Annotated in this window: 41 protein-coding genes (1 of these 41 running past the window's edge); 27 read left to right on the forward strand and 14 right to left on the reverse strand. The window is 34.4% G+C overall.

The features are described from left to right. The first annotated feature begins 92 nt into the window (after positions 1-92). Entirely contained in the window at positions 93-1,154 is a 1,062-nt protein-coding gene (locus AB671_RS23005) for a prolyl-tRNA synthetase (protein WP_066675534.1), read from the forward strand. A gap of 29 nt (positions 1,155-1,183) precedes the next feature. Beyond that, positions 1,184-2,611 carry an OmpP1/FadL family transporter gene (locus tag AB671_RS13245; RefSeq protein ID WP_066675536.1) on the forward strand — a complete coding sequence of 476 codons (1,428 nt, stop codon included), beginning with the start codon at positions 1,184-1,186 and terminating at the stop codon, positions 2,609-2,611. 74 nt (positions 2,612-2,685) lie between these two features. Here AB671_RS13245 and AB671_RS13250 read toward each other — a convergent pair whose 3' ends face one another. Together AB671_RS13250 and AB671_RS13260 are read right to left on the reverse strand one after the other, a co-directional pair. Continuing rightward, on the reverse strand, positions 2,686-3,402 hold the full coding sequence (locus tag AB671_RS13250; RefSeq protein WP_066675539.1) for a zinc permease: 717 nt from the start codon (positions 3,400-3,402) through the stop codon (positions 2,686-2,688). 273 nt (positions 3,403-3,675) lie between these two features. Further along, positions 3,676-4,401 (reverse strand): class I SAM-dependent methyltransferase, encoded by a 726-nt coding sequence (locus AB671_RS13260; protein ID WP_066675543.1) that lies wholly within the window; start codon positions 4,399-4,401, stop codon positions 3,676-3,678. Between the two features lie 123 nt (positions 4,402-4,524). On the opposite strand from AB671_RS13260, the gene AB671_RS13265 reads away from it, so the two are divergent. Together AB671_RS13265 and AB671_RS13270 are read left to right on the forward strand one after the other, a co-directional pair. Continuing rightward, positions 4,525-5,694, forward strand: a complete 1,170-nt coding sequence (locus tag AB671_RS13265; RefSeq protein WP_066675545.1) for a class I SAM-dependent RNA methyltransferase — start codon at positions 4,525-4,527, stop codon at positions 5,692-5,694. 4 nt (positions 5,695-5,698) lie between these two features. After that, positions 5,699-6,097, forward strand: a complete 399-nt coding sequence (locus tag AB671_RS13270) for a hypothetical protein (RefSeq protein WP_066675547.1) — start codon at positions 5,699-5,701, stop codon at positions 6,095-6,097. Positions 6,098-6,436: 339 nt separating this feature from the next. Here the strand turns inward: AB671_RS13270 and AB671_RS13275 are convergent, their stop codons facing one another. From AB671_RS13275 to AB671_RS13285, 3 genes are all read right to left on the reverse strand, one after another. Further along, positions 6,437-6,784, reverse strand: a complete 348-nt coding sequence (locus AB671_RS13275) for a DUF1622 domain-containing protein (protein WP_066675549.1) — start codon at positions 6,782-6,784, stop codon at positions 6,437-6,439. Positions 6,785-6,985: 201 nt separating this feature from the next. Continuing rightward, entirely contained in the window at positions 6,986-7,924 is a 939-nt protein-coding gene (locus AB671_RS13280) for a YeiH family protein (protein WP_066675551.1), read from the reverse strand. Positions 7,925-7,995: 71 nt separating this feature from the next. Further along, the gene (locus tag AB671_RS13285; protein ID WP_066675552.1) at positions 7,996-8,886 is read right to left on the reverse strand and encodes a LysR family transcriptional regulator; all 891 of its coding nucleotides are present in this window, start codon (positions 8,884-8,886) and stop codon (positions 7,996-7,998) included. A 103-nt stretch (positions 8,887-8,989) separates the two neighbouring features. Here AB671_RS13285 and AB671_RS13290 point away from each other — a divergent pair, with 103 nt between their 5' ends. Beyond that, a complete protein-coding gene (locus AB671_RS13290; RefSeq protein WP_066675553.1) occupies positions 8,990-9,994 on the forward strand; it encodes a glycosyltransferase in 1,005 nt (334 codons plus the stop codon). Positions 9,995-10,358: 364 nt separating this feature from the next. Here the strand turns inward: AB671_RS13290 and AB671_RS13295 are convergent, their stop codons facing one another. After that, the gene (locus AB671_RS13295; RefSeq protein WP_066675568.1) at positions 10,359-11,588 is read right to left on the reverse strand and encodes an aminotransferase class I/II-fold pyridoxal phosphate-dependent enzyme; all 1,230 of its coding nucleotides are present in this window, start codon (positions 11,586-11,588) and stop codon (positions 10,359-10,361) included. A gap of 145 nt (positions 11,589-11,733) precedes the next feature. Between AB671_RS13295 and AB671_RS13300 the strand changes: the two genes are divergently transcribed. Continuing rightward, positions 11,734-12,192, forward strand: a complete 459-nt coding sequence (locus AB671_RS13300) for an Lrp/AsnC family transcriptional regulator (protein ID WP_066675554.1) — start codon at positions 11,734-11,736, stop codon at positions 12,190-12,192. A gap of 205 nt (positions 12,193-12,397) precedes the next feature. On the opposite strand, the gene AB671_RS13305 is transcribed toward AB671_RS13300, so the two are convergent. From AB671_RS13305 to AB671_RS13315, 3 genes are all read right to left on the reverse strand, one after another. Beyond that, on the reverse strand, positions 12,398-13,429 hold the full coding sequence (locus tag AB671_RS13305) for a bestrophin family protein (RefSeq protein WP_066675557.1): 1,032 nt from the start codon (positions 13,427-13,429) through the stop codon (positions 12,398-12,400). Between the two features lie 97 nt (positions 13,430-13,526). Beyond that, positions 13,527-15,599, reverse strand: coding sequence for a thiamine pyrophosphate-dependent enzyme (locus AB671_RS13310; protein WP_066675559.1), 2,073 nt, complete (start codon positions 15,597-15,599; stop codon positions 13,527-13,529). Positions 15,600-15,675: 76 nt separating this feature from the next. After that, positions 15,676-17,778, reverse strand: coding sequence for a S8 family peptidase (locus tag AB671_RS13315; protein ID WP_228391042.1), 2,103 nt, complete (start codon positions 17,776-17,778; stop codon positions 15,676-15,678). A gap of 268 nt (positions 17,779-18,046) precedes the next feature. Between AB671_RS13315 and dnaE the strand changes: the two genes are divergently transcribed. The 4 genes from dnaE to AB671_RS13335 all read left to right on the forward strand — a co-directional run bounded on the left by dnaE (position 18,047) and on the right by AB671_RS13335 (position 31,012). Further along, positions 18,047-22,717, forward strand: coding sequence for a DNA polymerase III subunit alpha (gene dnaE, locus AB671_RS13320; protein WP_066675563.1), 4,671 nt, complete (start codon positions 18,047-18,049; stop codon positions 22,715-22,717). 340 nt (positions 22,718-23,057) lie between these two features. Next, positions 23,058-26,597 (forward strand): T9SS type A sorting domain-containing protein, encoded by a 3,540-nt coding sequence (locus AB671_RS13325; protein ID WP_082987311.1) that lies wholly within the window; start codon positions 23,058-23,060, stop codon positions 26,595-26,597. A 281-nt stretch (positions 26,598-26,878) separates the two neighbouring features. Beyond that, positions 26,879-28,477, forward strand: a complete 1,599-nt coding sequence (locus tag AB671_RS13330; protein ID WP_066680871.1) for a GEVED domain-containing protein — start codon at positions 26,879-26,881, stop codon at positions 28,475-28,477. A 297-nt stretch (positions 28,478-28,774) separates the two neighbouring features. Further along, the gene (locus AB671_RS13335; RefSeq protein ID WP_082987312.1) at positions 28,775-31,012 is read left to right on the forward strand and encodes a GEVED domain-containing protein; all 2,238 of its coding nucleotides are present in this window, start codon (positions 28,775-28,777) and stop codon (positions 31,010-31,012) included. Between the two features lie 461 nt (positions 31,013-31,473). On the opposite strand, the gene AB671_RS13345 is transcribed toward AB671_RS13335, so the two are convergent. Further along, complete coding sequence (locus tag AB671_RS13345) at positions 31,474-32,301, reverse strand: ion transporter (protein ID WP_066679238.1); 828 nt, start codon at positions 32,299-32,301, stop codon at positions 31,474-31,476. 59 nt (positions 32,302-32,360) lie between these two features. Here AB671_RS13345 and AB671_RS13350 point away from each other — a divergent pair, with 59 nt between their 5' ends. Together AB671_RS13350 and AB671_RS13355 are read left to right on the forward strand one after the other, a co-directional pair. Further along, positions 32,361-33,458 carry a Nif3-like dinuclear metal center hexameric protein gene (locus AB671_RS13350; protein ID WP_066679236.1) on the forward strand — a complete coding sequence of 366 codons (1,098 nt, stop codon included), beginning with the start codon at positions 32,361-32,363 and terminating at the stop codon, positions 33,456-33,458. 2 nt (positions 33,459-33,460) lie between these two features. Then, complete coding sequence (locus tag AB671_RS13355; RefSeq protein ID WP_066679234.1) at positions 33,461-34,237, forward strand: zinc ribbon domain-containing protein; 777 nt, start codon at positions 33,461-33,463, stop codon at positions 34,235-34,237. Positions 34,238-34,548: 311 nt separating this feature from the next. Here AB671_RS13355 and AB671_RS13360 read toward each other — a convergent pair whose 3' ends face one another. After that, positions 34,549-36,327 carry an AMP-dependent synthetase/ligase gene (locus AB671_RS13360; RefSeq protein WP_066679230.1) on the reverse strand — a complete coding sequence of 593 codons (1,779 nt, stop codon included), beginning with the start codon at positions 36,325-36,327 and terminating at the stop codon, positions 34,549-34,551. A gap of 239 nt (positions 36,328-36,566) precedes the next feature. On the opposite strand from AB671_RS13360, the gene AB671_RS13365 reads away from it, so the two are divergent. Together AB671_RS13365 and AB671_RS13370 are read left to right on the forward strand one after the other, a co-directional pair. After that, entirely contained in the window at positions 36,567-37,706 is a 1,140-nt protein-coding gene (locus tag AB671_RS13365) for an acyl-CoA dehydrogenase (protein WP_066679229.1), read from the forward strand. Between the two features lie 24 nt (positions 37,707-37,730). Next, positions 37,731-38,096: a hypothetical protein gene (locus AB671_RS13370; RefSeq protein WP_066679227.1), complete on the forward strand. Its 366-nt coding sequence runs from the start codon at positions 37,731-37,733 to the stop codon at positions 38,094-38,096. A 140-nt stretch (positions 38,097-38,236) separates the two neighbouring features. Here AB671_RS13370 and AB671_RS13375 read toward each other — a convergent pair whose 3' ends face one another. Then, positions 38,237-39,151, reverse strand: a complete 915-nt coding sequence (locus AB671_RS13375) for a DUF4349 domain-containing protein (RefSeq protein WP_066679226.1) — start codon at positions 39,149-39,151, stop codon at positions 38,237-38,239. Between the two features lie 400 nt (positions 39,152-39,551). Here AB671_RS13375 and AB671_RS13380 point away from each other — a divergent pair, with 400 nt between their 5' ends. Further along, positions 39,552-41,912, forward strand: coding sequence for a reprolysin-like metallopeptidase (locus tag AB671_RS13380; protein WP_082987313.1), 2,361 nt, complete (start codon positions 39,552-39,554; stop codon positions 41,910-41,912). A gap of 87 nt (positions 41,913-41,999) precedes the next feature. Here the strand turns inward: AB671_RS13380 and AB671_RS13385 are convergent, their stop codons facing one another. Then, positions 42,000-43,595: a peptide chain release factor 3 gene (locus AB671_RS13385; protein WP_066679225.1), complete on the reverse strand. Its 1,596-nt coding sequence runs from the start codon at positions 43,593-43,595 to the stop codon at positions 42,000-42,002. Between the two features lie 341 nt (positions 43,596-43,936). On the opposite strand from AB671_RS13385, the gene AB671_RS13390 reads away from it, so the two are divergent. Then, positions 43,937-46,285, forward strand: a complete 2,349-nt coding sequence (locus AB671_RS13390) for a choice-of-anchor L domain-containing protein (protein ID WP_066679224.1) — start codon at positions 43,937-43,939, stop codon at positions 46,283-46,285. A gap of 56 nt (positions 46,286-46,341) precedes the next feature. On the opposite strand, the gene rsmA is transcribed toward AB671_RS13390, so the two are convergent. Beyond that, positions 46,342-47,112, reverse strand: a complete 771-nt coding sequence (gene rsmA, locus AB671_RS13395) for a 16S rRNA (adenine(1518)-N(6)/adenine(1519)-N(6))-dimethyltransferase RsmA (protein WP_066679223.1) — start codon at positions 47,110-47,112, stop codon at positions 46,342-46,344. Between the two features lie 91 nt (positions 47,113-47,203). Between rsmA and AB671_RS13400 the strand changes: the two genes are divergently transcribed. From AB671_RS13400 to AB671_RS13450, 11 genes are all read left to right on the forward strand, one after another. Next, a complete protein-coding gene (locus tag AB671_RS13400; protein ID WP_066679222.1) occupies positions 47,204-48,100 on the forward strand; it encodes a cell division protein FtsX in 897 nt (298 codons plus the stop codon). A 2-nt stretch (positions 48,101-48,102) separates the two neighbouring features. After that, positions 48,103-48,399, forward strand: coding sequence for a DUF3098 domain-containing protein (locus AB671_RS13405; RefSeq protein ID WP_066679221.1), 297 nt, complete (start codon positions 48,103-48,105; stop codon positions 48,397-48,399). Between the two features lie 97 nt (positions 48,400-48,496). Further along, positions 48,497-49,315, forward strand: a complete 819-nt coding sequence (locus tag AB671_RS13410; protein ID WP_066679220.1) for an undecaprenyl-diphosphate phosphatase — start codon at positions 48,497-48,499, stop codon at positions 49,313-49,315. Between the two features lie 203 nt (positions 49,316-49,518). Beyond that, positions 49,519-50,217 carry a tRNA pseudouridine(55) synthase TruB gene (gene truB, locus AB671_RS13415; protein ID WP_066679219.1) on the forward strand — a complete coding sequence of 233 codons (699 nt, stop codon included), beginning with the start codon at positions 49,519-49,521 and terminating at the stop codon, positions 50,215-50,217. Positions 50,218-50,297: 80 nt separating this feature from the next. Continuing rightward, complete coding sequence (locus AB671_RS13420) at positions 50,298-50,807, forward strand: hypothetical protein (RefSeq protein WP_157444216.1); 510 nt, start codon at positions 50,298-50,300, stop codon at positions 50,805-50,807. Further along, positions 50,807-51,526, forward strand: a complete 720-nt coding sequence (rluF, locus tag AB671_RS13425) for a 23S rRNA pseudouridine(2604) synthase RluF (protein ID WP_066679216.1) — start codon at positions 50,807-50,809, stop codon at positions 51,524-51,526. Before AB671_RS13420 ends, rluF begins: the two co-directional genes overlap by 1 nt. A 214-nt stretch (positions 51,527-51,740) precedes the next feature. Next, positions 51,741-52,550, forward strand: coding sequence for a hypothetical protein (locus tag AB671_RS13430; protein WP_066679215.1), 810 nt, complete (start codon positions 51,741-51,743; stop codon positions 52,548-52,550). 11 nt (positions 52,551-52,561) lie between these two features. Continuing rightward, positions 52,562-53,404 carry a hypothetical protein gene (locus AB671_RS13435; protein WP_066679213.1) on the forward strand — a complete coding sequence of 281 codons (843 nt, stop codon included), beginning with the start codon at positions 52,562-52,564 and terminating at the stop codon, positions 53,402-53,404. A 2-nt stretch (positions 53,405-53,406) separates the two neighbouring features. Continuing rightward, positions 53,407-54,234, forward strand: coding sequence for a hypothetical protein (locus tag AB671_RS13440; protein ID WP_066679210.1), 828 nt, complete (start codon positions 53,407-53,409; stop codon positions 54,232-54,234). A gap of 266 nt (positions 54,235-54,500) precedes the next feature. Beyond that, positions 54,501-56,291, forward strand: coding sequence for a 30S ribosomal protein S1 (gene rpsA, locus AB671_RS13445; protein ID WP_066679209.1), 1,791 nt, complete (start codon positions 54,501-54,503; stop codon positions 56,289-56,291). A gap of 437 nt (positions 56,292-56,728) precedes the next feature. Further along, positions 56,729-57,671 carry the 5' portion of a T9SS-dependent M36 family metallopeptidase gene (locus tag AB671_RS13450; protein ID WP_066681732.1) on the forward strand. It continues 1,748 nt past the right edge of the window, so the window shows 943 of its 2,691 coding nt (coding positions 1-943); its start codon is at positions 56,729-56,731; its stop codon lies off the right edge, out of view.

Consider the following 57,671-nt stretch of genomic DNA (forward strand, 5'->3'; position numbering starts at 1 on the left):
ATCTATTTTTGATAGATTTTTGTTACCAATAAGTTGGTATATTTTTGGTACAGAATGCAAATATAATTTAAATTAAAAATTTTTACATTATCATGAAAAGAAATATACATAAAAATTTACTTGCAATGCTAAAATCAAAAGGTGTTTTGGCTGTTGCAAGTGGATTATTGTTAATGTCTTGTGGTGCACAGATGGGTGGATATAGCGAGACCGATGGGGTGTATTATGACCCAAATAAAGATACATTGCCGGAGGGTGTCATCATCAATGGTAATGAAGGAAACAGAGTAGGAGAATATTATGATTATTATCAAGATGATACTAATCTGATTCAGAATGCTGAAATGAACGCTGCTCAACAAAATAACCGCTATAGCAGCTGGAATGATTCTAATTGGAACAGTAATGCTACCGATTCCGACTGGGGTAATTTTGCAGGTAGTGAAACCAACTACTACGATAATTCGTGGGGAATGATGGGCTGGGGCTCACCTTGGGGTTGGGGCGGAGGCTTCGGACCTTATTGGGGATCTGGTTGGGGCATGAGCATGTCTTTTGGCTGGGGTAACTCTTGGGGCTGGGGCGGCTACAATCCTTATTGGGGCTGGAATAATTACTGGGGATATAACCCTTATTGGGGAGGCTACAATCCTTATTGGGGATGGGGTGGCCATTACCACAGAGTACCTTACGCACGAAGTGGAGCAAATGGAAGATTTGGAACTAATGGAACAGGAGCTTACAGAACGAATAATTCTATGTTGAAAAATTCTTATAATAACGGTTCTGGCTTCCGAAGCAATACTTCAGGAATGAGACCTGGTTCTTCTTACAGACCTTCTAATAATACGAATAATGGAGGGTTTAGAAATAATAACAATAGCAATGGGGGGTACCGTAATCCTAATAGCGGGATGAGACCTAATATGAATAACGGTGTAAGACCTACAAGACCAAATTACAACTACAATCAACAACAACAATCTCAGCCTAGATATAGAAATGAAAGTACAAGACCTAGTGATAATGGCGGCTTCAGATCAGGAGGTTTTAACTCTGGAAGCAGCAGTGGTGGTTTTAGAGGTGGTTCTTCCGGAGGTGGAGGCGGTATGAGATCCGGCGGAGGCGGTGGTTTCAGATCAGGTGGTAGATAAAGTTAAACTTAATAACTATTAAAAAAATAATGTTAAAAAAATCTCTAGTATTAATGGGTGTGACTGCAGCATTCTATTTGCAGGCTCAGGATATATCAACGATAAGAAATTCGATTGATGTTTATTCAAACACACCAATGGTTGGGTCATCAAAGTTTAACGCAATGGTAGGATCTAACGGAGCTTTAGGAGGTGATGCTACAGCATTACTTACCAACCCGGCAGGTCTGGGTGTTGCAATTGCGGGTGATGTTTCGGCAACTTTATCGGTTACAGATAATAAAAATACAAGCTCTTTAGCAGGGTCTTCAATTAATTATAATATTACAAAAGCTAATATCGGAAATGCGAGCGGTGTTGCAGCTTTTCAGTTGATGACAGAGACTCCTTGGAAGTTTATTAATTTGGGAGCAAGTATTTCTACACAATCGATTGAAAACTATGTGGAAACTGGAGGAAATGCCAACATTTCAATTCCAAAAAATCTTGTTGATGGTTCAGGAAATCCTGTAGTAGGTAATCTTGCTTACTTGGGACATGCTTACAACAGATACGGAACTCAAACTAAATTTAATCTTGGGGTAGGTGCCAATTACAACAACTCACTATATCTTGGTGCAAGTATTAATATGCATTATGCAGATTTAGAACAGTATGATAGTGCCAATTTTGGTTTAGATTTAGATAAAACAATCTATTCATTTGACAAACAATATACTCCGTTTTCTGAAAAATCAAATGGTTTTTCTGCAACTTTAGGGGTTATTGGTAAAATCACCAATCAGTTTAGATTGGGAGCGTCTATAGAAACCCCTACTTGGTGGAACATGGATAGAATCTATACAGACTATTATACAGGAACTGATGGATTGATCTATCTTGATCACTTTACTGAAGACAGGTCGTTCAGATCGCCTATGAAAGCTACTTTTAGTGGTGCATTTGTTCCTACAAAGAATTTTGCAATTAATGTAGATTATACTTTAGGAGTAACGAAGCCTAAATATAAAGTTCAAGGAGATGCGGAAAGGGAGCTAAACTCATTCTTTAATGATTCATACAAAAACTCATCAGAAATAAAAGTTGGGGCAGAATACAGAATCAAAGCTTTAAGATTGAGAGGTGGTTATTCTTATGCTTCAAGTCCGTTTGATGCTATGACGATTAGTGCTTATTCTAATAACGGTCAAGCTGCAGATGTTAATTACAGCAACTTGATTTTAGGAGATAGAAATACGATTGGTGCAGGTATCGGATATGACTTCGGTAAATTCTATGTTGATGCAGCATATCAAAACATCAGCTCTAAATATAAAAACCCTTTCTTGAGTGGAAATGAAAGCTTCGGAACAGGATATTATTCAGGAGATTTTGATGTAGCTACACCAAATTCAGTAGTTTCAGATGTTAAAAATATTAGAAATAATTTCTTTCTAACAGTAGGTTGGAAATTCTAAAATACTATTTATAAAACATAAAAAAGGCTTCGGGAAAATTTCTCGAAGCCTTTTTATTTATCTTAAAATTAAATTTAATGATGATGGCCAACATGAGAATGGTCATGGAATAAATGCATCATTAAAGCCAATGAAACCCCTAAAATAACCAAACCTATTTTAGACCAGTCAATGTTGTGATTTTTATTGCTTTCAAAAATAATAACAGATGAAATATGCAGGAAAATTCCACCTACGATTGCTAAAAAGTATGGTTGCCAAGCTGGGTTGAAATAATTACCTAAAAGCATTCCGAAAGGTGATGCCAAAGCAAATAAACCAACAATTAATATCGATGGATATGAGGTTTTAGAACTTTTCCTGTTGAATAAAAATGCCCCCAAAATAAATGAAATAGGAAGATTGTGAAATACAATTCCCATTAAATAAGGAGAAAACGGATTGGTCTCATTCGCCAAAGGAATCCCCTCAATAAAAGCATGAATGAATAAACCGACCATTAATGCCATCGGAAGAATATTATTTTCACCGTGATGGTGAAAATGTCCGTGTTCGAAACCTTTTGTTAAAGCTTCGAGAATCATTTGCAATAAAACTCCGGCAATAACGAAAATTCCAAGATTACCGATGTCTGAAGTATAAACCTGCGGGAAAACTTCATTTAAACAAATGGTTATTAAAAATCCGGCACTTAAGATCAATAGATTTTTAGAGAATTTTTCTTTTTGTCCGAAAAATTTTCCGAGTAAAACTCCGGCGACAACACTTAATATAAGGAGAATGAATATCATATTAGTTAAAAAGGGGTGATAAACAAAATAAAACAATGACCAGATTCACACCTAATATCATAAGATGTATACCAAAGTTAGTTTTATTTTTAAATAAAATTTTCTTAAAAAAAATTACAAATAGTCCAATGGTCATTAATAAACTTGAAATAACAAAAGGAAGTGGAGGTGTATGACTATGAAAATAACCAAACTTAATTCCACTAAATATTGAAATTAATGTTAATATCATAAATAATATATTGGTCACCACTACAAGTGCAATTTTTCGATCTATTTTTTCTTAAATAAATTGATACAACGTGGCGAAATATCTTTATCAAAATCATTCAATTGATAATTTCCCCAAATTTTCACGCGTTCAAAACCGCTTTCTTCAGCATAGTTTTTAATAGTTTCTAAAGTGTGAAGTTTTACTTTTTCGAAGAAATGATGAGATTTTCCGTCTGCCTCAAATCTTATATTTTTAATAATATGTCTGTCTTCTATTTTTTTAGAAATTTTAAAATCAATTTCTCCTCGTGTAATTGTTGTTTCTGGGACCAAAGTGTTTCGTACAAATTCTTCGTTCAGATAATCCAAAACAAAATACCCGTCTTTTTTCAAAGCATTGCAAACCGATTTGAAAACATTTTTATCATCTTCTTCATTATCAAAATACCCGAAGCTTGTAAAAAGATTAAAAACTGCATCTACAGGATTGTGATCAATAGGGTTTCGCATATCGTGAACATCAAAAATCAACGTTTGGTTTTCAAACTGTTTATTATGCTCAATACTTTGTCTCGAAAGATCTAAACCTAAAACATCATAACCTAATTTATTAAGAAAAACCGAATGTCTTCCCTTTCCACAAGCGAGATCAATAATTTTTGCAGATTGAGGAAGCTCTAACTCAGAGGTAAGTTTTGTAATGAAGTTTTCAGCTTCTGTATAATCTCTGTTGCTGTATAATAAGTGATAATAAGGGGTATCAAACCACGATTCAAACCATTCCATGATGCAAAAATAGTGTTTTTTGGTTGATGGTCAGTAGTTGTTGGTTAATGGTTTTTATCACATATGATGATTTCTATCAACTATAAACTGACAACCAACAACTAAAATCACTATTTTTGCAAAATGGATACAGAAAATCTTAAAATTCAGATAAAAACATTCTTCGGATTAGAACCTATTCTTGCTGAGGAAGTTAAAAAATTAGGTGGAAGAAATGTAGAACTTAAAAACCGTGCAGTAAACTGCGAGGGTGATCTAGGATTTCTTTACAAGATCAATTACTCAGCGAGAACGGCATTGAAAATTTTGGTTCCGATCGATGAATTTAAAGCTTACAACGAGACAAAATTCTACGAAAAGCTTTTTAAATTTGAGTGGGATGATTTTATGAGTGTCGATCAGACTTTTGCTATCGATTCTACGGTGAATTCTGAGAGATTCAGCCATTCACAGTTTATGACTTTCAAAATGAAAGATGCTATTGTAGATTTCTTTCAAAACAGATACGGTAAAAGACCGAGTATAGAGACCAGATCTCCGGATATTAAGTTTCACCTTCATATCGATAGAGAATTGGTGACAATCTCATTAGATTCTTCTGGTGATGCTTTATTTAAAAGAGGCTACAGAAGAGAGCAAGGGGAAGCGCCTATTAACGAAGTTTTGGCAAGTGGAATGCTTCAGTTGGCAGGTTGGGACGGAAAAGGGAATTTCCTGGATCCAATGTGTGGTTCGGGAACGCTTTTAATTGAAGCGGCGATGATTGCAATGGATCTTCCGGCACAGATCTTCAGAAAAAGATTTGGTTTCCAAAACTGGAAAAACTATGATGAAACTTTATTTAACAAAATTAAAGAATTCAGAATAGAAAGAGTGAGAGAATTTCATGGGAAAATTGTAGGATACGATATCGACGGAAGAATGCTGGATGCAGCTGATGCCAACATCGCATCTGCAGAAATGGAAGACATCATCGAGGTAAGAAGACAAGATTTCTTCGAATCTAAAAAAGAATTATTTCCTTTGTTGATGGTTTTCAACCCGCCTTATGATGAGAGAATCTCTATAAATGATGACGATTTTTACAAGAAAATAGGAGATACTTTCAAAACAAATTATCCTAATACTTTGGCTTGGTTAATTTCTTCAGATCTAGACGCACCAAAGAAAATAGGACTTCGACCTTCAAGAAAAATAAAACTTTTCAACGGAAAACTGGAAACCCGATTTTTACAGTATGAAATGTATGAAGGAACGAAAAAACTGCATAAATTAGAAAATAAAGAAGACTAAAAATATGCCTTTTAATATTTTTGATGGTTTGGATGCGCTTGTAGATTTGTTGACTTTGGATTTTTCTAAAAATTCATCTTCAAAATCTGCAATCACCAAAAAGTCTTCAAAAAAATCAAAATACACAACAGAATTATGGAGTGGAAGCTTTCTTGCGATGGCTTCCATTCTTTATTTTATAGTTTTCAAAGATCCTTTACCGGAAGAGAGTTATGTACAAACTCTATTGGTTTGCACTCTCATCGGTTTTCTTATTTCATTCGTCTTGTTTTTCTCGCTTTATCAGCTCGGACTTTTTTATTTTAAAAGTCTTTTTAAATTTATTTTTTTTAACGGTTCGGTGATTTTGCTGATAATTTCTTTTGTACTGTTTATCTATTATAAATCAGGAGTTTTCTTGTAGAAAATAATTTTTCTTAGTGAAATGATCTGTTACATTGGAGGTGACATATTAAGTAACGGAAAATGATTTGTATAATAATGAATACGTATACGATACGGAAATTCATATGTTTGGTACGGAATGAAATCTGTACGTGTCGGAATACTATCTATAGAACTCGGAATACTCTCTGTTTGATGCAGAAAACTATCTATACAGTTCGGAATATGAACTGTCAATAACAAAATGTATTCTGCATATCTCAAAATATCATCTGTACATATCAGAAAACCATCTGTACACTTCGGAATGAGATTTACCTACCTTGGAAAGCTGTCTTTTTACATATTTTAAAAACAATTAAACTTCCTCTTTTTTCTGCCAGGAAAATTTACCTTCTACTTCAACCTGAATAGAAATGCTTAAAAAAGTACGGATAAGAACAATTAATCCTAAAGCTAAAAGCCGATCGATAGTAGGTTCAGTAACCACTGTCGCAATGATATCTCCGGCAACAAGAATTTCGAGACCTAATAAAATGGCTTTTCCCAATTCCTGCTTTAGTATTTTGTAAGATCTGGGATTGGTACTCTGGATAGAAAATAGATACTTTACCAAAGCAATTACGGCTCCGGCAAAAATTGTAAGTACCCCGATAACTTCAATAATTCTGGCGACATAATCTATATAAATTTTAATTTCTTCCATTATGTTGTAAACTTTTTAAGAGATAATTAAGTTAGCTATTTTAATTAATTTTTAAACGCGAATTAATTTTAAAAATTTAAAATGCTAAAATAAGTCTGGGGAATTCGGGAAATCTGCGTGATATATTTTATAGATAAGGGGAATCTAGAATACTTTATAGAAGAATGAAACTTAAAAAAACATAAGAATTTAATAAAAGATCTACATCCAGAGAATAGCCAATAGACTGCCCACAGAAATAAGTACCCAAAGCAAGACTCCTTGAATCAGCGGTTTTACGCCTACAGCCTTCAGTGCTGTGATGCTCATATTTGAACCAATCAGAAATAAAGTAAGTGTTAAACCTTTTTTGGCAAGAAAAACGATGTTCCCTGAAATAGCTTCTATGGCTGGGATGTAAGAGCTTGCTATAATTGCCAATACAAACATAAAAATAAAATAAGGGATTTTTATTTTACCAGTCCCGTTCTTTTTATTAATAAAAGCAAAAAGTAAACTTATAGGGATAATCCAAAGTGCACGTTCTAATTTTACCGTAGTCGCAATTTTCAGAGCCTCATTTCCAAATTTTGAAGATGCTCCTACAACCGAACTTGTATCGTGTATTGCCACAGCACACCACAGCCCGAATTGGTGCTGATCCATACTTAAAAGGTGCCCTAAAACAGGAAATAAAAATAAAGCAATAGAATTGAGTGCAAAAATAGTTGCCAAAGAAACCGACGTTTCGTTTTCATCAGCTTTTATAACCGGTGCAATAGCAGCAATCGCACTTCCGCCACAGATTGCAGTACCGGCGGAAATAAGAGTGGAAGTGTTTTTCCGTATTTTCAAAAATTTTCCGATAAGAATTCCTGCGGTTAATGTAAGAAATATCGATGCCACTGTAAATATGAATCCTTCTTTCCCTGCTTTTAGGGCTTCATGAATATTCATTCCAAATCCTAAACCTACTACTGAAAACTGCAACAAAAAACTGGTAATCTTCCCTTGATATTCTTTGAATGGATGCTGTATCAATAGCGAGACCAAAAATCCTAATACCAATGCTAAAGGAGCATCCATAAAAGGAAGAAGGCAAATAAATGCAGCGAAAAGAAAAATAAATTTTCTGAGCGAAGGTGAAATATTTTTTATCATAACGATGAATTTCTTTTTACAAAATTCAGAAAATAAAATTACAGTATGTTATGATAAATTGTTATTTGATATTACTTAAAGTTATTTATTAGAAATTTTAAAAATAATTTAGGAATATTTTTTAACGTACCATGAAGCTCTACAGAATAGAAAGAACGCAACATTTCCAAATTGTCGATATCTAAAATTTTTAGTTTTCCGGCGATAATTTCGTCAGTTATAGAATAAACGGATACAAAACCAATACAATCTGATACTTTCAAATACGATTTTATGCTTTCGGTACTTCCCAGATAAGCTTCTGTGTGGATGTCTTTTTTGCTGACTCCACTTTGTTTTAAATAGATATTCAAAATATCGAGACTTCCGGAACCCTGTTCGCGGAAAACCCATGGAAACTGTAAAATGTCTTCAATAGTACAGCTACTTTTTTCTGCTAAAGGGTGATTGGTGCTCACGGTACAAACCAATTCGTCTTTTCCAATCTCTGCATATTTCAGTTGCGGTTTTCCGGAAACACCTTCAATAAATCCGACATCAATTTTTTTCTGAATGAGTAAATTCTCAATTTCTTCAGTATTATTGTTGATTAGAATGATCTCGATCCCTTTATGTTGCGAGGCAAATTGTGCTAAGATTTTCGGAAGAATATATTGTGCAATGGTAGTACTCGCGCCAATCTTAAGAGTTCCTTCGTAGGTATTGTTAACCTGATTCATGACGAATTTTCCTTCTTCATAAAGATTCAGAATCTCCTCCGCAAAAAGTGAATATTTTTCTCCTTCCAACGTTAATTTTACCCCTTGTTTGGTTCTTTCAAATAGCTGTACTCCCAACTCATCTTCCAAAGTTTTGATGTGTTTGCTTACCGCAGGTTGCGTGATGAATAAAGCTTCGGAAGCTTTAGAGAAATTCAGATGTTTTTTTACTTCCAGCAAAACTTTTAGTCGGAAATCAGACATGAAATTTTTTTATAAAAGTAACTATTTTTTGTTTTTAACGAACAATTCAATTCTACATTTGCAAACTGTATCACAAAATGGTTAATTTTGAAAAATTTTCAATTTGAAACCTACTATTTCCATCGTCGTTGCTATTTTTAACCGAAAAGATGAACTTTTCGAGCTGTTAAATTCACTCAATTCTCAGACTGATAAAGACTTTGAGGTGATTATCGTTGATGATGGTTCTGTAATCGATCTAAAACCGACAATCCATAATTTTGAAGACATTTTAAATATAAAATATTTCAAAAAAAACAATTCAGGGCCTGGTTTGTCGAGGAATTACGGTGCAAAAAGAGCTTCAAATGATTGGTTGGTCTTTGTAGACAGTGATGTGATCGTTGAGAAAGATTATATTGAAAATATTAAAAACGATATTCTTACCATTCCTTGTGATGCTTTTGGTGGAGCTGATAAAGCGCATAAAGGTTTTAATCTGATGCAGAAAGCAATTTCCTATTCTATGACTTCTGTTTTTACAACCGGGGGAATTAGAGGAAATAAAAAAGCGGTTTCAAAATTTCAACCGAGAAGTTTCAATATGGGTGTGAAAAAAGAGGTTTTCGAGAAAGTAGGTGGGTTTTCGGAGATGAGGATAGGTGAAGACCCAGATTTGTCGATGACACTTTGGGAAAATGGTTTTACTACTGCTTTTTTTGATGACATTGCAGTGTATCACAAACGAAGAGTAGACTTCGGAAAATTTTCAAAACAGGTCTATCAGTTTGGTTGTGCAAGGCCTATTCTTAACCAAAGACACCCTAACTACGTGAAAATTTCTTTTGCATTTCCTACTTTATTTTTATTAGGGTATGTTTTAGGATTTATTGAATATTTTATGCTACAAAAAGGTTTTGTTCTTTCTCTTTTCGGATTGTATACTTTCATGGTCCTGATTCATGCTACAATAGTTACTAAGAATATTGCTATTGCAGGAATGGCGGTCATTTCAACCTATATTCAAATGTTTTCTTACGGATATGGTTTCTTAAAATCCTGGATCTTATTAAATGTTTTAAAAATGAAACCTGAGGATGCATTTCCTAAACATTTTCATAAAGTTTAAATTTTTGTTGAAGTTTTTAACGCAAAGATTTATTTGGATAGCATATGATTTTAAGAGGCAAAGGCAAATGAATTTGCTTCGCGAAGCTTGAAAATATGGCTTTATCAAATCAATAAAAATGAAACCTGAGGATGCCTTTCCTAAACATTTTCATAAGATTTAAATTTTTATGTTTTTTAACGCAAAGATTTATTTGGATAGCGTATGATTTTAAGAGGCAAAGGCAAATGAATTTGCTTCGCGAAGCTTGAAAATATGGCTTTATCAAATCGACTTGTTAATCTTCTTTTCTTCTTAAAATAGAGATTTAAAATTTAAAAAAATAATAAAGGCTGTCAAAATTTTGACAGCCTTTATACAATAATTAAAATATGGATGAAGTGATTTCATGGTTTAGAACGCCTGTTTTGAGCATGCATTCTTTCATCTTTTCGTAGGTACGTTCGATATCGTGGTCGAGACCGATTGAGAATCTTATTAATCCGTCAGAAATTCCCATTTCTTCACGTTCCTCTTCAGGAATTTCTGATGAAGTTGAACTTCCGGAGCATGAGAATAATGTTTTGTAAAAGCCTAAACTTACTGCTAAATAACCCAGGTTTTCCTGCTGCATCATTTCCATCAATTCGTTGGCTTTGTCTGTTGTTCCGGCATCTAAAGTCAGCAATCCTCCAAATCCGAATTCTTCATGCATCATGCTTTTCATTAAATCATGATTTTTATGAGACTTCAAACCTGGATATGAAACTTTTAAACCGTCTTCCTCAAATCTTTCAGCTAAAAATAAAGCGTTATGACTGTGCTGTTTCATTCTGATGTGAAGCGTTCTTAAATTTTTAAGAATACTTGCAGACCTGAAACTGTCCATTGTAGGACCTAAAAGCATACAAGCTCCGTTGTTTACATTTTTGGTATCATTAATAAATTCCTGACTTCCACAATAAACTCCACCCACAGTATCACTGCTTCCATTGATGAATTTTGTTAGACTGTGGATCACAATATCTGCTCCCAAAAGAGTAGGAGAGATAGTAAGTGGAGAAAAAGTGTTGTCTACAATAAGTTTTAAGTTATGTCTTTTGCAGATTTCCGAAAGTTTTCTTAGGTCGGCAACTTCCAAAAGAGGGTTGCTTACACTTTCGCAATATATGATTTTTGTGTTTTCGTTAATAGCATTTTCTATAGATTCAAAATTATTGATATCTACAAATGAAGTTTCAATTTGGAAAGGCGGCAGAAAATTTTTCATAAAAGCATACGTTCCGCCGTAAATTGTTCTGCTTGAAATAATATGATCACCCGATTTGCAAACCTGCATTAAAACAGAAGTAATCGCACCCATTCCCGAAGCGGTAACATTGGCAGCTTCGGTATTTTCCATTTTTGCCAAAGCTTCAGAAAGATAAAGGTTCATCGGGGATGAATGTCTTGAATATAGATAGCAACCTTCTGCATTACCTTCGAAGGTATCAAACATTGTTTTCGCTGAAAGAAAAGTATACGTTGAGCTGTCAGAAATTGAAGGATTTACACCTCCAAATTCTCCGAAATACTGAAGGTCCTGTATTTCATTTGCCGCATTGAAATGGTTCATATTTTTTTGTTTTAAAAATGAATATTTCCGATGCATATAACAACTAAAATTTAAATATTTAGAAAATAAAACTATTAAATTTAATTTTTTTAGAATATAAGTTGGTTATATTTGCTTTATTCTAAATTTTAGTAAAATATTATCTATGACTTTTGATGAAACCGATAAAAAACTGTTGCAATATTTACAGGAAGACTGTAAGCAAACCACCAAAGAACTGTCTTATAAGCTTGGTCTTTCGGTAACTGCGGTGTATGAACGCATCAAAAAACTCGAAAATTCAGGTGTAATTTCCAAATATGTAGCTTTGGTAGACAAGACAAAAATTGACAGAAAATTTCTGATCTTATGCCATGTGAAATTGACTCAGCACAAAAAAGAATATGTGATGCAGTTTGAAAAAGAAGTAATGAATTTACAGGAAGTCACCGAATGCTTCCATGTAAGCGGCGATTACGATTATATTTTGAAAATCTGCCTAAAAGATATGGATGATTACAGAAATTTTATGGTGACCAAACTCACGACTTTGCAGCATATTGCAAGTACACACAGCTCTTTCACTATCTCTGAAGTGAAAAATACAACCAAAATTATTCTGTAAGCAAAGCTTTTACGTTGATTTTATTTAGGGCAGCTCAGAACTTCGTTCGTAAACTTCGATAAAAGCCTTCGCTTTTTTCTCATTTATGCCCTCCGTTCCCGCTTTTTTACAATTTTCCTCGCCTTTTTCCTTTTTTAAAATTGTAAAAAGAGCTCCAGTCAGGTCGGGCTGCGTGCAATTCGATGTTTTTAAATTATGACTTAAACTACACTAACACCCCATTTTTAGAAGTAATTGCATCAGGTAAATCTGTTTCGCCTGTCATTTGAAGAAGGTCGATCTCTATAGCTCTACAAATTGCAAGCATAGGAATATCAAACATCAATCCTTCGAAAGGGTTTTCAGAATAATCACCCACCAATTCCATAATAATATAGATCCAGCCAATTATAATACAGAAAGGAATAGATGCCCAAATTCCCCAATCTCCCAATTTGGCAAATTCACTTACCAAACCTAAAGGAAGTAAGGCTATAAAAATGATATTAAAAACGAAAGCTGTACTCGCAAACTGTCTTGGTAAAGGAAATTTTTTAATTCTCTCGGCTTGTCCCTGCAACGTATAAAATTCATTAAGACAATCTTGAAGCTGTATCTGATTAAACTCTGAAATTGCTTCCCTATTTTTCAGCTCGTTCACATCTTTCGATTGTTGAGCAATAAGATACGTTGCAAAATTTTTATAATGAGATTGAAGTTCGGCTTCTTCTTCAGATAGATATTTATTAAGAAAAATGGGAGTTCTTCCATAATCCGGAAAACCAGCTTTTATTAATCGGTTTCGTTTGTGGTCTATATTTTTAAAATGTTCTTGTTCTACTTTTATATGTTCCCATTCGGCAGGAACCAAAAGCTGCTCACGAAAAGCATACAGCCATGCAATATGACGGTGAACAATCTTTTTCTTGCGGTCTTCTAGATCAAACTTTCCTAGTTTTTCATTATTGGTGTCAAAAGCATAAATCATAGAGGCAAACGAACGGCTTGAGTTTACAATTCCACCCCAAATTTTTCTCGCTTCCCACAATCTGTCGTATGCCTGGTTATTTTTAAAACCGACCAAAAAAGCTTCTGCTGTACCAATCAATGCAACGGGAACCCAAGGAATAATCATCCAGTCCCAATGAAAAACGTGAAAAAGTACAGCAATCAATGTACACCAAAGAGAAATCAGGATTACGTGAAATCCTGATAAGTTGAGAACCTGTTTGTAATTGACGTATTTTGTAGTAATCATTTTTAGAAGTAAAATTTTTGTAAAACCAAGTTAGCAAAAAGTGTACAAAAAAACCTCTAAAAAATTTTAGAGGTTCAAATTTATTTTTTTACTTAAATTAATATTTCAGCATTTCATCAATTTTCTTCGTAAGCTTTTCAGCATTTGGAAGCATTTCTTTTTCCAGAACTAAATTGATTGGAACTGCAGGAGTATCAAGTGATCCCATCGTTTCTACAGGGGCATCAAGATATTTGAAACAGTTTTTAGAAATACGGTGTGCAAAGGCTTCAGCGAAAGAGTTGTTGAGCTGTTCTTCTGTTAAAACAATACACTTTCCGTGTGCTTTTACTCTTTCAAAAACCAATTCTTCATCCAAAGGAATAATGGTTCTTAGGTCAATCACTTCCACTTTACCATTGAAGTTTTTAACGGCTTCTTTTGCCCAATAAACTCCCATTCCGTAAGTGATTACCACTACAGTATTTCCTTTTTTGATTTCTTTATCATCAGCTTCAATTACAATTCGTCCTTTTCCGAAAGGTAAAATATAATCTTCAGCAGGCTCAATCGTTTTAGCATCTTCAGTTCCCGGAACTTTACTCCAGTATAATCCTTTATGTTCTAACATAACCACAGGATTCGGGTCGTAATAAGCTGCTTTTAATAAACCTTTGAAATCAGCTGCATTGCTTGGATAAGCGATTTTAATCCCTTTAATATTCGCTAAAATACTTTCAACACTTCCACTGTGGTAAGGTCCGCCACCGCCGTAAGCTCCGATTGGTACACGAATGATATTGCTCACAGGGAATTTACCCTGACTTAAATAACTTGATTTTGAGATTTCCGTGATCAACTGATTGATTCCCGGATAAATATAGTCTGCAAACTGTACTTCAACAATCGGTTTTAAACCAACTGCGCTCATTCCGGTTGTAGAACCGATAATATAAGCCTCCTGAATTGCTGTGTTGAAAACTCTTTTGCTTCCGAATTTCTTCCCTAAAGTCACTGTCTCACGGAAAACACCACCAATTCTTTCACCAACATCCTGTCCGTACAACAAGGCTTCCGGATGTTTCCACATAATTTCCTGAATAGCATGAATGGCAGCATCTACCATCACGATTTTTTCTCCACCTTCCGGTTCACGGGTTCCTACTTCTTCGGTAATAGGAGTGGGTGCAAAAATATGTTGCATCACTGTTTCAGGCTTCGGGTCTTCAGCTTTCTGAGCTTTTTCGAATGCTTCTTCGGCTTCAAGACGAGCTTTTTTAGTGATTTGTTTTAATAAATCTTCATCAACACCAGATTCCAATAATTGATTTCTCAAGATCTCTCCGGGGTCTTTTGCTCTATGCTTCGTTAAATCTTCTTCATCTCTATAGAATTCTCTTCTCACTCCGGAAGTATGGTGACCAATCAAAACTGTTTTTGCACAAACAACCAAAGGTTTTCTTTCTGCTCTTACAAAATCGACAGCCTTTTTCATGACTTCGAAGCTTTCAACGAAATTGGTTCCGTCAACTCGCATTCTTCCCAAACCTTCAAACCCTGCTACGAAATCATAAGCATCACAAGTTCTTGCTTCTTCTTTGGTAACTGAAATTCCCCATTCATTATCCTGAACTAAGAAAATAATAGGAAGCTGGTGTAAAGCTGCGAATTGCAACGCTTCACTTACTTCACCTTCAGTTACAGAATTGTCTCCAAGACTACAAACAACAACAGGATTATTTTCAAATTGTTGTAAATTAAAATCCTGAATATATTTTATTCCCTGTGCGACTCCCGCTGTCGGAATGGTCTGCATTCCTGTTGCTGAACTTTGATGAATGATTTTTGGTTTGTCTTCATCTCTGCTCGAAGGATGAGAATAGTATGATCTACCTCCTGAAAAAGGGTCATCAGCTTTTGCCAATAATTGCAACATCAATTGATAAGGTTCGAAACCAATTCCCAAAAGAATACTTTCGTCTCTGTAATAAGGCGAAACCCAGTCTTCTTTTTTTAATTGATAAGCCGTTGCCAGTTGAATTGCTTCATGACCTCTTGATGTGCTATGAACATATTTGGTAATATTTCTGTTCTCTTCATAGATGTCTGCCATTGCTTTGGCAAGCATCATATGATTGTAAGCTTTAAGCAAAATATCTTTTGAAACTTTTTCGTGAAGTGTATTTTCCATAGGAAGCAAATATACATAAAAAAACAAAACACTAACAAGTGTTAGTGTTTTGCATAAAATTATATCTGAATTATAATTATTCTTTGATAACTTTCTTAGAAATAACGTCTTTATCGGTTTTTACTTCAATGATATAGATACCATTAGTGTAAGAAGATAGACTAATTGTTTCTTGAGCACTATTGATTACACCATTCTGTAATCTTTTACCAGATAAATCATATACTGTGTAGCTAGATTTTTTAGGCGCTTTCAAGATGTTTACAACATCTTTTGTAAGAGTTGGTGCAATAACAATTCCATTTGTTGAATTTGCAACATCTTTTGTTCCTAAAACTTCACTAAATCCTGTAACGATTATTGAGTAGTCTTGTGGAGTTAAAATAGGAGTTGCAGCATTATTAACAAGTGTTCCTTTATTAGTTATTTCTATTCTATATGTTCTACCTGCAACTGGGTTGTCTAAAACTACTTGTTCTACGTTGTCAACAGTATTATCACCTTTTGTTGCAGGAGTCATAGGGCTTTCTGCATTAAGCTTCCAAGGGTAATAGATTGTGTTTGTTGTTGTGTCGATGATTTTTAAATCCAAATCATTGACAAGTCTTGATACCCTATTATTGTAAACATCACTTATGAACTGACTTGGGTAATTAAATTGAGGGTCAATCCAAGAAATTGTAACTTTTAATGGCTCAGAACCTGATGCTTTAATAGTTTTACTATTTAAAACACCACTTGTTAAAGTTTCATTATTAAATATTACCGAGTTGTTTGATTTGGCAACTAACAGCTCAGCACCTTTTTGAGCATTGATAAATCCCCATCCAAAATGTGGGTCTGGTCCAACATTCCCTGCCTCTGAAGCTGAATGAATCATTAAAGTTTTAGCTGAAGAAGCATTTAGTTCTGCATTATTGAAAAGTTGTTTATTGATTTGCGTCCATAATCCAATGATTCCTGTAACTACCGGAGCTGAAAAAGATGTTCCGTTTCCTCCAGCCCAACCTGTTGCTCCCGTGGAGTCAGTTGAAGGATAATAAACACCAGTTCCAACAGTTGAAATGTCAGGTTTGATTCCACCATCATCTCTAGGTCCTGCGCTGCTGTAAGATGAGCGTATAACATCACTCGGTTGTGTATATTTGAAGTTATTAGTGGTGATAATGTTTGTGGCACCAACTACAATAATGTTTTTTGCTAATGAACCAGGACCTATACAATCATAACCTTGAGGGCAATTGTCTGTTGGTAACGTGGCAGTAGCTGGGAATTGTACCCAGGCATTGTTGCTTTTGTAGTATTTTGGTGCAGTGCCTGCGGATGCGTTAGGACCCATTCCAAAATAGTTACCAGAAGATTTTACAATGACATAAGATGGGTTGTTATAAACAATTGCATCGTAATTATAATCATTACTCCAGTAAGTTCCGTTATAGTCATAAATTATTTCATTTTGATAACCTCCATTCCAATAATATCCTGTTACAGGATATGGGGAGACGCTACTATTAGTTTCGCTCCAACCAGAATTTACTCCATATGAATGATTGGAAATTTTAGGTTGAGCAATTAATATTTTATCAAATACGGTACTTGGAGCTAAGTTGTTAGGTGCGGGTAAGGTAGTTTCAACAAACCTATAGTTATCCATAATTGAGTTGATAGCTACACCTTTAGCGTTACCCACAAAGACTGGTGGTGTTCCAGTTGTTAAATTTACACTCTTAGAACCAATGAATCCAGAAACACCTGTGGCATGGTCAGAATATGGCTGACTTGTAGTTTCTTTATTGTTAATTCTAGCTACATTATTTGTCATGTTGTTAAATGCCTCATGATTTTCTGCCGCCCTTCCACCATCAAAAACAGTATACTTAATGCCTTCACCATTAAATAAACCTGATAGTCCAGTAACAGTTCCAGCATTTAAGACATCAGCATTAGAATTTGATACTTGTCTTGTGTCTTCCTGTTGGTAGAAATAGGGTTCATTCAAATAAAAACCTGCAAAATTTGCTCTCTCTTCTTCTATTTCTTTTAAAACTTCTGGTGATTTATTAGCTCCGTAACGTTTCGCAACATAAGAGTCAAATTTTGCATTGTTCTCTTTTTTTTGTCTCTCAAATTCTCTCTTCAATGCATCGTTGTTTTGTGCACTCAATAGAGAAATTGCCAATGTACTTATTAAAAGTAAATGTTTTTTCATGATAAACTATAAAAATTAATTACACGACTATGAATAGCAAATATATGAATTAATAATTTTTCTTCGAATGAATTTAGTAAATTAATAAAAAAATATTTATTTTATATGTTAAAATTGTAGTTTTTGCGAGACTTCTTATGATGTTCAAAATTGGGTAGTTTCAGCTATTTAAACTTATCAATAAAAATTATAAAAATTGAAGTAACTTTACATTCTCTTTTTAATTTAAAAAAGCTACATGTATTTAGTTTTTGATACCGAAACCACTGGTTTACCGAAAAATTTTAACGCTCCATTATCAGATTCAGACAACTGGCCAAGAATGGTGCAGATTGCGTGGCAGTTACACGATGATAATGGTGTTTTATTAGAAAATCAGGATTATATTATAAAGCCGGAAGGATATGATATTCCCTTTAACGCGGCAAGAATTCACGGAATTACAACCAAAATCGCTAACGAAGAAGGTCGTGATCTTGAAGAAATTTTAAATGAATTTGCTGAAGTTTTAGAAAGGGTAAGAGTCGTTTCCGGACACAATGTTGAGTTTGATTATAATATCGTTGGTGCCGAGTTTTTTAGAAAAAACATTCAGGATAACCTTCAGGAAAAGCCAAAAGCTGATACCATGATCCTAGGTACAAATTATTGTCAACTAGGTGGGGGAAGAGGTGGACGATATAAGTCTCCAAAACTAGAAGAGTTATATGAAAAACTATACGGTCATAAATTTGATGAAGCGCACAATGCTGCAGCCGATGTAAATGCGACCGCTCAGGTTTTCTTCGAAATGATGCGTATCGGGATAATTCCTGCTGAGGTTTTGAAAACTTCTGAAGACCAGCTGGCGTACTTCAAAACACTTTATCCAGACCCTATTAAACCTTTTGGTATCATTATCAGAAGGCAGGTTGCAGATTTTAATAATAAGAAAAAGCAGACCGATGTAGGGAGTATTGATGATATTGATTTAGGAAGATATTTCAATTTTGATAATCATAGTGTTTTTTCAACTTTAACGGCGACTTCAAGTATTAATGATTTAATAAAGAAAGCTTCAGAAGAAAATTTTCCAGCAGTCGGAATGGTCGATTTGGGAAATATGATGGGAGCTTTCAAGTTTGTTTCTGCGGTTGAATCTGCTAATTCGGATCGCGCAAAAAAACATAAAGAATATTTAGCAAAAAAACAGGAAGCTGAGGAAAATGCAACGGAATTCAACGAAACTGAACCTGTTTCTGATCCATTAATTCCTGTTGTAGGCTGTGAGTTTTATATTTCAGACCGATACGAACAGAAACAATTTACAAAAGACGACCCCGACAGAAGAACGCAGGTTGTTTTGTTGGCGAAAGATTTTAATGGATATAAAAATTTAGCTAAGCTTTCAAGTATTGGTTTTCTTAAAGGGTTTTATTTTGGAGTTCCCAGAATTAGCCGTGAGGTGATTGCTGAATACAAAGAAGGTTTAATTGCTCTTACTTCAGGTATTATGGGAGATATTCCCGATGCTATTTTAAATACGGGTGAGCAAAAAGGGGAGGAACTTTTCAAATGGTGGAAAGATACTTTTGAAGATGATTTTTATGTTCAGATCCAAAATCATCAACTTCCTGAAGAAGAACATTTGAATGATGTTTTATTACATTTTGCAGATAAATACGATGTTAAAATTTTAGCACAGAATCAAACCTATTATACCAATAAGGAGGATTCTAATATTCAGGATATTGTAAGCTGCATTAAAGATGGTGAAAAGCAGACAACACCCGTTGGGAAAGGTTTTGGCAAAAGACGAGGCTTAGGAACAAAGGAGTATTATATTAAAAATTCGCACGAGATAAAAGAAGCTTTTCTAAATTATCCCGATGCATTTGATGCGTATGAAGAGTTTACTGCAAAATTTAAACCTTATACTTTAAAAAGAGACGTTTTACTTCCGAAATTTGATATTCCTGAAGAGTTTGTACATGCTGAAGATGAAATTGATGGCGGAAAACGTGGTGAAATGGCTTATTTGACGCATCTTACTTATGAAGGAGCCAGAAAAAGATATGCAGATACTGGGATTACCGATGAAATCAAAGAACGTTTAGATTTCGAGCTCGAAGTAGTTGCCAATACAGGTTATCCAGGTTATTTTTTGATTGTACAGGATTTCTGTAATGAAGCCAGAAAAATGGGAGTTTGGGTTGGTCCTGGTCGTGGTTCTGCAGCTGGTTCTGCAGTCGCATATTGTACCGGGATTACCAATGTGGATCCTATTAAATATGATTTACTTTTTGAGAGATTCCTGAATCCTGAAAGGGTTTCGATGCCCGATATTGATATCGATTTTGATGATGAAGGTCGAGATAAAATTATTAAATGGGTTGTTGAAAAATATGGTAAAAATCAGGTAGCGCAAATCATTACATACTCAGTTTTGGGTGGTAAATCTGCGATTAAAGATGCGGGAAGGGTTTTAGATTTGCCAATTCCGGATACTATTAATATTACAAAATTAATTCCCCCAAGTCCGGGGATGAATATTGCTAAAGCATTAGCAAAATATGATAAATTAAAACCTGAAGAACAGATGCTTGTCGATGAGATGAAGTATGTTCTTAATACGCCTGATGATGCACGTCACGACGTTTTGTCGAGTGCAAAAAAGATGGAAGGCTGTATACGAAATACAGGAATTCACGCTTGTGGAGTAATTATTACACCTGAAGATGTGAGTAATATTATTCCGGTAACGATTGCTGCAAAAGATGCCGATATCTTGGTTTCGCAATTTGACAACTCGGTGGCGGAAAGTGCCGGTCTTTTAAAGATGGACTTTTTGGGTCTTCGAACGCTGACGATTATTAAAGATGCTTTAAAAATAATTAAAGCAAGACATGGAGTTGATATCGATCCGGATACTATTCCGTTGGATGATACTAAAACATATCAATTATTTAAAGAGGGTAGAACGGTCGGGATTTTCCAATATGAAAGTCCGGGAATGCAGAAATACATGAGAGAGCTTAAACCGACGGTTTTTGCCGATTTAATTGCCATGAATGCATTATACAGACCGGGTCCGATTAAATATATTCCAAACTTTATCAACAGAAAACATGGGATTGAAGAAATTGTTTATGATTTGGAAGAAACCAAAGAACATCTTCAAGAAACCTATGGAATTACCGTTTATCAGGAGCAGGTAATGTTGCTGTCTCAGAAATTGGCCAACTTTACAAAGGGGGAAGCTGATACTTTGAGGAAAGCGATGGGTAAAAAGCAGATTGAGGTTCTGAACAAAATGTACCCCAAATTCATTGAAGGCGGAAGAAAAAATAACCTGAATGAAGAAAGACTAGAGAAAATATGGAATGACTGGAAAGCTTTTGCAGAATACGCTTTCAACAAGTCTCACTCCACTTGTTATGCATTGATTGCTTATCAGACAGCATATTTAAAGGCTAATTATCCTGCAGAATATATGGCAAGTGTAATGAGTAACAACATTAACAATACCGAATCTATTACCATGTTCATGGAAGATTGCAAAAGTATAGGTGTGGATGTTTTGGGACCAGACGTGAATGAATCTCAGTATAAATTCTCAGTAAACGAAAAAGGACAAATCCGTTTTGGATTGGGTGCAATCAAAGGAATTGGAGAAGGACCGAGTGAGGGAATTACTAAAGAACGTACAAACGGAAGATTTAAAAATGTTTACGATTTCTTCGAAAGGATTTTGCCTTCTCAGATGAATAAAAGAGTGGCTGAAAGTTTGGTTGTAGCTGGTGCATTTGATGAATTAGGTTCTTTCCACAGAGGTCAGTATTTTGACATTGATATGTCGGGGAAAACGAATCTTGAAAGATTAATTCGCTATGGACAAAGTTTTCAGGAGAGTAAAAACGAACTGGAATATTCTCTTTTTGCTGATTTTGCTGATGAAGTTCAGATTGAGCAACCCAAATTAGCACCTTGTCCGGAATGGCCAAATATGCATAAATTAAATAAGGAAAAAGAAACCATTGGGTTTTATCTTTCTGCGCATCCTTTGGATGAGTTTAAATTTCAATATCAATTTATGCAGGGCAGTTTATCTAAAAAATCTGTTTTGGAAAAAGAGGATGAAACAAAAGTGGTCACCGACGAAGCTCCTATTCTTGAAAAAGACTCTGTGGATGAAGTAGCTGATTTAATAGAAATAGTTTCTGATGATATTGTTGCAGGTGAGGAAGAAGTAATTATTGAAGAGGTAACTAAAAAAGCTGAGCCTAAAGGTGTTTTCGGATTTTTAAATCTCGATGAGGTAGATGCTTATAAAGAGCAGGCTTTTGCCAATAAGCAGGAAGAATTGTTTGAAGAAAAGAAAAAAGACTGGAAAACACTGCAGAAAGAAAGAGAAAATGGCGGTGGCGGAAAAGAATATACTGTTGCAGGCTTGATTACGGAATATGTTGTGAAGGATGGCTTTAGAAGCGGTGAAAAAGTGGCTTTTGTAACATTGGAAGATTATTCCGGGTCGTATTCTTTCAGGTTGGGAGATCGCGATTATATGAAATTAAAAGAAAAACTTGAGGTGCAGCGTTTTGTTATTTTAAAAATAAAATTTGCGCAGGTAAAGGATGGGAGAGTATTCGTCAACGTGAATGAAGTGATTGAATTACAGGAAGCTTTTGAAAAATTTGCCAAAAGCATCTCTTTGGTGATGGATGTGATGGATTTTCGAAGTGAAGACCTTAGTTTCTTTAGAAATGTACTGAATGAAAATCAAGGCAATCAAAAATTTAAATTTTATATTAAAAATGTTGAAGACGATTCTCATATTGAAGTTCAATCGATGAAACATACCGTAAATCTTAACGGAGATTTAATAAAAAATATTCAACTTCTTAATAAATATGAGTTTTATCTAAACTGATTTTAAGTCAATAAATAATATTTAGGTCGTAATCTGATAAAGATTACGACTTTTTTATGGAATTTCTTTAATTAATTGAAATTCTCATTAGATATCTATAATTTTTTATTGGTATTTATTATTGTTAAATTAGGGATTGGTTTGGTTTGTTAAGTGTCTGGTAGTAAATGTGTTGTGGTTGGTTTTGTTTGCCTCGTTGCTCAGTGTAATCAAATGCTTGTTTAAAGATATTTTATTTAATTAGTGTTATTGTTAGTATGTTTTTAAAATATTAACATTTTTTTTGATTTATAATGTTAATATTTATTAATTTTAGCACCTAATTTTAATTCAACTGAATATGAGAAAAACTCTACTAACGTGTCTATTGTTTTTAATAGCCACTTTTGTTAATGCTCAGGTTACCTTGGGTAGCGGAAATACTCAGGGCGGATACGCTCCTGTAGATGTAAATTTTGGGTATAACTATACTCAACAGATTTTTACTAAGAGCGAGATTAATACATCTGCTGCGGGTAATATTACTGGTCTAAAGTTTTATCTACCAAGTAATGCTGATATTACTAAATCTGTTGATTGGGTCGTTTATGTGGGGCACACAACTAAAACCACTTTTTCTAGTACAACAGATTGGGTAGCTGCATCTGCATTGACTCAGGTTTTTTCTGGTGCTGTAAGTGTTGTTGGTGGTGAAGTAACTGTAAATTTCAGTTCACCTTTTGCTTATAATAATACAGATAATCTTTTAATAGCAATTGATGAGAATACAGTTGATTATACAGCTAGTTCAAACAGATTTTATACTTATACAGGGCCAACAAACTCAGGTTTACATTTTAGAAGTGATTCGGTGAATCCTGACCCTTTTTCTCCATCAGCTGGTACAAGGTCTACGGTGAAATCTGTCACAAGTCTGCTTGGTCTTACTGCAGCAACTGTACCTACTTGTCCAGTAGTTTCTGCACCAGCAGCAGCAGCAACAAATGTCTCTGTTTTGCCGACAATTACTTGGGGGGCAGTTAACTATGCTACATCTTATAAGGTGAGTGTGGGTACAACTCCTGGAGGAACTGATGTTTTAAATATGCAGGATGCTGGTGTTAGTACTTCTTATACTTTTACTACATCTCTTAATTTTAATACGCAGTATTATTACACGGTGTATGCTTCTAATTCTGCGGGTACTTCTAGTGCTTGTACAGAAAGAAGTTTTACTACATTTGCTACATTAGCTTGTCCTGCTGTAAGTGCTCCTACTGCAGCTCAGACAGGTCTTCCATTAAAAACGACATTTGCGTGGCCTTCAATAAGCGGAGCATTAGGATATAGATTAAACATAGGTACTTCTGCTGGTTCTAGTAATGTTCTAGCTAATTTCGATATGGGGAATGTTACTTCATATACTCTTACGGCTGCCCAACAGTTGAATCCGTTAACACAGTATTATTATACGATTGTTTCATATAACGGAGCGGTAGTTTCATCTGCATGTGCAGAAAGAAGTTTTACTACTACTGTTGCTGCACCTTCTAATGATGATTGTGCAGGTGCTGTGACCTTAATGGTAAATCCTACATTAGCATGTACGACTACTGTACCGGGAAACACACTAGGATCAACAATGTCTATGGCTGCAACGCCTTGTTTTGGGACTCCAAATGATGATGTGTGGTATAAGTTTGTTGCGACTTCTTCAAGTCATTTATTAACTTTATCAAATGTTGTTTCTACAGGAGGTACTACAGGGATTACAGATATGTATTTTCAGGTATTATCTGGAGCTTGCGGTACTATGACAAGCGTTTTGTGTTCTGACGAAGACGTAAATATGATTACAGGACTTACGCCCGGCGATACTTATTATGTAAGAGTTTATACTTATTCATCAACGATTACAGCTAATGCAAGTTTTAATATTTGTGTAAGCACGCCTCCTGCGCCTCCTGTAAATGATGAGTGTGCCAATGCAGTAGCTTTAACAATTAATCCTGATACCAACTGTGGTAATGTTACTTCTGGAACAACTTCAGGAGGAACGAGTTCAGGTGTTGCGCTTGGGACTTGTACAGGGACAGCAGATGATGATGTTTGGTACAAATTTACAGCTACTTCAACAAGTCATACATATCAATTGAAGAATATAGTGTCTGTAGGTACTTCGTCGTCTACATCTCTTTATTCACAGGTGTTTAGTGGTGTTTGTGGAACTTTAACAAGTACGACTTGCATAACTTCAAATACAAATTTTACATTTTTAAGTGGCTTAACAGTTGGGCAAACTTACTATGTAAGAATCTATAATAGTAATGCTAATTCAGGAGCAAGCTTATATTCAAATACATTTGATATATGTATCGGAACTCTTCCTGTAGCTCCTGCAAATGATGAGTGCTCAGCTGCTGTATCTTTAACGGTAAATGCAAGCTTAACTTGTGCTACGCCAGTTGCAGGGACTACTTTGTCTGCTACAAACTCAAGTGTTCCTGTAGGAACTTGTACTGGTGCTGCTGATGATGATGTTTGGTATTCGTTTACTGCAATTGGTGCTGCTCATACAGTATTGCTTTCAAATATTGTTGCTTCGGGTACTTCTACTTCTACGAGTTTGTATACTCAAGTTTTTAGTGGCGCTTGTGGTACTTTAACAAGTATCAAATGTGGTACAACAGCAACTACATCACTTACTGGGTTGACAGTGGGTCAGGTTTATTATGTTAGAGTTTATAATTCTAACACTAATGGGACAACAGTTTATGCTAATAATTTCAATATTTGTATTGGGACGCCACCTCCACCGCCTGTAAATGATGATTGTTCAGGTGCTGTGATGTTAACTGTAAATCCAGATTATTTGTGTGGTAGTATAGCTTCGGGAACTACTGTAAGTGCAACTGCTTCTACAGAGACTGCACCAACTTGTGGAGCAACTGGTGTTAACGATGATGTATGGTATAAATTTATAGCGACAAATTCGGCACATAGAGTGTCGCTTTCTAATGTATCTGGGTCTACAGATATGGCAATGGCAGTGTATAGTGGTGCTTGTGGATCTTTGGTTCAAGTATTGTGTAGTGATCCTAATGTTATGAACGTTACTGGGTTAACAGTAGGGCAAGAATATAAAGTAAGAGTTTATACTTTTACAGCAACGGCAACAACTACAGCATCGTTTGATATTTGCGTAGGAACTTTACCTCCGCCTCCAGCTAATGATGATTGTTCAGGTGCAGTAACTTTAACTCCTGGTAATACATTTGCACAAAATGTATTAATTGGTAATACAGATGGTTCTACAAATAGTCCCGCTTTAACGGCTACTTGTTTATCTACTCCAACCAATGTAGGGGGGAATGTTTGGTTTAAAGTCGTTGTTCCTGCATCAGGAAGTTTAACGATTGAAACTGATGCTGTAACTGGATCTTTGCTTACAGATACTGTAATGTCTGTTTTTGCAGATTGTACTTCAACTACTTCTATTGCTTGTAATGATGATGATGGAAATGGTAATTTCTCTAAAATCTCTTTAACAGGACAAACTCCAGGAGCTACATTGTATGTAAGTGTTTGGAGATTCTCTTCTGCTACAGATGGACAGTTCCAGGTTTCTGCTTATGATTCTTCAATAGTTTTAGCAACAGGTGAAACCAAGGCTAAAGACAAATTGCAGGTTTATCCAAATCCATTCGCTGATGTTTTGAATATTTCAGATGTAAGCAATGTGAAATCTATTTCTGTAGTAGATATCTCTGGTAAATTGGTTAAAACTTTTGATAAGCCAGAATCTACTTTGCATTTAGGAGGATTAAATTCAGGAATGTATTTGGTTATTCTAAATATGAAAGATGGTTCTAGACAAACTATAAAAGCAATTAAAAAATAATTTATTTTAAGTTTTTTAGAGAGGCTGGTCGATTGATCAGCCTCTTTTTTTTAATTACTAATGTGATAAGTTAGATACAATAAAATACGACTATTAGATTTGATTGGTTTTCTATATTGTTCAATATAAATAGAGGAATAAAAGTGCTTTTATTGTATTGTTTTCAAATGTTAAATTATTATTTAAAAACAACATTTATTGTGTTTTTGTTATTTAATATTATTTTTTATTGTTGAAATATTGTAAATTGTTGCCTGTTTAACAAATTAACTATATTAACTATGAGAATTTTATTATTTACTTTATTTGGTTTAATTTCAAGCAATATGTTTTCACAAACATATTGTACGCCCGCTTTTTTAAGTGGTTGCGCTGCCGGAGATCAAATTGATAGCTTTGAAATTCCTGGAGCTTCCTTTAGTCATTTAAATACAGGATGCTCTAATAATGCGTATGGAGACTTTACCTCGCAATCTATTAACGTGAATGCAGGAGTGAGTTATTCATTTTCAATTAGTCATGGCTATGGGTCTCAACATGTGAAAATTTGGATTGATTATAATAATGATGGAGTGTTTACAGATGCAGCTCCTGAATTAGTTGCAACTGCTTCGAGCATTACTCAAGGTGGTCTGTATACAACAAATGGGGATATATCTATTCTTTCAACCGTATCACCAGGTACTTATAGAATGCGTGTTGCAGACAGATTTAATACTGAGCCAGATCCTTGTAATGCAGATGGGTATGGGGAAGCTCATGATTATACTGTTGTAGTAGGTGCGGCTCCAAGTTGTTTAGCTCCTACGGACTTATCGATATCTGCTGTTGCAGCTTATACTTCAAATCTTTCTTGGACAGCTTCTTCAAGTATACCAGGAGTTGGATATGAGTATTACCTGTCTACTTCAATGACACCTCCATTAAGTACGGCTGTTGCAACTGGAGCTGTCGTAAATCCAAATACTAGTACTCCTTTATCTAATTTATCACCCTCTACAGCTTATTATGTTTGGGTAAGATCGGTTTGTTCTGCTACTTCTAAGAGTGCGTGGTCTGCAGTGAGTTCTTTTAAGACATTGTGTGGAGTAATTACACCTGATTTTACTTTTGATTTTGCTGGTGGTATTAATGATTGTTGGCAGGAAGCAGATGCTGGGACGCCGGCAAGTACTCCGTCTGGAGCTTCTTCAAACTGGTATGAGACGGGATTTTTAAATAATGGATTTGATGGTGCTTTAGGTATCAATATTTATACAAGTTCATGGTTTCCAGAAACATTTGATTCTTGGGTAATTACTCCAGGATTTAATCTTTCTGCAGGAGGGTATCGTGTAAAGTTTGATTATGGATTGACGGAATATGGAGATACAGCCTCAGGTTCTTTAGGTTCTGATGACGTCGTTCAATTTATTGTTTCTCAGGATGGAGGAACTACATGGACGGTTCTTCAAACCTGGACTGCTTCTAGTAACGTATCTAATAATTCAACTCAGTATTCATATGATTTAACTTCATATACAGGAGCAAATACTAAGTTTGGGTTTTACGCGACAAATGGTGCTGTAGCAGATGCTGAAGATGTAGAGTTTTTTATAGATAATTTTGTTATTGAGCAGCTTACATTATCAACAAACGAGACAGCGATTAAGAAGGATAATATCAAAGCGTATCCCAACCCATTTGCTGATGTCTTGAATATTTCAGACGTAAGCAATGTAAAATCTATTTCTGTAATGGATGTTGCAGGTAGAGTAGTGAAAACTTTTGATAAGACAGAATCTACTCTTCATTTAGGAGGATTAAATGCAGGAATGTATTTAGTTGTTTTGAACATGAAAGATGGTTCTAAGCAAATGATTAAAGCGATTAAAAAATGATAATCTTTAATTAATAGTATTTAGATAGCGGCTTTAATGGCCGCTATTTTTTTTAAATGAAATTGATTAATGGGATAGCGTTAAAAATAATGTTATATGAATATTTGGTTTAATTATATATTAAAATTATGAATGTAAACTATTTAAAATAATTGTTATTTCTCTTGTGGTTGATAAATATGAAAAACTTAATAGATTTATACTTTTGTTAATTTAATTAAAATTGATTTAATAAATTATTGAAAATAGTGTATTTAAAAGTGTTAATTTAGTGTGTAATTAATAAAATGTATTGTTATGGGAAAAATTTTATTCACATGTATGATGTTATTGGGAATAATGTCATCAGCACAAATTTCTTACACGTACGGATGGGAGCCTACTGGGGATGGATCTTGGACCTCTAGCGGGTCGGGTTCATTTAGTAGGTCAACAACTACACCATGTAGTGGAACAGCAGCCATGAGAGCTAATAATTATTATAATTCTTCTTCTTATTTAGTATCTCCGGCATTAATAGGAACAAATGGAGGGGATTTGAATGTGAGTTTTGCCTATAAGGTTACCGAATATTCTGATAATGATGCAGGTGTTTCGTTAGCAGATTTTGGTGTCATAAAATTAGAGTGGTCAACTTCCGCAACAGGACCATGGACGACGGCTTATACAATAGATAATACAAGCCATGTGGTGTCTGCTTCTTGCGCTACGAAGTCAACTACTATTACTGGTTTACCGGGTTCTGGAAATTTGTTTATTAGATTTGAAGCAAAATCTGGGCTCGATACATCAGATAATTATGTTTATTTTGATGATATTAATATAACCCAAGGTGCGGCACCATCTTGCCCTAGCCCGGGTTCTTTAGCTTTAACTTCAGTTACAGTTAATTCAGCTGCTCTTTCTTGGGCTACACCGCCCACTGCACCTGCAAATGGATACCAGGTTTATTACAGCACTACGAGTACAGCACCCACATCTTCTACGGTGTTGAATGCTACAAACTCTGTGTCTTCATCTACAGCTATGGCAAATATTCCAGGTCTATCTCCTAATACAGCATATTATGCTTGGGTAAGATCATCTTGCTCTTCTGCAGATAATAGTATTTGGATAGGTCCTGTAAATATTTACACAGGGTACTGTTTGCCTTCTACCACAAATCAAGATTCTTGGATTTCAGATTTCATATCTACAGGAGCTGTTACTAATATGGCTTATTCTTCTCCTGTTGGTGGAGCGGGAGGTTATCAGAACTTAACCGCTAATTTAAATATCTCAAACTATGCAGGAAGTGTAACTCCAATTACCTTAACTGCAGGTGGGCCTACTGTAGGTTTTGCGATTTGGGTTGATTGGAATAATAATTTGACTTTCGAAGCGTCTGAAAGGGTATATGCTACAACTTCTTATACTACGACTACTTCTGGGGCTTCTATCACAGTTCCTTCAGGTACAGCATTAGGAAATTATAGGATGAGAGTGGTTACAAATTATAACAATAGTGCCCCGTCTAATCCTTGTGAAGCGTTTACAAGAGGTGAGTATATTGACTTTACATTTGAGGTGAGTACTCCGCCAGCTTGTCTTGTTCCTACAGGTTTAACTGCGTCTCCAGTGACTTCGGGTTCTGCTACAATTTCTTGGACTGCTCCTACGCAAGCTCCGGCAAATGGGTATGAGTATTATTATTCTACAACTAATTCAACTCCTAATTCAGGGACTGTAATTACGGGTACATCACAGCCTTTAAGTCCGCTTACTCCACTTACTACTTATTATTATTGGGTAAGATCAGTATGTTCTTCAAGTTCTGTGAGCACTTGGGCTACAGGTTCATTTACTACATTAGCTACGCCACCTGCGAATGATGCTTGTTCTTCGGCAATTGCCTTAACTCCGGGATTGGACTTTGCTCAAAATCCTTTAACGGGAACAACTATTGGTTCTACAAATACACCGGCTTTAACAGCTAGTTGTTTATTCACACCAACTAATGTGGGTGGAAACGTTTGGTATACTGTTGTGGTGCCTGCATCAGGAAGTTTGACTATTGAAACGGCTGCTGTTGCTGGCTCTCCATTAACTGATACTGTGCTTTCTGTGTTTACAAGCTGTTCTTCTACAACATCAATTGGTTGTGATGATGATAGTGGTACCGATGCGTTCTCTAAGCTTTCTCTAACTGGGCAAACTCCGGGAGCTACATTGTATGTGAGCGTATGGAGGTATTCTACGGCTACCGATGGAACGTTCCAGATTTCTGCTTATGATGCGAGTTTATCAACATCAGAAAATGTTAAGACTAAAAATGACATTAAGGCGTATCCGAACCCATTTGCTGATGTCTTGAATATTTCAGATGTGAGTAATGTGAAATCTATCTCTGTTCTAGATATTGCGGGTAGAACAGTGAAAACTTTTGATAAGCCAGAATCTACTCTTCATTTGGGAGGATTAAATGCAGGAATGTATTTAGTTGTCCTGAACATGAAAGATGGTTCTAAGCAAACAATTAAAGCAATTAAAAAATAATTTATTTTAAATTTCTTTATAACGAGAGGCTGGTCAATTGACTGGTCTCTTTTTTTTATCCGAAAATTTCTTACAGGCTAAAAACAAAATCTGGCTTTCGTTTTTGGAAAGCCAGATTTTGTTTTTTGTAAATCATTTAGACTGGGAAAAGATAAATTAATTGTAACTATCAATTTTTGCTTTATTGTCTTTAATATTTGAACTAAATTTAATTTTTAAATTAAAGAAATATTCAGTTTTTACTTTTGTGAAATTTTAGTTGTTTGGTGATATTGGTTCAATTTCTCCCGTATTCATAAGGTCAAAAACTGTTGGAAAAAACAGAACAAGGATGAAATAAATAATAACCATTAGGATTACTAAAGCGAATAGGATAAGTACTAAACTGTTGGGTTTGTTTTTCTTTTGTGGTTCCATGATTTTGTCGATTTTGGTTGATAGATTAATTGGTATATAATCTATTAAGCCAATTTCTTGCCACATTGTTTGCAATACCTTGCGTCATCATCAATATCTTCATTACCACAACGTTCACAAGTTAATTCAAGGTTCTGTCTTTTATTTCTCATTTCTGCCGTTACAATTCCTGTAGGAACAGCAATGATTGAATAACCGGCAAGCATTAAAATAACAGCAAAAAATTTCCCTGTAGGTGTGATTGGCGAAACATCACCGTATCCTACTGTAGTTACCGTTACAACCGCCCAATAAATTGATTGCGGGATGGTTTCAAACCCAGGTCTTCCGCCTTCCACCATAAACATCAAAGAACCAACAATTACCGAGAAAATAATTAAAAATAAAAGGAAAATATATATTTTTCTTGAACTGTTTTTTAAAGCTCTAAGAATGACCGTTCCATCATTCATAAAATCTAAAAGATTAAAAACCCTGAAAACACGAAGCATTCTCAGCATTCTAAAAATTAGAAAATATTTGGTAACAGGAAAAAAGAAGCTTAGATAAAACGGAACCAACGAAAGAAAATCAATAATTCCGAAAAAGCTAAAGATGTAATTTTTTTTATTTTTTAAAACAGAGATCCTGGCCCAGTACTCAGCAGTGAAAATTACAGAAATAATCCATTCTGAGATGATAAAATAAACGTGGTATTTTTTGTCAAGCTTGGGCACACTTTCCATCATGATAATGAATGTGCTCACTAAAATGAGTGATAAAAGCGTAATATCAAACAGCTTTCCGAGTTTTGTGTCTGCTCGGTAAATGATACGGTACAAAAATCTTTTCCAAAGTTTGTCTCCCGGAATAAGATTATGCTCTCTTTCCATGATGTGTTTTTTATTTTAACTAAATTATAACTAATTTCGTCACAAACATACAGAATAAAATGACAATAAAAGAAGTAATCTCTATTATAGAAAAACAGATCGCAATGCCACAGGCGGAAGATTTTGATAATGTAGGACTTTTGTGTGGAATTCCTAGCCGTAATGTAAGTGGAGTTTTGGTTTGTCACGACGCTTTAGAAAATGTTATTGACGAAGCTATTGTTAAAAACTGTAATCTTGTGGTATGCTTTCATCCCATTATTTTCTCAGGTTTAAAATCTCTTACAGGTAAAAACTATGTGGAAAGGGCTGTTTTAAAAGCTATTGAAAACAAAGTGGCTATTTATGCCATTCATACCGCTTTTGATAATGATCATTCTGGAGTAAATGCAGGGATTTGCAACGCTTTAGGTTTGAAAAATTTAAAAATACTTCAACCCAAAAAAAATAATTTAAAGCAATTAAATGTTTATGTTCCGAATGATTATGCTGAACAGTTAAAAGAAGCTCTTTTCTCTGCTGGAGCCGGAAATATCGGTTTTTACGATGAATGCAGTTTTAAAACTGAAGGAAGCGGAACTTTCAGACCAATTGAAGGTTCAACTCCTTTTTCAGGACAGAAAAATGTGAGAGAAGATGCCGATGAAAGTATGATTTCGGTAATTTTTGAAGGCTATAAACAAAATCAGATTGTTGCAGCAATGAAAGAAGCGCATCCTTATGAAGAGGTGGCGCATCAGATTTATTCTTTGGATAATGAAAACCAATATGCTGGATTAGGAATGTATGGTGAATTTGATAATGAGATGGATGAGAAAGATTTTCTGAGATTTATTAAAGATAAATTTAATGTTGAAGTTATCAAGCATTCAGATTTTACAAATAAAAAAATCAAAAGAGTAGGGGTTTTGGGCGGTTCCGGAGCGAGCGGAATAAAATCTGCCCTTGCAAAAAAATGTGATGCTTACATTACAGGTGACCTTAAATACCATGATTATTTCTTGGCAGAATCTAAAATATTGCTCTGTGATGTAGGACATTATGAATCAGAACAATGGGTTGCTCAACAATTATTTGAAATTTTATCACAAAAAATTAGTACATTTGCAATCTTAAATTCTAGCGAAAAAACAAACCCCGTAAATTATTTCCTTTAGATATGGCAAATTTAACAGATATTTCAGTTGAAGAAAAATTAAGAGCTTTATATGATTTACAAATCATAGATTCAAGATTAGACGAAATCCGTAACACAAGAGGAGAATTGCCAATCGAAGTTGAAGATCTTGAAATTGAAATTGAAGGTCTTGAAACAAGAGCTGAAAAATTTCATGCAGATATTAAAGAGCAGAATGATCAAATCAACACTAAAAATGAAGTGATCAACCATGCAAAAACACTTATTGAAAAATACAAATCTCAACAGGATAGCGTAAGAAACAATAAAGAGTTTGAAGCTTTAGGAAAGGAGATAGAATATCAGGAACTTGAAATTCAACTTTCTGAAAAAAGAATCAAAGAATTTGGAGCTAAAATCGGGCATAAAGAAGAAACTTTGAATGAGTTGACCACAAAAATCAACGATTTGAAGAATCACCTTAAATTCAAGAAAGAAGAGTTGGAAGGTCTTGTATCTGAAACTCAAAAAGAAGAGGAATATCTTCTTGAAAAATCTAAAGAATTTGCATCTAAAATCGACGAAAGATTATTAGCTTCTTATCACAGAATCAGAAAGAGCTCTTCTACAGGTTTAGCAGTTGTAGGTCTTGAAAGAGGTGCTCCAAAAGGATCATTCTTTACAATTCCCCCTCAAAAGCAAATGGAAATCGCTCAGAGAAAGAAAATCATTATTGATGAGCATTCAGGTAAAATCCTTGTAGATGATGAGTTGGTAATAGAAGAAACTGAAAAAATGAAAACAGTAATTAAATTTTAATTACTCATTTTATTAAAAATATTAATAAGACCGAAATTTTTTCGGTCTTATTTTTTTGATTTGTCGTCATTGCGAGAAGCATAGCGACGAAGCAATCGCATGAATCCACCCATTTGAATTTAAATCCCCCTCCAAAGAAGGGGTGGCGAAAATTTCAAAGAAATTTTTGACGGGGTGGTTATTTATTATGAAAATAATTTTGCAATAAAACTTAAAGTCCACGATTCACTTCGTTTCGCTCTGAATGATAAACAGAATGTCTTAGTTATAACTAAAAAAGCCGCTTCTGATTAGAAACGGCTTAATATTATTTAATCGTGATGCTCATACATCTTATTATAAAGATCAATGAATTTTTCTTTAATTGCTTTACGTTTAAGCTTTAAAGTAGGTGTTAAAAGTCCTGCTTCAATTCCCCAAACCTCTGGTGTCAGTTCAATTTTCTTGATTCTTTCCCAGTTTCCTAGATGTTCGTTGATATCATCGATTTCTTTTTCTATTCTGGCCTTCAATTCAGCACTTTTAGCAATTTCTTGCGGAGTTGTACCGATGCTTAAGTTGTTTCTCATTGCCCAGTTTTTAGCAAATTCAAAATCGGGTTGTACCAATGCAGTTGGCATTTTTTCGCCATCCCCAACAACCATGATCTGCTCGATGAATTTCGAAGCTTTTGCTAAATTTTCAATCGTTTGTGGAGCGATGTATTTTCCGCCGGAAGTTTTAAACATTTCCTTTTTACGGTCGGTAATCTGTAAGAAACCATCGTTGTCGATGTGGCCGATATCTCCCGTTTTAAAAAATCCGTCTTCTGTGAATGCTTCTTTGGTTTGTTCTTCATTCTTAAAATAACTTTTAAAAACTGAAGGCCCTTTTACGGTAATTTCGCCGTCCTGTTGAATTTTTACCGTTAAATTGTCCAAAGGATGACCTACAGTTCCTACTTTCATTTTCCCGAAAGAGTTTACCGAAATTACAGGTGAGGTTTCAGTCAAGCCATATCCTTCTAAAATAGGTATTCCTGCGTTTTGGAACATTAAATTTAATCGGGTAGACAAAGCCGCCGATCCTGAAACTAAAGTGATAATCTCGCCTCCTAAACCTTCTCTCCATTTTTTGAATACCAATTTGTCTGCTATGATCTCCTGCAATCCTGAAGGTTTTGAAACTTCTTTCTTTTTTTGAATCAATTGTAAAGCCCAGAAGAAAATTTTCTGTTTTAAACCACCTGCATTAGAGCCTGTATTGTAAATTTTATCATATACTTTTTCTACCAAACGAGGAACAACGCTCATGTAATGAGGTTTAACTTCTTTTACATTTTCACCCATTTTTTCAATACTTTCCGCGAAATAAATTGAAAAACCATTGTATTGGAAAAGATAAAACAGCATTCTCTCAAAGATGTGGCAAATTGGCAAAAAGCTTAAAACTCGAGTATCTTTATAATCTAAACTCTTTTTCTTTGGAATTCTTGGAATTGAACCTAAAACATTAGCAACAATATTTTCATGGGTCAGCATCACTCCTTTAGGTTTTCCGGTAGTTCCGGAAGTATAGATTAAAGTAGCTAAATCTTCAGTATTAATTGCCTTAGAAAGATCTTCTACCTCAATTTGTGTAGAGTCATCCTCACCAAGATCAAGAATTTCTTTCCAGTTAGCCGCTCCGCTTACATTGTCAAAAGTAAAAACACCCTGCAAGCTTGATACATTGTGCTTGATTTTCATTACTTTGGCAAGTAATTCTTTATCAGAAACAAAACAGTATTTTATTTCGGCATTATTAAAGATAAACTCGTAGTCTTCAGGGGAAATACTTGGGTAAACCGGAACAGAAACCACACCGATTTGTGAAAGCCCAAGATCCATTATTGCCCACTCTGTACGAGAATTTGTTGTGATCAATGCAATTTTATCACCAGGTTTAATGCCTAGTTTTAAAAGTCCCCTCGAAATTTTATTCCCTTGATTGACGAACTCTTGGGTAGAGGTTTTTTTCCATTCACCATGATATTTAGTAACAAACATATCGCTTTTTGGGAGATGTTCTAAAGCATAGTGAGGTATATCGAATAATCTTTTGATTGACATAATTTTCAAATAATAGTTAGGATTTTAAATATAAGAATTTTTTTTAACTAGGGAAATAAGTTCTTATTGTTTAGAATTTAATAAAATGTATGCCATAATATTTTTAATAATTCAAATTATAATAATATCTTCTGAAAAATTACAAATCCTGCGAAAATCTTGATTAACTCCTAATTAATGAATCTGTTTTCAGATTTGCTTAAAAAGTGTAAATTAGCCACCATATAATAGAAAATTTTATGGACTTTAATTTATCAGAAGAACAGCTGATGATTCAGCAGGCAGCAAGAGATTTTGCACAAACAGAACTTCTACCCGAAGTTATCGAAAGAGACAGGGAGCAGAAGTTTCCGGTTGAGCAAGTGAAGAAAATGGGGGAGATGGGACTTTTAGGGATGATGGTTGACCCAAAATACGGAGGTGCCGGTATGGACAGCGTTTCTTATGTTTTAGCAATGGAAGAAATTGCTAAAGTAGATGCTTCTGCAGCTGTGGTAATGTCTGTAAACAACTCTTTGGTTTGCGCAGGTCTTGAAAAATTTGCTTCTGAAGAGCAAAAAGTAAAATATCTTACACCTCTTGCAAGCGGACAGGTAATTGGAGCATTTGCTTTATCTGAGCCTGAAGCAGGTTCTGATGCAACTTCTCAGAAAACAACTGCTGAAGATAAAGGTGATTACTATCTTTTAAACGGTATCAAAAACTGGATTACAAATGGTAGTACTGCATCTTACTATATTGTAATTGCACAAACTGATCCTGAGAAAAAACATAAAGGAATCAACGCATTTATTGTTGAAAAAGGTTGGGAAGGTTTCGAAATCGGAACGAAAGAAGATAAATTGGGAATTAGAGGAAGTGATACACATTCTTTGATTTTTAACAACGTAAAAGTACCTAAAGAAAACAGAATCGGTGAAGACGGTTTCGGATTTAATTTCGCAATGGCTGTTTTGAACGGTGGTAGAATCGGTATTGCTTCTCAGGCTTTGGGTATCGCTTCTGGAGCTTACGAATTGGCATTGAAATATGCTAAAACGAGAAAAGCGTTCAAAACTGAAATCATCAATCACCAGGCGATTGCTTTCAAATTAGCAGATATGGCAACTCAGATTACAGCTGCAAGAATGCTTTGCTTTAAAGCGGCTTGTGAAAAAGATGCTGGAAAAGATATTTCTGAAAGTGGAGCAATGGCAAAATTATACGCTTCTCAGGTTGCAATGGATACTACGATTGAAGCTGTACAAATTCACGGTGGATACGGATATGTGAAAGAATATCACGTAGAAAGAATGATGCGTGATGCGAAAATCACTCAGATTTATGAAGGAACTTCTGAAATCCAAAAAATTGTGATTTCTAGAAGTATTTCTAAATAATTAAAAAACATCAAACACTATCTTATGAAAAAATCTTTGTGGATTACTTTAGGAGTCGTTTTACTTCTTGTAGGAGTTTTCGTCTGGTATAAGTTTTTCTTCGTTTTCGGAGAAGGCGTAAAATCAGGATATCTCAATTATGCCATCAAAAAAGGGTATGTTTTTAAAACTTACGAAGGTAAATTGATTCAGGAAGGTTTTGGAAAAGGTAAAACAGGAACTATTACAAGCTATGAGTTTGAATTTTCTGTCTCTGATCCTGAAGTTTTCAAACAATTGGAACTCAACAGCGGTAAAACCTTTGATCTTCATTATAAAGAATATAAAGGAGCGCTCCCATGGCGAGGAAACACAAGATATGTAGTAGATAAAATAGTGAACATGAAATAAGTAGAAAAGGCTCTCAATTGAGGGCCTTCTCTTTTACACTAAATCACAAAATTAATATATTATGAAGTGATAAATTTAAAACGAAAAGTTTAAATTTCATCTTTTTTATTCTTAAAATTTACTTAAAATTCAATAATAATTTAATTTGATTGATTTTCATGCTGATTGTTACTCTTCTTTTTGTAAAAATAATAACCAATTCCAGCGATTACGAACAATGGCCAAAGCGGAAGGATAAATAAGAAAATAGAGGTGATTACATTCCATCCTGAAGATATGGCATCCAAAGATTTTCCACCAAAGGTTTCTGGTTTACTATTTACTAATGCAGCTTCTGAAGTTCCGTAAAGTGTAATTTCCATATCACATAATGTGTTGTTTACAAAATCCTGTCCGTTCACATCGATTCCTTTATTTTCTACATTGCCTATATTAAAACTTAGGTCATCCATCAGATAATCAAATTTCTGAATTGGTACTTTTACTTTCAGGTATGCAATTTTGGTATTGTTGTTATTAAGAGAAGTATTTTCACTTTTTATAAATCCGTCATATTTTTTCACCAATTCTTTCACGGTTTCTTTAGCGGTCTCAGCATCGTTTACACTAAGCTCCAAAACTCCGGTTTTCTGCATTTTGTTTTGTGAAATTGTTTCGGCTTGTTTCGGTTTGTCTTTATAAACGATCTTTGTTTCTTTAATCACTTTCGGAGCCGGAACGTTTACTACAATTTTTTGAAGAGAATCTTTCTTTTCAGTTTTTGATTCCAACTTCATACTGCCTATTTTTTCTGATAGAGAATCAATTCTTTTTGAGGTAGCTTCTATTTTTTGAACCGCTTCGCTTTTTGTTTTTTCGAAATCTTTAATTTTAATACTTGCAGAGTCGAATACTATTTCTGCCTCATTATTAATTGATTTAATTTTGTCACCAACATTTGTAACAGTACTATCTGCACTGCTAATTGTATTTTCTAACTGAGGCTGTGTTGCTTCTCCTTTTTTACACATTACAAACACGCTTGATACTGCAACTAATACAATGAACTTTTTCATAAGATTATTTTTTTGTTGGTGTAAAATTAAGAATGAAGTTTTTGTAATGATTGTAAAAGAAATGTATGATTTTAGTAAATTTTTAGAATATTGAAAATCAGTAAATTATAAAATAAGTGTAAGGATTTTACAAATATTTTAGTTAAATGTTAAAAATGTTAAAAGAAAATATATATTAAGAATATAATAATATTTACCTTTGCTTTTTAAGACTTTCATAATAGAAGCCCCTTAGTTAGTTATTTTGTCTGTGTTTTAGGCTTTTAATAACTCGATGGAAAAGATAGTTTATTATTTTAATGCAAAAAATAATAAATTAAGTATATGGTGAAAGTGAATTATATAAAAATAAAAGCTATTTATAAATTTGATATCCTTTAATAAAAAAAGAAAAAACTATATGAAAAAACAACTATTTGTGACGGGATTATTTCTTGTTTCCAATGTTTTTTTTGCACAAACAAGCCGACTTTGGAAGGAGGCATCTCCAAAAAATAACTCGGAAATATTTGAAAATAAGACCAGTATTCTTAGCCCAAAAATCTATACTCTTGATTTTGAAAACTTAAAGAATGCTTTGGTGAAAGCACCCAAAAAGTTTGCTGCTGGAAAAAGATCCGATATTATTATCTCTTTTCCGAATTCTAATGGGATTATTGAAGATTTTAAGGTAAGAGAAAACTCTAACTTCGACCCTGAATTAGCTGCAAAATATCCGGACATTAAATCGTATGTTGGGGTAGGCCTTGAAGATGCTAGTTCTACTGTTTATTTTAGTATTTCCCCATTAGGATTGTCTTCAATGGAGATTTATGGCGATAAGTCTGCCGTTTTTATTGAGCCTTATACTAAAGATCTTTCAACGTATGTTGTTTATAAAAAATCAGACAAGAAGGCCAATTTAGATAAATTTGAGTGTACAGTACTTGATGTTGCTCAAAAAGGTGTTGATAACTCAAGCCTTACTGCAAGACCAAATGCTGATGACGGAAAATTAAGAACTTTCAGACTAGCTTTATCATGTACCGGCGAGTATACTGCTTTTTTTGGTGGAACAGTTGCAGGTGCTTTAGCAGCAATGAACAATACGATGACCCGTGTAAATGGAGTTTTTGAAAAAGATTTCTCTGCGAGAATGGTTATCATTGCGAATAACAACACTATAATCTATACTAATGCAGCTACAGACCCTTATTCTAATGCCACAGCTGGAGTAGCTGGAGCATGGAATGGTGAGTTACAAAATAATCTAACCGCAGTAATTGGTGAAGCAAATTATGATATAGGTCACCTTTTTGGTGCTACTGGTGGTGGTGGAAATGCTGGCTGTATTGGTTGTGTTTGTACAAATGGTACAAAAGGTAGAGGGTTTACTTCTCCAGCAGATGCTCCCCCGTTAGGTACTGGTCCAGTAGGGGATACTTTTGATATCGATTATGTAGCTCACGAAATGGGGCATCAGTTTGGAGGCAACCATACATTTTCTCATAGTATTGAAGCTGGAGGTGTAAACAATATGGAACCAGGTTCCGGGTCTACAATTATGGGATATGCAGGTATTACAAATCAAAATGTTGTAATGCATTCAACTCCGTTCTTTCATGCGATAAGTATTCAGCAAATTACCAATAATATAAAGACTAAAACTTGCCCGGTAACTACCAATACTGGAAATGCGATTCCTACAGCCGATGCAGGGTTAGACTATATTATTCCTAAAGGAACTCCATTTATGCTTACTGGAACAAGTACAGATTCAGATGGAGATACATTAACTTATATTTGGGAGCAAATGGATCCTGCTTCTGCTGGACAAACAGGAGCGAATTCTGCAGCAACTGCAACGAAAGCATCTGGTCCTACTTTCAGATCATACACTCCACAAACAGTTCCAGTCAGATATTTTCCCTCATTAGACAGAACACTTTTAGGTGCAACTACAACTTCAAGTCCTCCCAATACCTCTTCACCTATTATTGTAGAAGCTTTGTCAAATGTTGCTAGAACATACAATTTCAGATTTACATCTAGAGACAACAAAGCGGGTGGTTCTGGAAATAATTCTGATGATATGGTGGTGACGGTAAATGCAGGAGCAGGTCCGTTTACATTAACTTCACAGAATACTGCAGGTGTTGTTTGGACCGAAGGACAGTCTTATACGATTACATGGAATGTTGCCAATACTACAGCTGCACCTGTGAGTACACCAAACGTTACTATTCTTTTATCAAAAGATGGTGGACTTACTTGGCCGACTGTTTTGGTAGCAAGTGCACCAAATAACGGAACATATAATTATACAGTTCCAGGTGGTCTTGGGAATACGGTTAACAATGCTAGAATTATGGTGAAGGGGTTGAATAATATCTTTTTCAATGTTAATTTACAAAACTTTACGATTAATTCTTCTGCTGTTGTAATACCGCCTAATCCGGGAACGCCAGGAACTCCAGGAACTCCGGGAGCAGCACCTTCTCCTATTTATGATGGTTTAATGATTTATCCGGTTCCTTCAAGCGATGGCATTGTTTACATTAAATTAGATTTCCCTAGACTTGTACCACAAGCTCCATATCCATTTTCATATACCATTTATGCGATGGACGGTAAACTTGTTATTCCTAAGAGAAACCGCCTTTTCTTTACGGAACATTTAGAGAAAATTGATTTAAGAGGTGTACCAAGTGGAACTTACATGATTGAAGTTGATTTGGCAGGTGAGAAAATCGTTAAAAAGTTACTCATGCTGAATAAATAATAAATAGAAATATTTTAAATAAGAAACCCGTTAAGCAATTAAACTTAACGGGTTTTTATTTTTTATAAAGCAGCTTAAATAAATTATTTAAGCATTCTTAAATTCACTGATAAAATGGAGTTTCACATTCGGGAATTTTTCCTGTGTCATGTGAATTGTAAAAGATGAATCTGCTAAGAAAACCAATTGATTGTATTTATCTCTTGCTAAGAATCGCTGTTTTAATCTTGCAAATTCTCTGAATTCTTCCGATTTTTCATCAGCTTCTACCCAACAAGCTTTGTGCATAGAAAGAGGTTCATAGGTACATTTTGCTCCATATTCATGCTCCAAACGATATTGAATAACTTCATACTGAAGTGCTCCAACTGTACCGATGATTTTTCTATTGTTCATTTCAAGGGTAAATAACTGGGCAACCCCTTCATCCATCAATTGATCGATACCTTTTGCCAATTGCTTCGCTTTCAAAGGATCGGTATTATTAATGTATCTAAAATGTTCAGGTGAGAAGCTTGGAATTCCTTTGAAGCTCAGTTTTTCACCTCCAGTCAATGTATCTCCAATTCTGAAACTTCCGGTATCGTGAAGTCCCACGATATCTCCAGGGAAACTTTCATCCACTACTTCTTTTTTATCTGCAAAGAATGCGTTAGGAGATGAAAATTTCATTTTCTTACCCTCTCTTACCAAAAGATAGTTTTCGTTTCTTTTAAATGTTCCAGAAACAATTTTTACGAAAGCTAACCTGTCTCTGTGTTTAGGATCCATATTGGCATGAATTTTAAAAACAAATCCAGTAAAATTATTTTCTTCAGGCCTTACAATACGGGTTTCACTTTCTTTTGGCTGTGGCATTGGAGCGATATCGATAAAAGCATCCAGCAATTCACGAACTCCAAAATTATTTAAAGCTGAACCAAAGAAAACCGGCTGTAAATCTCCATTCATATAATCTTCACGATTAAATTCTGGATAAACAGATTGTATCAAGTCAAGCTCTTCTCTTAAATTCTTTGCTGCTTTTTCACCAATAACTTCATCAATTTTAGAATCATTAATGTCATCAAACTTTATTGTATCACCTACTTTCTGTTTTTTCTCTTCTAAAAATAATTGAATATTGTTTTCCCAGATATTATAAATTCCCTGAAAGTCGCTACCCATACCGATTGGTAAAGAAAGCGGGCAAACTGTTAATCCTAATTTCTGTTCCACTTCATCTAGCAAATCGAAAGCATCTTTACCTTCACGGTCAAGCTTATTGATGAAAACCAACATCGGGATGTTTCTCATTCTACAAACTTTAACAAGTTTTTCGGTCTGTTCTTCAACTCCTTTTGCAACGTCGATTACAACAATTACAGAGTCAACTGCAGTTAAAGTTCTGTAGGTATCTTCAGCAAAATCTTTGTGACCTGGTGTATCTAAAATATTAATTTTATAACCTTTGTATTCAAAAGCTAACACAGAAGTTGCTACTGAGATTCCTCTCTGTCTTTCAATTTCCATGAAATCGGAGGTTGCTCCTTTTTTTATTTTGTTGGATTTTACCGCACCCGCTTCCTGAATAGCACCCCCAAAAAGCAATAGCTTTTCTGTAAGAGTGGTTTTTCCGGCATCGGGGTGAGAGATAATTCCGAAGGTTTTTCTTTTTTCTATTTCTTTGATTAAGTCTGACATATTGTATTTTGAATTTGCAAAAATCGTGAAATTAATCGAATTCTGAAAATCTCATTTTTATGGATGTTTAAAATAACTTTTGTAAAAGAGTATTAGTTTTCTTAAATACATATTTAAAAAAATAAAAGCCTCTCATGTTTTTAAGTTTTCACTTGGGTTTTTTATTGCGTTAGTTTTATCTAATATTCAAATTTTAACGTTTATATATGAAATTAATTGATTTTTTTTGAGTAAATAGAGATTTGTACTAAATTTTGATTAAATTTTAAATTGATGCAAAAAGTGGAGTTATGTATGTGATAAATGCAAAAAACTATTAAATTTGTTGAAACAAAATTATTATGAAGAGATATGTACTACGGTTTTCTTTATTTCTATTAGCTACAAATGTTTTTTACGCACAAAAAATTGAATCGAGAAAACCTGTTAGGGAAATTAATTTAAATTCAAAAAAAGCAGGAGACTATATAGATGTAAATGTTGCTCCTTATCCTGAAAGCAATTACACTCCTGCACAACTTGTTACAGACGTTTTGGTAGGGACTTCCGGTTCTTGTGGAACTCCTAATATTTCTAACGTTACAGTTAGCCCTAACCAACCTGTAACCAATAATAACAGATTTTGGGGTTATTTTAATAAAGCAACTTCAACTTTCCCTTTTGAAGAAGGAATTATCTTAACTACAGGATATGCAAGAAAGGCAGGTAATGCACTTGAACCTTTAACTTTAAGTGACGGTAATGGAGGAGGAAGCGATGCTGATCTTATTGCAGCCATTGGGGTGACTACACAAATTAATAATGCGGCTGTTTTAGAATTTGACTTTGTACCTACGAGTTCTCAAATGAAATTCAGATATATTTTTTCATCTGAGGAATATGAAGGTAACTTTCCTTGCCCACCATTTCAATATGATGATGCTTTTGCTTTATTATTAAAACCAAATACTCCAGGGGCTACCTATACAAATTTAGCGGTTTTGCCTGGAGGAGCAGGACCTGTTTCCGTACCTAATATTCTTCCGGGAAGCTTTGCTTGCGGACCGATTAATGCTCAGTATTTTGGTTCTTTATCTCCAAATGCAACAAACTATAATGGTATTACAGCACCTCTTACAGCTGAAGCTACAGTAATTCCGGGACAGTCTTACCACATCAAAATGGTGGTAGCTGATGCAAGAGACAGCAGCTATGGTTCTGCTGTTTTTTTAGAAGCCGGATCATTTGATATCGGTGTGAATTTATTAGACCCTGCAGGAGCTCAATTACCTGCAGAAATTAACGTTTGTGATAATGTACCACAGGTAATTACTGCATCTACCAGTGGACCGAATTTATTATATAAATGGTTTTTCAACGGAGCTGTAATTCCTGGGGCCAACACAAATACCATCACAGCAACACAGCCTGGAGATTATAAAATTGAAGTGAGTGTTCCTGGAAATCCTTGTCCAGGATCTGCAAGTATAAAAATAAATGGAGGAACTACTCCTGAAGCACATGATGGAACTTATCTTTTATGTACGACGCCAGATGTGACTTCATTTAATTTAAATGCAACAAAAGCTTCCATTAGTAATAATGCTCTAACGGCAACATTTCATTTTTATGAAAATCAAGCAGATGCATTGGCTCAGAATAATAGTTATATAACAAATATTTACAATTATAACGGGACTGATGGACAAATTTTGCATGTTGTGGTTTCTGATGGTATTTTCTGTAGTAAACTGGTAAAGCTTACTTTACATAGAGAAGTAACCCCTGTTGCACAACTTGCCTCATCACAATTTAGAATTTGTGCTGGTGAATCAGTAACTCTTACTGCTTCAGGAGGTGTTACTTATCAATGGGATAATTTTGGTGGAAGTGGCAATACACAAACAGTTACGCTTCACCAATCTACCGATTTTACGGTGTATGCCATCGGAACACAAGGTTGTAAGTCTCTACAGCCGGCAAAAGTTAGAATAGAAGTGATACCTGCAATCACAACCCCATTATTAGATGTAGAAATGTGTGTAGGAGATAATATTGTGTTGGATGCAGGAGCTGGAAATAATTATACCTACCTGTGGAATACAGGCGCAACTACTCAGACGATTGTTGCAAATGAAATAGGTATTTACAGTGTGGTAATTGATAATGGAGTTTGTAAAGACGAATTTAAAGTGAAAGTATTTGCTGCAGCTTTGCCATATTTTACGAATCTTAATTATTCAGATAATACATTAACGGTGACGGCATATAGCCCTACCATTAACAATTTTCCGCAAACATTAGAGTACTCTATTGATGGTATTTTTTGGCAGGATTCTAATGTTTTCCCTGGTCTTTTAAACAATAAAAATTATACGGTCAGAGTAAGAATTAAAGGAACAAGCTGTAATGGTTTTATAGATTTCTTTACCCTTCATATCAATAATGTAATTACCCCAAATCAGGATGGTGTTAATGATGTTTTAGACCTTACTTCTTTAGGAGTATTCAAAAACTTTACGGGTTCTATTTATGATAGATATGGTGTGGAAATGTTCAGATTCTCAAAAGAAACTCCAATTTGGAACGGAACTGTTGGCGGAAAAAGATTACCGACTGCAACATATTGGTACAAATTTAATTTTGAATACAATAAGTCTAAAACTCAGATGAATCAATCGGGTTGGATTATGTTGAAAAACAGAGAGTAATTCTCAATATGTAAATAAAGAAAAATGCCTTTCAAATCTGAAAGGCATTTTTTTGTTTATTGATTTTCTTTCCAAAGGATGGTGAAAGAAATAAAATCTGCTACACTGAGCTCTTCAGCTCTTTTATCTAAAAATTCATGAGTTTTCAAAGCTTCAGGAATGTTTAAAATTTTCAGAGAGTTCGATAATTTTTTTCTTCTCTGATTAAATCCTGCTTTTACAATTTGTTTAAACAAGATTTCATTTCCGGCAAGGCCTTCTTTAGGGTTTCGGGTAAGTCTTATAACTCCCGATTTTACTTTCGGTGGCGGATTAAAAACATTTTCATGTACAGTGAAAAGATACTTTACATCATAGTAAGCCTGAATTAAAACAGACAAAATTCCGTAATCTTTTGTTCGCGGAACAGCGGCAGTTCTCTCTGCAACCTCTTTCTGGAACATTCCTACCATTTCAGGAATCAGCTCATAATGATCAATGATTTTAAATAAGATTTGCGACGAAATATTATACGGGAAATTTCCAATAATCGCAATTTGTTCTTTTTCTAAACCTGCGAAGTCGTGCTTTAGAAAGTCGCCAACAAAAGAGTCTTCTGTTATTTTTTCATAATGCTTTTTTAGATATTCAATCGATTCTGTATCGATTTCGGCAAGATATAATTTTTGCTCTTTTTCAATCAAATATTTGGTGAGAACTCCCATTCCAGGGCCTACTTCGAGTACGTTTTCGTAACTTTCAAAGCTTAGTCCTTCTACAATTTTTTGGGCGATATTTTCGTCAGTCAAAAAGTGTTGACCGAGATGTTTTTTTGCTTTTACACTCAAAGTTTTTTATGATTTTGTTAACAATGATTTTCTATAATTCGTCACAAATTTCGGAAGATTTTTTCTAATTTAGCCAAAAATTTTAATATTAATGGCTAAATCTGTAGAAGAGTTTAATAAGAAAAGGCTTCGGTCCAGTAATATTACTGTCGTGGTAAGTATCGCTTTAGTGCTGTTTTTGTTGGGATTAATGGGGCTTATTTTAATCAACGCTCAAAAATATTCCGACTATTTGAAAGAGCAACTTGTTGTAAATGCTTATTTTGAGGAAAATTACGACATCAAAGATTCAGCTAAAATAGCAAAGCAAGAAGCTGTTGCTGTTGAATTAATTAATAAAATGGAAGCGGTAAAACGCACCAAGTATATCACCAAGAAAATGGCTACAGCTGAAGCCAAAAAAAGCTTGGGAATAGATACGGAAGCGCTTTTTGAAGAAGATATTTACCCTGCATCTGTAGAAGTTTCTCTAAAGGCCGGTTATACAGATTCTATTAAAACTGCTGCTGTTTTGAAAGAGCTTAAAGCTATTCCCGGAATAAAAGAAGTAAAAAACGATACCGATTCTCAGAAAATATATGATAACCTGAATAAAATTTTGAAATGGATTTTAGGATTCTGTTTATTATTCCTGGTTTTAGCAATTGTTTTGATTAACAACTCAATTCGTCTGAAGGTTTTCTCAAAAAGATTTATCATCAAAACCATGCAGTTGGTAGGTGCAAAACGAAGATTTATTTTGACACCATTCATCAAAGAAGCACTTATTTTAGGACTTCTTGGTGCAGTTATCGGTCTTTCGGCACTTTTCGGAGTTTGGTATTATTTTACAACAGCAATCAAAACGCCTTTCGTACAAGATACAAATCAGTATATTTGGTTAGTAATTTCTATATTTGGTGTAGGTTTATTCATCACAGTATTAAGTACAATTATTGCAACATGGAGATTCTTAAAATCTAATGTTGACGATTTATATTATTCTTAAAAATGAGCAAAAAAACAAATAAATTTTCGGCATCAGATTTCGGTGACGAAACAAAAGTTTCCGAAGAAAATACTTTTTATTTCGGTAAAGAAAATTTCAAATGGATGCTGATTGGGCTTGCGTGTATTGTAGTAGGTTTTCTTCTAATGATGGGGCCAGATGCAAATACCGTAGACGGAAAATTTGACCCTAATGTCTGGAACGACGATATTTTTTCCATCAGAAGAATCAGAATTGCTCCGCTCCTTGTGGTAACAGGATTTGTTATTGAAGTCTACGCAATTTTAAAAAGAAAATAAAATTTTTACAATAAAGACTAAGACAATAAAAGATTTGAATATTAATTTGAATCTTTTGCTGTTTTTAATCTTTTAATATTTTTTGAATTAAACAAAAATGGATTTAATCAAAGCAATCATTATTGCCATCGTAGAAGGACTTACAGAATATCTACCGATTTCATCAACAGCTCATATGGGTTTTACTGCCAATTTGATGGGCTTAGAAGAAACAGAATTTTTAAAAATGTTTCAGGTTTCCATACAGTTTGGAGCTATTCTATCGGTCGTTGTAGCGTATTGGAAAAAGTTTTTTGACTTTAAAAACCTTAAGTTTTATTACAAATTAGGTTTTGCGGTGATTCCGGCTTTGGTTTTAGGATATATTTTTGATGATATGATTGAGGCTGTTTTGGGAAATCAGATTGCCATATCCTCAGTTTTGGTTTTAGGTGGAGTCGTTTTATTGTTTGCTGATAAATGGTTTAAAAATCCTGTGATTAATGACGAAAAAGATATTTCAATAAAAAAAGCAGTGACCATTGGTTTTTGGCAATGTCTTGCGATGATGCCAGGGACAAGTAGAAGTGCAGCTTCGATTATTGGAGGGATGACGCAAGGTTTATCACGAAAAGCAGCAGCAGAATTCTCATTCTTTTTGGCTGTTCCTACGATGTTGGCAGTAACTGTTTACTCTGTTTTTGTAAAAACCTGGGGTAAGACAACTGCAAATCCTATGAAAGGTTATGAGATGATTTTACAATCTCAAGACCACATCCTGATTTTTATTGTAGGTAATATTGTAGCATTTATTGTAGCATTGATTGCTATCAAAGCGTTTATTGGTGTTTTAAATAAATATGGTTTTAAACCTTGGGGTTGGTACCGTATTTTTGTAGGAATTGCTTTGTTGATTTATTTTTATTACTTTAAATAATTGATTTTATATTTATTTGGGCAGCTATTTCCGTCTTCCACTCCCGCTTTTTTGCCTCCGCTTCGCTGCTGCAAAAAGAGCTCCGTTCAAGCCGGGCTGCAAGAGATTCACTCTTAAAAATACAGCATTTAAAAAAGTAAATATCTCCCCCCTAAAAAGCTAATCAATCCTCAAACTCTCCAACCCAAAACGTTCCACTCAAAATGACATCACAACAACTTCTAGACGGACACATATTTTTATTAGACAAACCTTTGGATTGGACCTCTTTTCAGGCAGTCAATAAAATGAAATATAAACTCAAAAGAGAATTTGATCTTCCGAAAAAATTTAAGATCGGTCATGCCGGAACTTTAGATCCGCGTGCGACAGGATTATTGATCGTTTGCACTGGAAAGTTCACAAAAAAGATTCCTGAAATACAGGATGCCCCAAAAGAATATTGGACCGAAGTAAAAATAGGCGTACAAACTGAATCATACGATACCGAAAAACCAGAGATCCTTCATCAGGACATTTCAAAGGTAACGGAAGAAGACGTAAAAAATGCTTTAGAAAAATTCTTAGGGGAAATAAATCAAAGACCACCTGTTTTTTCAGCCATTAAAATTGACGGAGAAAGAGCCTATAACTTAGCAAGAGCAGGAGAAGAGGTTGAGATGAAATCAAGAAAAACAACCATTCATTATATCAAAGATATTGAGATCAATTTTCCTTTGATCAGTTTTACGGTAGGGTGCTCAAAAGGAACTTACATCAGAAGTTTAGCGCACGATATTGGTCAGGAATTAGGTGTTGGAGGCTATCTTACCCAATTAAGAAGAACAAAAATCGGCGATTACAAAATAGAAGATGGAACCAGCGATTTTTTAGAAAATGAATATCGATTTGAAAACTTATGATTAAAAATTTACTCTCGATATTTGTTGTGCTGTTTTCAATAACAGTATTTTCGCAAGTTGACGATTCAAAAAAACCGAAAATGAATTTTTATGTAAACCCGACCTTAAATGTGGGTTACAACTTAGGAAACCAAATTAAGGATAATCAAAACAAAGATTCGCAATATTACCAGCAATATGTAGCACCTTATCTTCCCAATAAAATTACATTTGGAATGTCGGTAATTGGTGGTTATAATTTTCTTCCTAATTTTGCAATTGGTACAGGTTTGAAATACAGCTATATTGACCCCAATTTTCATATGATGTATTGGTTGATTCAGCCAAAATTTATTTTCAATCCAGGAGATGAAGCGTTTTTTATCGATGTTACATATGGAAAGCAGTTTAATCATTCGGCAGTTTCAAATTCTGATTTTTGGAGCTTAAAAGCCGGCCTTCAGGTTGCTTATTCCAAAAGATTAAGTCAGGAAGGAGGTTTGTTCTTAGAAAGATTTCAGCTTGGAAGCTCAAGTGCCATATTTATAGGATTAAGTTACGGAATCACCGTTTTCAGTAACAAAAATTACACAGTAGAAGGAATAGAATAATGGAAAAAACACGTATTAATAAATATCTTTCAGAAGTTGGTTACTGCTCAAGAAGAGCGGCAGATAAGCTTTTGGAAGAAGGTAGAATAAAAATAAACGGCCAAATTCCTGAGTTGGGAACTAAAATTTCTGATGAAGACGTAGTAGAAGTTGACGGAAAACCCATCCGTGAATCTGAAGAAAAACCTGTTTATATTGCTTTCAATAAACCCGTAGGGATTGTTTGTACTACCGATACAAAACGTGAACGTGATAATATTATAGAGTATATCAATCATCCTAAACGTATTTTTCCGATCGGGAGATTAGATAAGCCAAGTGAAGGTTTGATTTTATTGACAAATGATGGAGATATTGTTAACAAAATTTTAAGGTCTAAAAATAACAACGAGAAAGAATATTTAGTAAGAGTTGACAAGCCAATCAATCCTCGGTTTTTGGAAAAAATGCGTAATGGTGTTCCAATTTTAGATACAGTCACTAAAAAATGTGAAGTGGAAAAAATTGATGATATGACCTTTCGTATTGTTTTGACACAAGGGCTTAATAGGCAAATTAGAAGAATGTGTGAATTCTTAGGATATGAAGTAAAAAAGCTGAAACGTATAAGAATCATGAATATCAAGCTTGATATTCCTTTAGGAAAATGGAGAGAATTATCTCCCGAAGAATTTTCTGGTTTAAATAATCTCTTGGGAGATTCTACTAAGACAATTTAAAAAATAATTCTTCTTTTGTTTTTCTGTTAAGTCATATATTAATTATTGATTTTTTCAATAAAGAGAAAATAATATGATAATTATTTGATTCAGATGTGATTAAATTATAAATTTGTAGTGTTAATGTTTGGGAAATCTTAAAAATGCACAAGTGCTGAATAAGATTTTCCGGATACTAACAAAAACACAAATTTAATAATTTAATTATACGATGATGAAAAAAATACTTCTCGCTAAGGCAGTGGTTTTCTATCTGCTATTTTTTCAAAACGCAAAAGGACAAGTTGGGATAGGGACAGAAACTGTAGAAAATGACTTACTCCTAAAAACTTATTCTTCTAATAAAGGGGTCTTAATTCCTAATCTTAACATTCCAAATCTCAATCTAGCTTCACCAGTTACAGCAACTCCTGCTCTTGGATTATTAGCGTATAATACCGCTCCCGGAAAAAAAGGATTTAATTTTTGGGAAGGAAGTAAATGGAGTGAAGTTGTAGATTCTGGAAACATCTATTCCGTACTGGGATTAACAATTTCTTATAACACATCAAGCTCATCGCCAGTCGATTTAACTGTACTTTCCGGTGCGCTGAATTATGCTGAAAACTCCGCACCCGGTACAATTTGGACAGAAATTCCGGGTCTTGCTAAAAATATTACAATCAGTCAGGCCAATAATACTGTTTTTGTGCTGACTGAAGGCATGGTTCAGGCTAATAATGCCACCCTAAATTCTGCTAATACATATACTTATGCCGTTGGTGTTTTTGTAGATGATAAATTGGCGGGGGTTAGAAACTATTCTTCAAATTACGGACGTACTTTTCAATATGATTTCTTTTCAATAAATACGGTTTTCAAAAATCTTAGCATAGGAAACCATACTGTGAAAATGTATGTCACAATGAGGGTTAATAACCATCCTGATGCCACCGTCTGGAAGTTTGGCGGCGCAGCCTCGCCCTCCGTAAACAATGACATGTCTAAGATAAATATGTTTATCACATTAACCGAAAAATCTTAAAACACAATACCATGAAAAAAAATTATTTAATATTCCTTTTTTTTATATTAGGAATCACTAATCGGGCACAAACTGGCTCGGTAGGGATTGGAACTGTAGCTCCAGATGCATCTGCGATTTTAGATTTAGTATCTGGCAATAAGGGGTTTATGCTGCCGAAAGTTTCATTAAATCCAAATAATGTTTCCAGTTATAGTTTTCTAATTTCAACACCTACAGAATCTTTAATGGTGTATAATACTAATGAAAATTTTCCTGGGGGAAAAGGCCTGTATTATTGGGATGGAACAAAATGGGTCTTTTACTTTAGTTCAGCAAACATCAATTTACTTTTAGGAATTACCAAATATTATTCTAAAATTTATAATACTGGGGTCTCTACTAGCAATTATCCTGCAGATGCTACTTCCGTGAATTCATTTGTAAATGGAAGTCTTTTGGCAAGTCCTTGGGTGGAAATTACAGATGCTACACCTTTCAGTTTTGTCATCGATAGGGCAATCAATAATACAGTAGTTACTTTTACAGGAATGCTACAATTAAATAATGCTTCATCCAGCAGTGAAAGTGTAACGTATGGTCTGGGGATTTTTGTAGATGATAAATTAATTTCATCAAAATCAGCTACGATGAATGTAGATAACACATGTGCGTTCCGTGAATTTACGATTACAGGTCTGGCAAGTAATCTCAGTGTAAATACTCATAATATAAAGCTCGCCGTAATGAATAGGTCCAGTACCACCACTGTAGCTATTAATTATGGACAAAAAGGAGCAAGCTGCACCAATATCTCAAATGATGAAGCAAAAATAAGTGCTATCGTTTTAGTCAATCAACCATTACCTTACTAATCATGAAAAAAATATTTAACATCATTCTTTTAGTAGTTGTTCATACTATTTGCTTTTCACAGGTTGTGATTACAGATAAAGGGATACCTGCTTTAGATAATACAGCTGTCTTAAAATTAGACTCAGACAAAAAAGGATTTCTGTTACCAAGAATTCCTTTGACATCAAATATGGATGCTATCACAGTGCCAAGTCCACAAAACGGAAATATAGTTTTTAACAGCAATGCTACACCGTCTTTGCCGCAAACCGTTACCTATTTCGAAGTTGACCGATGGAATGCTTTATATACTAAAGAAATGCTTCAGCCAAAATTAGATTTAGTTAATATAAGCTCTGTTTCGTCTTCTGGAAGTACTGTTATTACAGGTTTCAATCCAGGAGCAATTAATTTAGGTACAGGTACTTCGGCGTGGGTTGCTTTAGGGATAACAGATTCAAAATCATTCACAAGGGCTCATAATTCTTTTGCTTTCACTGTAGAAGGTATGACACAACTTGATGCTTCATCTAATGAATATTATGAATATGCAATCGGTATTTTCGTTGACGATGTATTGGTTGTAGTAAGAAAATACCACAAGCAAAAAGAAAATTTCACTTGTTCTTGGAATAAATTTATTTTAAATGGGGTGGTTAATAATTTATCTATTGGGAATCATACAATAAAAGTTATGGCTCGAAATATATCTTCAACTTCTAATTTGGCAACGCAGAAAATTGTGTACGCAGGTGCTGCTACACGGTCTGATGGAAGTATTTGCGATAATATGAGTAGCTTTTTGGCGAAAATATCTCTTAATACTACGGTCGTAGAATCTATTAATTAAAAATATATGATTTTATCATAATTTGTGTTTTTTAACGGATGAGCAATTTTGCTCATCTGTTTTTGTTTTTAATATGAGCCTGTTTTACCTGCTAGATTAATTGAAATAAACATAATTGTGAATCCAAGTTTTTTTTGTAATTTTGCAGTCACTTTTTGTGGATAGGTCTGAAAAGGTAAATTATTATAAATTAATTACTTCCGTATTTTTTAAAACCACATTTATTCAGACCATTAAAAAAGAAGGAATACAAATTTTATTAGAAAATGTCAAAAGAGACAAATTCAGCAGAGGTTTTATTAAACCAAAACGTAGCACCAGAACAATTTGATTGGGATTCTTTCGAATCAGGTCTTGATGCAGATGCTAGAAAAGAAAAAAGTGATCTTGAAGAAATCTATAACGGATCTCTTAGCAGCTTAAATGATAACGACGTTATCACTGGTAAAGTTGTAAGATTAACTGACAAAGAAGCTATCGTAGACATCGACTTCAAATCTGAAGGTGTTATTTCTCTTAACGAATTCCGTTACAACCCAGGCCTAAAAGTAGGTGATGATGTTGAAGTAATGGTAGACAGAAGAGAAGACAAAACAGGTCAGTTACAATTATCTCACAGAAAAGCTAGAACGCTTAAAGCTTGGGATAGAGTAAATGAGCTTCACGAAACTGGAGAAATCGTTAACGGTTTTGTTAAGTCTAGAACTAAAGGAGGTATGATCGTTGACGTACACGGAATCGAAGCATTCTTACCAGGTTCTCAAATTGATGTTAAGCCAATCAAAGATTACGATCAGTTCGTAGGTAAAACTATGGAGTTCAAAGTTGTGAAAATCAACCCTGAGTTCAAAAACGTAGTTGTATCTCACAAAGCATTGATCGAAGCAGATATCGAAGGTCAGAAAAAAGAAATCATCGCTCAGCTTGAAAAAGGACAAGTTCTTGAAGGTACTGTTAAGAATATTACTTCTTACGGTGTATTCATCGACTTAGGAGGTGTTGATGGATTGATTCACATTACAGACCTTTCTTGGTCTAGAGTGAACCACCCATCTGAAATCCTAGAAGACGGACAAACTGTAAAAGTTGTTATCCTTGATTTTGATGACGAGAAAACAAGAATCCAATTAGGTATGAAGCAATTAGAAGCTCATCCTTGGGATGCTCTTTCTGCTGACATGAAAGTTGGAGATAAAGTAAAAGGAAAAGTAGTAGTTCTTGCTGATTATGGTGCATTCGTAGAAATCGCTCCAGGTGTAGAAGGATTAATTCACGTTTCTGAAATGTCTTGGTCTACTCACTTGAGAAGCGCAGGAGATTTCGTAAAAGTAGGTGACGAAGTGGAAGCTGAAGTACTTACTCTTGATAGAGAAGACAGAAAAATCTCTTTAGGTATGAAACAATTATCTAAAGATCCATGGGAAAATATCGAAGCTAAGTATCCAGTAGGTTCTCAACACGTTGGAACTGTAAGAAACTTTACAAACTTCGGTGTATTCGTAGAATTGGAAGAAGGTATCGATGGATTAATCTATATCTCTGATCTTTCTTGGACTAAGAAAATCAAGCACCCATCTGAGTTCTGTGCAGTTGGTGACAAATTAGATGTTGTAGTTCTAGAATTAGACATCCAAGCTAGAAGATTATCTCTAGGTCACAAACAACTTCAAGAAAACCCTTGGGATAAATTTGAAACTAAATATGCTGAAGGAACTGTACACGCTGGTAAAGCTGTAGAAGTACACGATAAAGGTGCTTCTGTACAATTCGAAGATGCTGAAGTTGAAGCTTTCTGCCCATCAAGATTATTAGAGAAGGAAGACGGATCTAAAATCAAAAAAGGTGAAGATGCTCAGTTTAAAGTAATCGAATTCAACAAAGAATTCAAGAGAGTAGTAGTTTCTCACACAGGTATCTTCAGAGACGAAGAGAAAAAGAATGTGAAAGAATCTTCTAACAGAAATGTATCTTCTTCTTCAAACAACGAAGAAAGATCAACTCTTGGAGACATTGATGCTTTAGCAGAATTGAAAAAGAAAATGGAAGGAGGTAAATAATCCGACAATCATTTTTTAATATAAGAACCACTCGAAAGAGTGGTTTTTTTGTTTTGAGTAAATCATAAATTAAATCAACCTTAATTGAATTTTATTAAATACGGGCTGATTATTAAAATCTTAATAAATGTTTAATAAAACTATATTAATCATATAGAGTAGAATTAAATTTTAAATGTTTACAAAAAAATGTTTTTTTGCCTCTAGAAAAACGAAATAATAGGTATGATGTAGTTTAAAATGCTATTGAGTGCTAAGTGTGTGGTTTTGAAAATCAATAAGTTATAGTCTTGTTTTATGTGAGATTTTATTTTAATATATTGATAATTAGTTATTTAAAAGATGGTTGAAGTTTTATATTAAAAACTAACGAATATTTTAATTAATGGTAGTATTAATTGAGAATTAATTATACATTTGCATCTTTAATTAAGTAAATGAAAAAAGTAATTCTACCTCTTGTTATTGCCGTTTTCGCAGTAATACCTTCAGTGTCATTTGCACAGTCAAATGAAGTGTTGATTAAAAATTATATTTCTCAAAATAAGCTGAGAGAATATAAAAAATCTGATCTTAATCAATTTATTATTGATAATGTTGACTCTTCAAAATCATTGAATGGTGATGTTGTTAAAATTCAACAGACTTATAATGGTTTACCTGTCTATAATTCAGTAGCAACGGCACTTGTTAAAGACAGCAAAGTTGTATACTTTACAGATAATTTTATTAAGGATTATCATGAGTCTACATCAACCAATGCTACTATTTCTAAAAATTCAGCACTTGATAAGATTGCTGATGATTTAGGAAATTCAGAAATTTCGAGTTTGCCTATTATTAAATTTTTAGAAAAAACTACAAATAAGAATTATGCTGCAAAGCAAAGACTTGTATACGCAAATAATAAAAATGGTGATTTAAGACTGGCTTATGAATATTCTTTTAGTGAGCCCAAATCTGCTAATTATTGGAGTATTATTGTTGATGCTAATAATGGTGATATTATCAGTAAAGCTAATTTAACGACATTTTGTGAATTTGAGCAGAATACTTATTCACATGATTATTCGCAATCACATATTCATGCAGATGACAGCGAGCATTCGTTTGTTGGCGCAGAAAACAAGATAGACCAATTGAACCAAAATTTAGCTTTATTATTACCAGATAATGCTTCATATAACATCTTTCCACTTCCACTTGAAGCACCTACTTTTGGACCAAGATCTATACTTTCAAACCCTTGGAATCTTATAGCATCACCTGAAGGATGGCATTCAGACGGAACTACACATTATACAGTAACAAGAGGAAATAATGTTTTTGCTTATGAAGATGTTGCAGGAACAGCTCTTACTGTTCCTCCTGATTATTTGC

The organism is Chryseobacterium sp. BGARF1 (genome assembly GCF_001677955.1).
Lineage (GTDB): Bacteria > Bacteroidota > Bacteroidia > Flavobacteriales > Weeksellaceae > Chryseobacterium.

What these genes read in the sequence shown, in the direction of transcription:
- AB671_RS13280 (WP_066675551.1), bottom strand. Translation starts at nt 7,924, where the DNA reads ATGATAAAAAATATTTCACCTTCGCTCAGAAAATTTATTTTTCTTTTC.
- AB671_RS13260 (WP_066675543.1), bottom strand. Translation starts at nt 4,401, where the DNA reads ATGGAATGGTTTGAATCGTGGTTTGATACCCCTTATTATCACTTATTA.
- AB671_RS13375 (WP_066679226.1), bottom strand. Translation starts at nt 39,151, where the DNA reads ATGAAAAAGTTCATTGTATTAGTTGCAGTATCAAGCGTGTTTGTAATG.
- AB671_RS13440 (WP_066679210.1), top strand. Translation starts at nt 53,407, where the DNA reads ATGAAAAAAATATTTAACATCATTCTTTTAGTAGTTGTTCATACTATT.
- AB671_RS13295 (WP_066675568.1), bottom strand. Translation starts at nt 11,588, where the DNA reads ATGAACCATTTCAATGCGGCAAATGAAATACAGGACCTTCAGTATTTC.
- AB671_RS13410 (WP_066679220.1), top strand. Translation starts at nt 48,497, where the DNA reads ATGGATTTAATCAAAGCAATCATTATTGCCATCGTAGAAGGACTTACA.
- AB671_RS13370 (WP_066679227.1), top strand. Translation starts at nt 37,731, where the DNA reads ATGAAAAAATCTTTGTGGATTACTTTAGGAGTCGTTTTACTTCTTGTA.
- AB671_RS13350 (WP_066679236.1), top strand. Translation starts at nt 32,361, where the DNA reads ATGACAATAAAAGAAGTAATCTCTATTATAGAAAAACAGATCGCAATG.
- AB671_RS13365 (WP_066679229.1), top strand. Translation starts at nt 36,567, where the DNA reads ATGGACTTTAATTTATCAGAAGAACAGCTGATGATTCAGCAGGCAGCA.
- AB671_RS13385 (WP_066679225.1), bottom strand. Translation starts at nt 43,595, where the DNA reads ATGTCAGACTTAATCAAAGAAATAGAAAAAAGAAAAACCTTCGGAATT.
- AB671_RS23005 (WP_066675534.1), top strand. Translation starts at nt 93, where the DNA reads ATGAAAAGAAATATACATAAAAATTTACTTGCAATGCTAAAATCAAAA.
- AB671_RS13275 (WP_066675549.1), bottom strand. Translation starts at nt 6,784, where the DNA reads ATGGAAGAAATTAAAATTTATATAGATTATGTCGCCAGAATTATTGAA.
- AB671_RS13420 (WP_157444216.1), top strand. Translation starts at nt 50,298, where the DNA reads ATGAATTTTTATGTAAACCCGACCTTAAATGTGGGTTACAACTTAGGA.
- rpsA (WP_066679209.1), top strand. Translation starts at nt 54,501, where the DNA reads ATGTCAAAAGAGACAAATTCAGCAGAGGTTTTATTAAACCAAAACGTA.
- AB671_RS13335 (WP_082987312.1), top strand. Translation starts at nt 28,775, where the DNA reads ATGGGAAAAATTTTATTCACATGTATGATGTTATTGGGAATAATGTCA.
- AB671_RS13430 (WP_066679215.1), top strand. Translation starts at nt 51,741, where the DNA reads ATGAAAAAAATACTTCTCGCTAAGGCAGTGGTTTTCTATCTGCTATTT.
- AB671_RS13380 (WP_082987313.1), top strand. Translation starts at nt 39,552, where the DNA reads ATGAAAAAACAACTATTTGTGACGGGATTATTTCTTGTTTCCAATGTT.
- AB671_RS13405 (WP_066679221.1), top strand. Translation starts at nt 48,103, where the DNA reads ATGAGCAAAAAAACAAATAAATTTTCGGCATCAGATTTCGGTGACGAA.
- AB671_RS13390 (WP_066679224.1), top strand. Translation starts at nt 43,937, where the DNA reads ATGAAGAGATATGTACTACGGTTTTCTTTATTTCTATTAGCTACAAAT.
- AB671_RS13310 (WP_066675559.1), bottom strand. Translation starts at nt 15,599, where the DNA reads ATGGAAAATACACTTCACGAAAAAGTTTCAAAAGATATTTTGCTTAAA.
- dnaE (WP_066675563.1), top strand. Translation starts at nt 18,047, where the DNA reads ATGTATTTAGTTTTTGATACCGAAACCACTGGTTTACCGAAAAATTTT.
- rluF (WP_066679216.1), top strand. Translation starts at nt 50,807, where the DNA reads ATGGAAAAAACACGTATTAATAAATATCTTTCAGAAGTTGGTTACTGC.
- AB671_RS13355 (WP_066679234.1), top strand. Translation starts at nt 33,461, where the DNA reads ATGGCAAATTTAACAGATATTTCAGTTGAAGAAAAATTAAGAGCTTTA.
- AB671_RS13330 (WP_066680871.1), top strand. Translation starts at nt 26,879, where the DNA reads ATGAGAATTTTATTATTTACTTTATTTGGTTTAATTTCAAGCAATATG.
- AB671_RS13245 (WP_066675536.1), top strand. Translation starts at nt 1,184, where the DNA reads ATGTTAAAAAAATCTCTAGTATTAATGGGTGTGACTGCAGCATTCTAT.
- AB671_RS13360 (WP_066679230.1), bottom strand. Translation starts at nt 36,327, where the DNA reads ATGTCAATCAAAAGATTATTCGATATACCTCACTATGCTTTAGAACAT.
- AB671_RS13285 (WP_066675552.1), bottom strand. Translation starts at nt 8,886, where the DNA reads ATGTCTGATTTCCGACTAAAAGTTTTGCTGGAAGTAAAAAAACATCTG.
- AB671_RS13400 (WP_066679222.1), top strand. Translation starts at nt 47,204, where the DNA reads ATGGCTAAATCTGTAGAAGAGTTTAATAAGAAAAGGCTTCGGTCCAGT.
- AB671_RS13325 (WP_082987311.1), top strand. Translation starts at nt 23,058, where the DNA reads ATGAGAAAAACTCTACTAACGTGTCTATTGTTTTTAATAGCCACTTTT.
- AB671_RS13300 (WP_066675554.1), top strand. Translation starts at nt 11,734, where the DNA reads ATGACTTTTGATGAAACCGATAAAAAACTGTTGCAATATTTACAGGAA.
- AB671_RS13250 (WP_066675539.1), bottom strand. Translation starts at nt 3,402, where the DNA reads ATGATATTCATTCTCCTTATATTAAGTGTTGTCGCCGGAGTTTTACTC.
- AB671_RS13270 (WP_066675547.1), top strand. Translation starts at nt 5,699, where the DNA reads ATGCCTTTTAATATTTTTGATGGTTTGGATGCGCTTGTAGATTTGTTG.
- AB671_RS13345 (WP_066679238.1), bottom strand. Translation starts at nt 32,301, where the DNA reads ATGGAAAGAGAGCATAATCTTATTCCGGGAGACAAACTTTGGAAAAGA.
- AB671_RS13435 (WP_066679213.1), top strand. Translation starts at nt 52,562, where the DNA reads ATGAAAAAAAATTATTTAATATTCCTTTTTTTTATATTAGGAATCACT.
- AB671_RS13305 (WP_066675557.1), bottom strand. Translation starts at nt 13,429, where the DNA reads ATGATTACTACAAAATACGTCAATTACAAACAGGTTCTCAACTTATCA.
- truB (WP_066679219.1), top strand. Translation starts at nt 49,519, where the DNA reads ATGACATCACAACAACTTCTAGACGGACACATATTTTTATTAGACAAA.
- AB671_RS13265 (WP_066675545.1), top strand. Translation starts at nt 4,525, where the DNA reads ATGGATACAGAAAATCTTAAAATTCAGATAAAAACATTCTTCGGATTA.